50 protein-coding genes and 1 pseudogene (1 of these 51 running past the window's edge) are annotated in these 57,671 nt (G+C 56.5%); 25 read left to right on the forward strand and 26 right to left on the reverse strand.

All coding sequences use genetic code 11. The features are described 5' to 3' along the window. The first annotated feature begins 354 nt into the window (after nucleotides 1-354). Nucleotides 355-843, forward strand: a complete 489-nt coding sequence (locus AC24R4_RS00005) for an HAD domain-containing protein (RefSeq protein ID WP_487521823.1) — start codon at nucleotides 355-357, stop codon at nucleotides 841-843. Between the two features lie 155 nt (nucleotides 844-998). Here the strand turns inward: AC24R4_RS00005 and AC24R4_RS00010 are convergent, their stop codons facing one another. From AC24R4_RS00010 to AC24R4_RS00020, 3 genes are all read right to left on the reverse strand, one after another. After that, nucleotides 999-1,628, reverse strand: a complete 630-nt coding sequence (locus AC24R4_RS00010; RefSeq protein WP_487521824.1) for a hypothetical protein — start codon at nucleotides 1,626-1,628, stop codon at nucleotides 999-1,001. A gap of 87 nt (nucleotides 1,629-1,715) precedes the next feature. Beyond that, entirely contained in the window at nucleotides 1,716-2,261 is a 546-nt protein-coding gene (locus AC24R4_RS00015; protein WP_487521825.1) for a hypothetical protein, read from the reverse strand. Nucleotides 2,262-2,427: 166 nt separating this feature from the next. Next, nucleotides 2,428-3,423: a S1C family serine protease gene (locus AC24R4_RS00020; protein WP_487521826.1), complete on the reverse strand. Its 996-nt coding sequence runs from the start codon at nucleotides 3,421-3,423 to the stop codon at nucleotides 2,428-2,430. A 396-nt stretch (nucleotides 3,424-3,819) separates the two neighbouring features. Here AC24R4_RS00020 and AC24R4_RS00025 point away from each other — a divergent pair, with 396 nt between their 5' ends. Together AC24R4_RS00025 and AC24R4_RS00030 are read left to right on the forward strand one after the other, a co-directional pair. Next, nucleotides 3,820-4,641, forward strand: coding sequence for an energy transducer TonB (locus AC24R4_RS00025; RefSeq protein ID WP_487521827.1), 822 nt, complete (start codon nucleotides 3,820-3,822; stop codon nucleotides 4,639-4,641). 269 nt (nucleotides 4,642-4,910) lie between these two features. After that, complete coding sequence (locus AC24R4_RS00030) at nucleotides 4,911-5,573, forward strand: hypothetical protein (protein WP_487521828.1); 663 nt, start codon at nucleotides 4,911-4,913, stop codon at nucleotides 5,571-5,573. A 70-nt stretch (nucleotides 5,574-5,643) separates the two neighbouring features. Here the strand turns inward: AC24R4_RS00030 and AC24R4_RS00035 are convergent, their stop codons facing one another. From AC24R4_RS00035 to AC24R4_RS00065, 7 genes are all read right to left on the reverse strand, one after another. Further along, the gene (locus tag AC24R4_RS00035) at nucleotides 5,644-5,898 is read right to left on the reverse strand and encodes a GNAT family N-acetyltransferase (RefSeq protein WP_487522948.1); all 255 of its coding nucleotides are present in this window, start codon (nucleotides 5,896-5,898) and stop codon (nucleotides 5,644-5,646) included. Between the two features lie 147 nt (nucleotides 5,899-6,045). After that, nucleotides 6,046-6,291 (reverse strand): hypothetical protein, encoded by a 246-nt coding sequence (locus tag AC24R4_RS00040; RefSeq protein ID WP_487521829.1) that lies wholly within the window; start codon nucleotides 6,289-6,291, stop codon nucleotides 6,046-6,048. Between the two features lie 1,187 nt (nucleotides 6,292-7,478). After that, a complete protein-coding gene (locus tag AC24R4_RS00045; protein ID WP_487521830.1) occupies nucleotides 7,479-7,745 on the reverse strand; it encodes a hypothetical protein in 267 nt (88 codons plus the stop codon). A gap of 319 nt (nucleotides 7,746-8,064) precedes the next feature. Beyond that, entirely contained in the window at nucleotides 8,065-8,379 is a 315-nt protein-coding gene (locus tag AC24R4_RS00050) for a hypothetical protein (protein ID WP_487521831.1), read from the reverse strand. Between the two features lie 159 nt (nucleotides 8,380-8,538). Then, nucleotides 8,539-8,871: a hypothetical protein gene (locus tag AC24R4_RS00055; RefSeq protein WP_487521832.1), complete on the reverse strand. Its 333-nt coding sequence runs from the start codon at nucleotides 8,869-8,871 to the stop codon at nucleotides 8,539-8,541. Nucleotides 8,872-9,216: 345 nt separating this feature from the next. Further along, entirely contained in the window at nucleotides 9,217-9,639 is a 423-nt protein-coding gene (locus AC24R4_RS00060) for a tetratricopeptide repeat protein (protein WP_487521833.1), read from the reverse strand. A gap of 11 nt (nucleotides 9,640-9,650) precedes the next feature. Beyond that, nucleotides 9,651-10,148 (reverse strand): DUF2314 domain-containing protein, encoded by a 498-nt coding sequence (locus tag AC24R4_RS00065; RefSeq protein WP_487521834.1) that lies wholly within the window; start codon nucleotides 10,146-10,148, stop codon nucleotides 9,651-9,653. Between the two features lie 262 nt (nucleotides 10,149-10,410). Here AC24R4_RS00065 and AC24R4_RS00070 point away from each other — a divergent pair. Continuing rightward, nucleotides 10,411-11,412 (forward strand): annotated as a pseudogene (locus AC24R4_RS00070) (ISL3 family transposase); the annotation flags it as partial. A 548-nt stretch (nucleotides 11,413-11,960) separates the two neighbouring features. After that, nucleotides 11,961-12,278, forward strand: coding sequence for a serine hydrolase (locus AC24R4_RS00075; protein ID WP_487521835.1), 318 nt, complete (start codon nucleotides 11,961-11,963; stop codon nucleotides 12,276-12,278). Here the strand turns inward: AC24R4_RS00075 and AC24R4_RS00080 are convergent. Next, nucleotides 12,270-13,871, reverse strand: a complete 1,602-nt coding sequence (locus AC24R4_RS00080; RefSeq protein ID WP_487521836.1) for an MFS transporter — start codon at nucleotides 13,869-13,871, stop codon at nucleotides 12,270-12,272. The two genes, AC24R4_RS00075 and AC24R4_RS00080, sit on opposite strands and share 9 nt — an antisense overlap. A 105-nt stretch (nucleotides 13,872-13,976) precedes the next feature. Between AC24R4_RS00080 and AC24R4_RS00085 the strand changes: the two genes are divergently transcribed. Beyond that, the gene (locus AC24R4_RS00085; protein WP_487521837.1) at nucleotides 13,977-14,852 is read left to right on the forward strand and encodes a LysR family transcriptional regulator; all 876 of its coding nucleotides are present in this window, start codon (nucleotides 13,977-13,979) and stop codon (nucleotides 14,850-14,852) included. 98 nt (nucleotides 14,853-14,950) lie between these two features. Here AC24R4_RS00085 and hisC read toward each other — a convergent pair whose 3' ends face one another. The 3 genes from hisC to serC all read right to left on the reverse strand — a co-directional run bounded on the left by hisC (nucleotide 14,951) and on the right by serC (nucleotide 18,645). Next, nucleotides 14,951-16,027 (reverse strand): histidinol-phosphate transaminase, encoded by a 1,077-nt coding sequence (gene hisC, locus AC24R4_RS00090; protein WP_487521838.1) that lies wholly within the window; start codon nucleotides 16,025-16,027, stop codon nucleotides 14,951-14,953. Between the two features lie 223 nt (nucleotides 16,028-16,250). Then, nucleotides 16,251-17,474 carry an acetylornithine transaminase gene (locus AC24R4_RS00095; RefSeq protein ID WP_487521839.1) on the reverse strand — a complete coding sequence of 408 codons (1,224 nt, stop codon included), beginning with the start codon at nucleotides 17,472-17,474 and terminating at the stop codon, nucleotides 16,251-16,253. 67 nt (nucleotides 17,475-17,541) lie between these two features. After that, on the reverse strand, nucleotides 17,542-18,645 hold the full coding sequence (gene serC / locus AC24R4_RS00100) for a 3-phosphoserine/phosphohydroxythreonine transaminase (protein ID WP_487522949.1): 1,104 nt from the start codon (nucleotides 18,643-18,645) through the stop codon (nucleotides 17,542-17,544). A 561-nt stretch (nucleotides 18,646-19,206) separates the two neighbouring features. Between serC and AC24R4_RS00105 the strand changes: the two genes are divergently transcribed. Both AC24R4_RS00105 and AC24R4_RS00110 read left to right on the forward strand, forming a co-directional pair. After that, complete coding sequence (locus AC24R4_RS00105; RefSeq protein ID WP_487522950.1) at nucleotides 19,207-20,658, forward strand: catalase; 1,452 nt, start codon at nucleotides 19,207-19,209, stop codon at nucleotides 20,656-20,658. Nucleotides 20,659-20,713: 55 nt separating this feature from the next. Further along, complete coding sequence (locus AC24R4_RS00110; protein ID WP_487521840.1) at nucleotides 20,714-21,313, forward strand: ankyrin repeat domain-containing protein; 600 nt, start codon at nucleotides 20,714-20,716, stop codon at nucleotides 21,311-21,313. A 490-nt stretch (nucleotides 21,314-21,803) separates the two neighbouring features. Here the strand turns inward: AC24R4_RS00110 and AC24R4_RS00115 are convergent, their stop codons facing one another. The 4 genes from AC24R4_RS00115 to AC24R4_RS00130 form a co-directional block, all read right to left on the reverse strand. Beyond that, nucleotides 21,804-22,565 (reverse strand): hypothetical protein, encoded by a 762-nt coding sequence (locus AC24R4_RS00115; RefSeq protein ID WP_487521841.1) that lies wholly within the window; start codon nucleotides 22,563-22,565, stop codon nucleotides 21,804-21,806. Between the two features lie 105 nt (nucleotides 22,566-22,670). After that, a complete protein-coding gene (locus tag AC24R4_RS00120) occupies nucleotides 22,671-23,579 on the reverse strand; it encodes a TIR domain-containing protein (RefSeq protein ID WP_487521842.1) in 909 nt (302 codons plus the stop codon). Between the two features lie 191 nt (nucleotides 23,580-23,770). Then, nucleotides 23,771-24,973, reverse strand: coding sequence for an aminotransferase class III-fold pyridoxal phosphate-dependent enzyme (locus tag AC24R4_RS00125; protein ID WP_487521843.1), 1,203 nt, complete (start codon nucleotides 24,971-24,973; stop codon nucleotides 23,771-23,773). Nucleotides 24,974-25,051: 78 nt separating this feature from the next. Then, on the reverse strand, nucleotides 25,052-25,927 hold the full coding sequence (locus AC24R4_RS00130) for a LysR family transcriptional regulator (protein ID WP_487521844.1): 876 nt from the start codon (nucleotides 25,925-25,927) through the stop codon (nucleotides 25,052-25,054). A 425-nt stretch (nucleotides 25,928-26,352) separates the two neighbouring features. On the opposite strand from AC24R4_RS00130, the gene AC24R4_RS00135 reads away from it, so the two are divergent. Next, the gene (locus AC24R4_RS00135; protein ID WP_487521845.1) at nucleotides 26,353-26,730 is read left to right on the forward strand and encodes a DoxX family protein; all 378 of its coding nucleotides are present in this window, start codon (nucleotides 26,353-26,355) and stop codon (nucleotides 26,728-26,730) included. A 155-nt stretch (nucleotides 26,731-26,885) separates the two neighbouring features. Here AC24R4_RS00135 and AC24R4_RS00140 read toward each other — a convergent pair whose 3' ends face one another. Both AC24R4_RS00140 and AC24R4_RS00145 read right to left on the reverse strand, forming a co-directional pair. Further along, nucleotides 26,886-27,221 (reverse strand): CzcE family metal-binding protein, encoded by a 336-nt coding sequence (locus AC24R4_RS00140; RefSeq protein WP_487521846.1) that lies wholly within the window; start codon nucleotides 27,219-27,221, stop codon nucleotides 26,886-26,888. An 11-nt stretch (nucleotides 27,222-27,232) separates the two neighbouring features. After that, complete coding sequence (locus AC24R4_RS00145) at nucleotides 27,233-27,712, reverse strand: lecithin retinol acyltransferase family protein (protein ID WP_487521847.1); 480 nt, start codon at nucleotides 27,710-27,712, stop codon at nucleotides 27,233-27,235. 392 nt (nucleotides 27,713-28,104) lie between these two features. On the opposite strand from AC24R4_RS00145, the gene AC24R4_RS00150 reads away from it, so the two are divergent. From AC24R4_RS00150 to AC24R4_RS00180, 7 genes are all read left to right on the forward strand, one after another. Beyond that, the gene (locus AC24R4_RS00150; RefSeq protein WP_487521848.1) at nucleotides 28,105-28,695 is read left to right on the forward strand and encodes a TetR/AcrR family transcriptional regulator; all 591 of its coding nucleotides are present in this window, start codon (nucleotides 28,105-28,107) and stop codon (nucleotides 28,693-28,695) included. A 171-nt stretch (nucleotides 28,696-28,866) separates the two neighbouring features. Further along, a complete protein-coding gene (locus AC24R4_RS00155) occupies nucleotides 28,867-30,225 on the forward strand; it encodes a hypothetical protein (RefSeq protein ID WP_487521849.1) in 1,359 nt (452 codons plus the stop codon). Nucleotides 30,226-30,807: 582 nt separating this feature from the next. After that, entirely contained in the window at nucleotides 30,808-33,861 is a 3,054-nt protein-coding gene (gene fdnG, locus AC24R4_RS00160) for a formate dehydrogenase-N subunit alpha (RefSeq protein WP_487522951.1), read from the forward strand. Nucleotides 33,862-33,874: 13 nt separating this feature from the next. Continuing rightward, a complete protein-coding gene (fdxH, locus tag AC24R4_RS00165) occupies nucleotides 33,875-34,747 on the forward strand; it encodes a formate dehydrogenase subunit beta (protein ID WP_487521850.1) in 873 nt (290 codons plus the stop codon). Nucleotides 34,748-34,764: 17 nt separating this feature from the next. Further along, entirely contained in the window at nucleotides 34,765-35,424 is a 660-nt protein-coding gene (locus AC24R4_RS00170) for a formate dehydrogenase subunit gamma (RefSeq protein ID WP_487521851.1), read from the forward strand. Then, nucleotides 35,421-36,323 (forward strand): formate dehydrogenase accessory protein FdhE, encoded by a 903-nt coding sequence (gene fdhE / locus AC24R4_RS00175; protein WP_487521852.1) that lies wholly within the window; start codon nucleotides 35,421-35,423, stop codon nucleotides 36,321-36,323. Before AC24R4_RS00170 ends, fdhE begins: the two co-directional genes overlap by 4 nt. 199 nt (nucleotides 36,324-36,522) lie before the next feature. Continuing rightward, nucleotides 36,523-37,545, forward strand: coding sequence for a hypothetical protein (locus AC24R4_RS00180; RefSeq protein ID WP_487521853.1), 1,023 nt, complete (start codon nucleotides 36,523-36,525; stop codon nucleotides 37,543-37,545). 818 nt (nucleotides 37,546-38,363) lie between these two features. Here the strand turns inward: AC24R4_RS00180 and AC24R4_RS00185 are convergent. Beyond that, entirely contained in the window at nucleotides 38,364-39,116 is a 753-nt protein-coding gene (locus tag AC24R4_RS00185) for a DUF2278 family protein (protein ID WP_487521854.1), read from the reverse strand. A gap of 373 nt (nucleotides 39,117-39,489) precedes the next feature. Between AC24R4_RS00185 and AC24R4_RS00190 the strand changes: the two genes are divergently transcribed. The 5 genes from AC24R4_RS00190 (at nucleotide 39,490) to AC24R4_RS00210 (ending at nucleotide 48,017) form a co-directional block, all read left to right on the forward strand. After that, nucleotides 39,490-41,037, forward strand: coding sequence for an amidohydrolase family protein (locus tag AC24R4_RS00190; protein ID WP_487521855.1), 1,548 nt, complete (start codon nucleotides 39,490-39,492; stop codon nucleotides 41,035-41,037). 12 nt (nucleotides 41,038-41,049) lie between these two features. Further along, complete coding sequence (locus AC24R4_RS00195; protein WP_487521856.1) at nucleotides 41,050-42,942, forward strand: S41 family peptidase; 1,893 nt, start codon at nucleotides 41,050-41,052, stop codon at nucleotides 42,940-42,942. A 14-nt stretch (nucleotides 42,943-42,956) separates the two neighbouring features. Then, nucleotides 42,957-43,751, forward strand: a complete 795-nt coding sequence (locus AC24R4_RS00200) for a uracil-DNA glycosylase family protein (protein WP_487521857.1) — start codon at nucleotides 42,957-42,959, stop codon at nucleotides 43,749-43,751. 269 nt (nucleotides 43,752-44,020) lie between these two features. Continuing rightward, nucleotides 44,021-45,091, forward strand: coding sequence for a hypothetical protein (locus AC24R4_RS00205; RefSeq protein ID WP_487521858.1), 1,071 nt, complete (start codon nucleotides 44,021-44,023; stop codon nucleotides 45,089-45,091). 1,819 nt (nucleotides 45,092-46,910) lie between these two features. Next, nucleotides 46,911-48,017, forward strand: a complete 1,107-nt coding sequence (locus tag AC24R4_RS00210; RefSeq protein WP_487521859.1) for a hypothetical protein — start codon at nucleotides 46,911-46,913, stop codon at nucleotides 48,015-48,017. A 46-nt stretch (nucleotides 48,018-48,063) separates the two neighbouring features. Here the strand turns inward: AC24R4_RS00210 and AC24R4_RS00215 are convergent, their stop codons facing one another. Beyond that, complete coding sequence (locus AC24R4_RS00215) at nucleotides 48,064-48,540, reverse strand: nuclear transport factor 2 family protein (protein WP_487521860.1); 477 nt, start codon at nucleotides 48,538-48,540, stop codon at nucleotides 48,064-48,066. A 466-nt stretch (nucleotides 48,541-49,006) separates the two neighbouring features. On the opposite strand from AC24R4_RS00215, the gene moaD reads away from it, so the two are divergent. Genes moaD through fghA form a run of 3 tightly spaced genes read left to right on the forward strand, consistent with a single transcriptional unit; the run spans nucleotide 49,007 to nucleotide 51,286 of the window. After that, on the forward strand, nucleotides 49,007-49,264 hold the full coding sequence (gene moaD / locus AC24R4_RS00220; protein ID WP_487521861.1) for a molybdopterin converting factor subunit 1: 258 nt from the start codon (nucleotides 49,007-49,009) through the stop codon (nucleotides 49,262-49,264). A 41-nt stretch (nucleotides 49,265-49,305) separates the two neighbouring features. Then, complete coding sequence (locus AC24R4_RS00225; RefSeq protein WP_400396883.1) at nucleotides 49,306-50,412, forward strand: S-(hydroxymethyl)glutathione dehydrogenase/class III alcohol dehydrogenase; 1,107 nt, start codon at nucleotides 49,306-49,308, stop codon at nucleotides 50,410-50,412. Nucleotides 50,413-50,422: 10 nt separating this feature from the next. Then, on the forward strand, nucleotides 50,423-51,286 hold the full coding sequence (gene fghA, locus AC24R4_RS00230) for an S-formylglutathione hydrolase (RefSeq protein WP_487521862.1): 864 nt from the start codon (nucleotides 50,423-50,425) through the stop codon (nucleotides 51,284-51,286). On the opposite strand, the gene AC24R4_RS00235 is transcribed toward fghA, so the two are convergent. Further along, nucleotides 51,275-52,246: a helix-turn-helix domain-containing protein gene (locus AC24R4_RS00235; RefSeq protein WP_487521863.1), complete on the reverse strand. Its 972-nt coding sequence runs from the start codon at nucleotides 52,244-52,246 to the stop codon at nucleotides 51,275-51,277. The genes fghA and AC24R4_RS00235 overlap by 12 nt on opposite strands. Before the next feature lie 248 nt (nucleotides 52,247-52,494). Between AC24R4_RS00235 and AC24R4_RS00240 the strand changes: the two genes are divergently transcribed. Further along, a complete protein-coding gene (locus AC24R4_RS00240; RefSeq protein ID WP_487521864.1) occupies nucleotides 52,495-55,239 on the forward strand; it encodes an ATP-binding protein in 2,745 nt (914 codons plus the stop codon). A gap of 20 nt (nucleotides 55,240-55,259) precedes the next feature. Here AC24R4_RS00240 and AC24R4_RS00245 read toward each other — a convergent pair whose 3' ends face one another. The 3 genes from AC24R4_RS00245 to cynS form a co-directional block, all read right to left on the reverse strand. After that, on the reverse strand, nucleotides 55,260-55,733 hold the full coding sequence (locus AC24R4_RS00245) for a helix-turn-helix domain-containing protein (protein WP_487521865.1): 474 nt from the start codon (nucleotides 55,731-55,733) through the stop codon (nucleotides 55,260-55,262). 6 nt (nucleotides 55,734-55,739) lie between these two features. After that, complete coding sequence (locus AC24R4_RS00250) at nucleotides 55,740-57,218, reverse strand: aminotransferase-like domain-containing protein (protein ID WP_487521866.1); 1,479 nt, start codon at nucleotides 57,216-57,218, stop codon at nucleotides 55,740-55,742. Nucleotides 57,219-57,655: 437 nt separating this feature from the next. After that, on the reverse strand, nucleotides 57,656-57,671 hold the 3' portion of the coding sequence (cynS, locus tag AC24R4_RS00255) for a cyanase (protein ID WP_487521867.1). The gene runs 455 nt beyond the window's last position; the window shows 16 of its 471 coding nt (coding positions 456-471); the start codon falls outside the window, past its right edge; its stop codon occupies nucleotides 57,656-57,658.

Raw genomic sequence — 57,671 nt, forward strand, 5'->3', positions numbered from 1 at the left:
TCCGGATTCGTCGCGTCCCGGCCGGACGACTTCCACGGTGACTTTGAGCATAGATGGGCGTCGCTACAGCGACTCTCCTGCGTGACAGCGGAAGCGCAGTGTATGGCGTTCGCAACGTTGGTTGCAAAAATATTCACGTAATCGGCACAACCTTGCCGGTTGCAGATGGTGGCAGCCAAAAGAGAGCATCGAGCGTTGCCGCGACCATTGCCGGTCTACATAATCTCTCTGTCATGAAAGGGAGGCGAGCATGCATGTGGTGGAGTGTCGGCGGACAGGCGCATCCTGCGCGCACCAGAAGACAGCGCTGTGGCTGTGACGCAAGCAGAGACATCGTCGGTCCAACCGCTACACGTGCTCTACCTTGACTATGATGGGGTGGCCCATCCCGATGCGGTCTATCGAACCAGAAACGGCATCGAGCTTCTCCATCACCCCGGACACAACTTGTTTGAGCATGTGCCGTTGTTGAGTGAGGTGCTAGCTCCGTACCCTGGCGTCAAGATTGTCTTGTCTACCTCTTGGATTCTGCTCGACGGCGGATACGATTTTGCGAAGTCGAAGCTCTCCTCAGAACTTCAGGCCCGCTGTATTGGAGGGACTTTCCATCGCCGTGAAACCCGCAGGGCCTGGTTCGAAAGCATGTCGAGGCCGGACCAAGTCCTTCTCGATGTCCATCTACGAAAGCCGGCACGGTGGCTTGCAGTGGACGACTCGCCTGACACGTGGCCAGACTGGGCGACCACCCATGTCGTCCGGACCGACCCTACGCATGGCATAGCCCAAGACCGCATACTTTCAGAGCTACTGGCTAAGCTGGATTACCAGTTTGGATCGATATAGGCGTTTGCGTCCAGCTTTGTCGCGCCATTTAGTTGGCAGAAACGGCCGTTGTTGGCTGCGGATTCAACCGGTCGATGTAACGTACTGGTGAAACCTTTCAGCCGGCGTATCTAAGTTCAGGGTCTTGCGTGGGGGCGCGTTGCGACGCCATGACGCTATTGCACCGACTGTGCCGCCATTTCCATGCACTTAAGGTAGACAATACGTCGAGTCGCCCAGTCGTCCTCGGATGATCTCCGCTCATAAACCAGTTTCGCAAGACCCTGCACCAATCCCGCTGGATACACGCTGGGCGAATTCAGGAAACGTTGCGTTTTCTCTATTGCCTGCGGCTCAGGTAGACCTTCCTCGCGATAAGCGATCAGCGTGGTCGGAATATCAAGCCGGGCCATGCAGATTTCCTCAACCTTAAACTGCGCTGGGTCGCTGCTGCCGCGCGTCTTCGCGCACGATGCGAAACGCCGCGCAGCGATGGTTGCATAGTGTTCTGTCGGATTGCGATCCATTTCGTCCATCACAGCCACCGCTGTCTGCGCGCGAGGCCCGATGGTGTCGAGCAGCGACTTGCGCATGGAGCGTTTGGAAAGATGATAGAGGCGCCCAACATCGAACGCTGCGAGAGCGTCGTCCCTACATTCATCAAACACCCTACCATCCTCCTCCTTGGCCTGGGCTGCAAAGCCGAATTGACTCCGCTTGTTGTAGGTTTGCGCGTGCGCGAGGCTCAAAGCAGCGGTTACCGCCAGAGCCATGACGAGGATGCCACGATTGGATGTAGTTCGCATGATTCTTCTGATTAGCAGGTCTGACAAGAGCCGAAGGTGGCAACGGACAGTCGAAAATTTCCTGTTAGCCGCAGCCGAGCCACCGCGTCACTGCCTGGGAAGCAAGCTATCAAGGTCGCTTAGGCTCGTCGATCCACTGGCGGCAGACACGGGCCGTTGACTATCCGGATTTAGGCGGCTACCGCGATCAACTCGGGAAGGACTCGTACCTCCTTCCTTCTGATTCTGGTTCGCGGTCAGCGGGCCAGGCGTACATCGACTCAGCATGCCGTCCTTCTTCAATGCCTCGGAGATGTCGGTCGCGAGTGTTTCGCCACGCTCTTTCAGCGATATCAGCTTGGCGCCTCGACTGAAGGCGAAGCCGCCTTTCCAGACGAGCCGGTCCTCTCGTAGGTCCCGGAGCGAAGCCGCGTAGTTCACTCGCAGCCTGTTGCCATAGCTATCAACAACGCCGCCGTCTATGGCAATAAGCAGCAGCGTGTCAGCACCGAACTCCCGCATTCGGGAAGCGGGGCCGTTTTCCTGTAGCTCAAGACCCGTGTTTTGGTCGACGGTGACAGAAACCCTACATTCCGCGGCAATCTGCCGTAATCGACGGCTGAATGCGCCTGAAAAATCTTGATTCCACCCCATGCCATCGGGTACGAGAACGTACAGTTTCGTTGGGCGCCCACTGTAGTCCCTGGCGCGGTTCGTGACTGCGCCAGTTGTCGGGGCGCAAGCCTGGACAAATAATACAGTCGCTACGACGGACGCCATACGCGTCACACGAAACGCGAGATTCAACGCGAATGTCATATCACAGTGAATAGGTGAGGAAATACGGATTCGTGAGAGATTTGAGAGTAAAGCCACCGCTCCGAGCGATGATTTCATAGCAGGACTGCATAAGTTTGAATCGGGGGTTGTCAACTGTCAGGCAGATTTGGCCCGCTTCCATATCAATCCGATAGGTACCCCCTGTGTAGTTCTTCGAATTTGAGTTCGTTGCACCGAAGCTACCGTCGCTCTTAACATCAAGCCACAGGTTGACACCAGTGGGCGCCGTAGCCGTAATCTTTCCTAGCGCACGAAAATGGCGGTCGAGCTCATCGCCAGAAAGGCGGCGCCCATTCACAACACCGGCCCGGGGAGCCGGGGCTTGCGCGTCAGCGGGATTCAATGGAGGCAGCGGAGCTGCTTTTTCCGCCCGATACTTCTCCAACTCTCGCTTAGAACGCGTCGGAACGTCGGCAATCCACTGGGCCGGGATCGCAAAGTTAATGTTCTGTGCGTCTCTTAGAGTACGATAGGGGACACCGATCAATCGCCCTTCTGTATCAAAGAGACCACCACCGCTGGATCCGGGGGAAATCGGTGCAGTGGTCTGGATGCGGATAAGCACATTGTCCGCGTCTCTATGCAGCGACGACAGCAGCCCATCGCTCAGCGTCAGCTCGAAACCGCGCGGAGTACCGATGGCATAGACTTTTTGGCCAACTTTTAGCGAAGCCATCGGTGCGATGGGGACGGGAGGCGCGATCAATCCACGAGCTTCGATCATGCAAAGGTCGCGCTCGACATCGGCATGTATCAGACGGGCCGAATGAAGGGTGTTGTCTCGCTTCACGGCAATGGTCTTCGCGCGGGTCAATACATGGCAGTTCGTAATAAGCTCTTCATGTCCTATAACGACGGCGCTGCCAAGTTGCATGACGACGCCCTGAGCGTCGTAGGCGAATACCACCCAGATGCTGGGGGACCGCTTCTCAAAAAGTTCTCCAGCTTCAAGTGCCCATGCTTGTAGCGTGCTCAAGAGGCAGAGCGCCGCAAATCCCCTTGTTGCGATTCTCCAAATGACCATAGTGGGTCTCATCCAGACTGCTATTGCTGGTTGGGCAGGCATATTCCCGAATGCCCGCGCATATCTTTTAGGCCTAGCCGTGTACGCAATATGAAATGTAACTCAGGTACAATCGGCCGGGCGAGAAGATAGCAGAGTTAGAATTGTCTGTTGTTAAAAGCAATCGAAGTTCATGTTGGTGCGGCTACATTTGATAACGCCGGCCTACAAGCTTTTCAGCCGGCTGCGGAATCTTGAAAATCGACTTCGGAGAAGTGAGAAAACCACGCCCATCCAAACCTCAGAATTAATATTACGAACTCTCTTTTTTCAGTGAAGTGTGCCACTGGGGTCGCCGTACCCGAGAACATGTATATATTTTTTCTATCCCGTTTGACGGCTGCCTTCGTTGTGGCCACAACTCTCGGTGCCTGCGCCATCAACGCACCTGAGCCGATTCAGGATTCGAGCATTGCACGCATCGGCGCCGTTTTCTTGGCTGAACGTCTGCGCTCGGATCTTGTCCACTCATACTGGAACAAGCCCGACACACGTTGGGCTATCGCTTGTGTAAGTAGTTGGCGCGCCGAGGAAATGGGATCCAGACTGGTGTCGGCACTCAAGTACGAGCTCACTGAGGAGGAAATTCGCAAGAGTAGCGAGTTCTTGCAGAGCCCGGCAGGGGGCGTTTTCGCAGAGAGGGCGCTCTACAGGGTGCCACGCGGCCCGGCACCGGAATCTCAAATCGCTGCAACCCGAAACTTTTACAATTCACCGGCCGGCACGAAGCTGACTGACCCCAAGCTCATCGCGAAGTTCTCGGATGCATTGCTATCGGCGTCGGTAGACCATTTCACCGCGTGTAAAGGGCGTTACGATGCCGCGCTAAAGTCCCAAGTGAAACCGGAACCTGTCATAGACGAGGCCGCCGAACGATTCTGTACGTTACCGCGAGTGATTTACCCAAAGAAGGCCGCACGCGAAAGGACTGAAGGCAAGGTGAATGTACGGTTGTGGGTGAATGATGTGGGCTTGATTTACCTCACACTCGTAGTGCAGTCCTCTGGGCATCGAATTCTGGACGAAGCTGCGGAAGAAGCGGTTCGAGCCATGCGCTGTCGCCCCTACATCGAGAATGGCAAAGCCTTGTTCGCCACGGCCCAGCAGCCTATAAGCTTCCAGTTGCAGTAACGTTCGCCAATACGCAGGGTGCTGCTTGGCTCGGGTGCGGCGCTGGACATCGATACCCGAAATCGTGAAGTGTCTTCCGGTCAGGTTTGCACACAGTCTGACGGGAATCATGGCTCAACGGCTCTGACCCGAGGCGGTCCCTTCAATTTCGCAGATACCGGACGTGGCGTTGGATAAACGGAAGGAGCGCCAGTAATTCAGTCCTTCTTCGCTATACTGGCGTAGGTCTATCGTTACGCTGCTGGATCACGCCCCTCTAGGCTCAGATCATGTCGCTTTTCGACAATGCATTCGCGAATCTCGAACTCGATCACATATATGCAATTGTTGAATCCGAAGCGTCTGCGGCACAGTTCTGTGCCAGGCACAATCTACAAGCCATTTGGCCCGCTATGGTCCATCAGGGACAAGGCACAGCCTCCCTCGCTGTCGGCTACGCAGACGGTTATATCGAGTTGGTTTGGGTAACGGACGCCGACTTGCTTGCCGCGGCGGAGTACCAGCATCGTGCCAATCTGACCGCGAGAGTTCACTGGCGATCGACCAATGCCGTGCCGTTCGGAATAGGATTTCGAGCGAAAAAGGGGCAGGACGAGCTTTCAGGCGGCCTGTGGCGGTCCTACTCACCAACCTGGTTGGGCGGCAACGAGCCTATTCGAATGCTCGGCGTGGCCCAATGCGAGGTCTGGCGACCGTCGGTTTTCGTTGTGCCTCGCGCCACCGCGTATCCGACACTACTGAATAGCATCTCCGGGGAGCGCCGCAAGCATCTGCAACTGCGATCCTTGAACGGCGCAAAACTATCGGCACCGGGGATGCGAATCGAAATGGTTTCGGACCTGGGCGTAGCAGCAGGGATTTCCCTGTATCGAAGGCCGCTTCCTCCGTCACTTTGCATCCCTGGCGCGTTGGAACTCTTACTGGGCCAATGACCGCTTTGGGCAGGAGGGGTCATTGGACTGTGCGTCGAGATTGGCGATCATCGCGCGTCAGGTCGCTCGACTAAATCATCTTTTTCATCGACGGCGCGGAGTGAAGCGCATAGTGTCGGCTCTCATAGAACGAAACGGTTTCCGGTCTCGCATCGAGAAATATGGCATTCATGTCGCGTACACGTGCGTCGGCTTCGGCGTAGTTCATCAGGGTGTGACCTGCACCGCTTCCTCGTGCTTCCGATAACACCACCAGATCATCGATGTGCAGATATGCCCCGCGAGCTAACGTGTGGACTGGCCGCATTCCCATGACGCCTATAATTTCGGTTCTTCGCCGATCTGCGGGGTGGTTGAGGGTCGCTGAACGACCCTTAGCGGTCCTTGGCGCTTCTCAGAAGCGGTCGTTCCCGAAGTGCAGATAGGATGAATCGACGACCGCCGGGGCCCACATCGACAGATCGGCCATCTGCTATGAGGCCCACTCCAAAATATCGGTTAATTCGCCGTCTTCCCAGGCGCGAATGACTTTCACTGACGCGCGGTTGAAATAATGTCTGGATTCGTCGCCTTCCATGGGCCTGACAAGAGAAACTTCTCCGCTGCGCTTGTCGAGACGGAGCGCACCAACCTGAGCCTTGCCTGTTCCGGATGAGAAGCTGTATCGGGCAGTGACTGCGTCTTCATCCAGCTTACTTATCAAAATATAGAACGCCATTCCGCTACAGTTCCTTAGACGATCTCACGGCTGTTGCCTACACGGGACACGCGTATTCTTGTTCGTGCAGGTGGTGACTCGGTTCCCATTGCATCGAGGAACTCGTAGGGCAAATCAAAGTTCCTAGGCGAGCATAAATCAATGACCGCCACTGACGACGTTGGCGAACTTCATTCTTGAGCTTGGCTGGCTATAGGCTTACGACTCCACGCTGCATCGCGATCTGTGCGCCAGGCCATCCAACCCGGTTGAACATCGGCAAGCTGCAGCAGAGTGGAATCCTGTTGAACCATGCTCCTTAGCGAAACAAGGACCGCCTCTGCAGTGCCTACATTATTCCCGGTTAGAAATTGCCACGCTCCATCATCTGCATCGCGGGTTACAAGGAGGATGGGCTTGACCCCATCCACAATGGATCGGACGGTGAAGCAAGCTACATTGGGCGGACTGTCAAACGGCCAATCAGGGTTCTCGTTCGGCATGTTTGTTCGTTGAATTAATGATGGCTGTGACCGCGATGCACAGCAGAAATTATGGTGTAGCGGGTGCTTCGTTCCCATAGCTGCGCCGACTCTTCGCTAAAGCGCGGAAGAAAGTGTACTTTCAACGACGATTGCGCACAATCGAGTGCGAATCTGATACAACCGCTTCTGGCCGGTCTCGGGCGCACGGTATGTCGCACTTGCAGTGCGCTTAGTTGTCGATACGGGCGCGAATCGCCGCAGGGTTCTTCGGCTCCCAGTAGCCACCGCTGCCGTGGTATGTCTCTGCACAAAGCCAAAAAGCCTCGTTGCAATGCAGGCAACGAAAATGGTACTCGACGTAGTCATCCCATGCTGCGCCTTTTGAGAGATCAATAAACGGGACGGACACACATGGAGTAGAAGGAATTACCTCTACTAATGTTTGATCCGTGAGGTTCTCCGCTGCGATCTGTATGGCCTTGCGTAGTTCGCTAGGGGATCGGATTGCATAGCGGACACAGACATCCGCACACCGTTCACATGCCATGGGAGAGTTTGTCGAGATTTCGTTATTTCGAGCGCGATCTGATCGTATCGGCCGCATCGACGTTGATTGTCGACGATCTGCAGGGGCGTGTCGATGGTCCGCTTATGGCCGGTCTCGGCCCTATGGCTATTTGACCACTGGTGACGAAACGCGCGTCGGCTACCCAATCGGCTTGACTAGATAGTGTCAGCAGCCATTCGCATGGCACTGAACGCGACATACTCATCAGAGAAGTGGCCTCCAGTTGCTTCATCGCCCGCGAGCCAAAGATCGAGTTCATCGTCGCATGCTTGGACCAGCTTCTTGAGCGCCGCGAGCTCTTCTGCTGAGGACGCGCGGAGAACGCGCTGACGCTCGGTGTCGTCGGCGACGCCATACCTCTCCGCATAAGGCATCAAGAGATGCAATCGAAGTGGGACGAATTCTTTCTTCAATTTCTTCATTCGTGAAACACCGGAAGAAACAGGAGCGGTAAAAGAGATCCCCTGTGGAGAGCCAAATCTACGCATCCTTCTCTGGCATGAGATTTATGCCACGACGGCGCGCCTGCAGCATAGGTGGACGCGCGTCAAAGTGTACTTCCGGCGAGGGTTGCACACAATCTAGGTTCGGATTCCAGTGGGCCGCTTCTGGCCGAACGCGGAAGTTCGTCGGTCGCCAAGGCCGGCGGAACCGTGGACTTCCGTTCCCGACCCTTAAGCGACGGTCGCCAATGCCATAAGCCGCCATCCATTTTCTCGATCAGGACGCCAGTAAGGGACGCTAGCGGGTACGAATTTTTCTCAAGATTTTGTGCGCCTGATCCAATGCCATGAAGCCTTCCTTACGTCGCCCCGCTTCATAGTGCATGTATGCCTGGTCAACCAGTTCTGTGCATTGATCGAACTCATCCCGCTGTCCCATCTCTTCTACTGCTTCAGACAGTCCCTCCCTCAAGCCACGAAAAGCCAGCGCTAGCGTCCACTGGTCTTCGGAAGAGGCGCCTTCGCGCACTGGAAACTGGTCCGGGGCACACATCCTTACAAAGACCACATAGTCCTTGAAGCTGTGAAGATCATTGAAAGGGAACCTCATCATCTTTTTTTCTCACGGAATGTCGTTAGCTCCGAGACTGACCTGAAGTGGTGTCTCTCGATTGGGCCGGTAACACTGACGGACACAAAATGTGTAGAGGAAGGTAAGTGGCAGAATATCACTGCTTGATCTGTGACCGCTTCTGGCCGTACTCAGCCCTGGTTAGTTACCGCCATTTGCACGGAATGTGCGCACCGCCATGCAGATTCTGGCATACCCAATAAGGAAGCCTGCTGGGCCGAAAACGAGTGAGCCGAGAACCCATAAGCTGCCGTTCTTCTTCATGTGGAAGGCAATATGGTCTAGAAGGAAAAGGTAATAGCAAAGAGCAGCGCCGCCGAACAGGAGCACGAGCCCAAGCGGACCAATTTGCTCTTTGCTGTCCGAGGTCATCACCACCCCGGCGCTCAGAACAAAGAACAGGAAACCTGCCCAGAAGGTGATATTGAGGCGCCTGAAATTACCAACCAAGTCAGTTTCGAGGAGAAAATACATTGGATTCAGAAAAGGTGAATTCAGCAGCTAAACTGCCGTAAGTGCGCGGTATTCCACGTGCAATGTTAGGGGGGAATCTTCGTACATCGTGCCCGCGCAAGCATTGTGATCGGCCGCCACAGCATTCCAGATAGCCTGGCTTCCAGGGGCCCATCGTGGTGTGCAACAAAGCGGCAAGGCGATGACATTAGCAAACCATTCCCCGGTCGTCCGCTGCGCAAAGTGGGGTGTTGCGACGTGGCGACACCGTGGTTTCCGGGGAGGCGCGCGTACGTCCTTGGCTCCTGCCGGCGAGAGCAATGCCCGATTCCTGATGCGTCGCTCCTGTTGGCTTACGATGCATCCTTACAGCATTGCACGTGTCCCTAAGAATGTAAGGTACTTCCTGTCCTCGTTCTCGAAGATCTCCTCGCCGGCACCCATGTACGCGCGCATGAGTTCGTTGGCCGCGGCATCAAGATCTCCAGCGTCGTGGGCCAGTTGCCCTAGGCGCAAGTGAATGAAGGGATTACCTAGCCCGCCTGGGCAGGTGAGCGCGGTGGAAAACGCTTCTTTGCTGGACGTTGCATGCCCGCCCAGAAAACAAGCGTCGCCGATGGCGGCGAGGATCCACGTGGATGCATTCCAATCAGTCTTCGGAGCTGGGACCAGCTCCCATGCCTTGTTATAGGCAACAACTGCAGCTCGGTGCTGAGCACTGTCCGCCAGCGCATCACCGTCCGCACAATGCATCTTGATCAAGCGATGAGTAGCGGCGTCGAGTTCCATAGCAGTGCCCATTAGCTAATAGCTGAATCCATCCATTCTCGTACGCCGGTATAGTCATCAAACGATCCGCGTTCGTTCTCCGGCAGTCGAGCTCGTTGAACCCGCATCGTGAATCCTCCGTACAGAAGGCCCTGGTCATTCACGAACCAATCGAATATGTCCTCCTTTCGAAAACGGACATGTTCGCCGACGCGATACCATTCTCTGAGTTCAGGAGGGGTTTCAAAGAACCTTGCTGTAAGCTGACCATCTTCTTCAAACTGGACATCGCCTAGCCAGAGAAATACGAAGCGGTCCTCTCCAAGCTTCTCGGATAGCCCGGGGTCCTTGAGGCGAAGTTTTACGCAATGTATGCAATCGCTACGTTCGCGGATAAACGAGGTCAAAAGACCCACTGTCGCTGCAGCCGTCTGGTAGGCTGCAAGCATCTCTGGATCCTGATTGTGTGTCATCGCAAAAATCGGCTCGTTGGACGAGCGATTAAACATACTTTTAATGCGCTTCCACATGCTCTTTACCTAAGCCCGCGATGGGCGATGTCTTCAACTGGCCGCAGCTAAGCGGCAACGGCAGTCCGTCACCAGTTGTGAATAGCGCGGATACGAACTCGGACGTCTCATTGAGCCGCCCGCCGACGATTTTCAACTTTTTCAACTAGGTAGTTTCGTTGGTACGACGTTCCCTGAAGTGTACTTCTGGCCGAGATTGCACACAATTGGGGTCGGGCGCCCACCCGACCGCTTCTGGCCGAACTCGGCCCCCTATGTCGAACTGATTGTTCCGCGGCTGCGCGTGTCTTGCCGGGTGTGCGGCCCCAAACTGGAGCGCCTGGACTGGCTTGCGCCTTACGAGCGGGTAACAACGCGGATGGCCGCGAGCGTAGCGCGGCTGTGCAAGGTAATGTCTTTGCGCCATGTGGCCCAGTTCTACCGACTATCCTGGACAGCCGTGAAGCGAATTGACCAGAGCAATCTGGAGCGGGAGTTGGGAGCTATAGATCTGAACGGCGTCACCGTGATCGCCATGGACGAGTTTGCCATCCAGAAGGGCCACCGCTATGCCACGGTGATCGTCGAGCCCTCAAGCAAGCGGGTGCTTTGGGTGGGGCGCGGGCGCTCGCGCAAGGACATACGCCCGTTCTTCGAACTACTTGGCCCCACGGGGTGCGCTCGGTTGCGCGCGGCGGTCATGGATATGAATACTGCCTACGATTTGGAGGTCCGAATGCACTGTCAACAGGCCGAGGTGGTATATGACTTGTTCCATGTGGTGGCCAAGTACGGGCGGGAGGTAATCGACCGGGTTCGGGTGGACGAGGCCAACCGGCTACGAGGCGATCCAGTGGCGCGCAAGGTCATCAAATCCTCGCGCTGGTTGCTACTGCGCAATCTTGAAAACGTTACGCGAGAAGCCGACCAGATTCGGCTCGAAGAGATCCTCGCTGCAAACCAGGGTTTGATGACGGTCTACATTCTCAAAGACGACCTAAAGGCGCTGTGGGACTATCGGCATCCGGGGTACGCCAAAAGGTTCTGGCAGGACTGGTACCAGCGGGCAATGAGCAGCAGGATCGGCCCGTTGTGCCAGTTCGCGCGTCGGTTGCGGACCTACCTGCCGGGCATTCTGGCCCACGCGCGCTGGCCCTTGGGCACCAATCTCGTGGAAGGCATCAACAACAGGATCAAGGTAATCACACGCATGGCATATGGCTTCCGCGACGACCACTACTTCTTCCTCAAGATCCGAGCAGCCTTCCCCGGAAATCGGCGATGAACCATAATTTCGCCGTCTTTGAACGCCCCGACCAACTCGTACCCGGAATACGATTGTCGGCAGGTGCGTCTGAGAAACTCAGCTTCGTCAAGCGTGCGCAATTGAGCGATAACTGGGAAGGCTTGCGGCCATTCGGCTGGTGAAAGCCGTCGTACGTTTATAGTGGCGCGGCGACTCGTATTCATGGACCATTTGAGTATGAGTCGAGTCGCAATTCTTGCACCTGGCCGATCGTTTGCGCTCCCTTCCAATGTTCGGTCCTGAACGGGGCGAGAGGCCGACGTGGGTCGTTCAGGGCTAGCCCGTGACCTGGACGTGGGCAGCGGGTCGGAGTCCGGCCAGCTTCCGTCCTTCGGTGCTCGCTCCTTAGATCGGTATGCGTTTTTTTGTGTTCTCAACGAGGGCGGCGCCCTTAAGCAGGCCAAGGCGACTGACCTCGGAGCCACGCCTGTCACCCGGCCACCGCACCCCACTTCAGAGCTATCCTCCCATTCCAGACATTTGCTACATTTGGCGCCTCGCCTCGGGTCCAGAGAGGAGCAATGCATATGTTGGAAGACTTCGATGCCCTTGTCGAAGCGTCAATGGCCGAACGGCAACTGCCAGGCCTCACATTGGCCGTGATCAAGGATCAGGAGACGATCCTGATGAAAGGCTATGGCGTTCGCTACGTCAAATCTCGATTGCCGGTGAGAGGCAATCCGCAGTTCCTGCTGTGCTCCATCACAAATCCTTCGCCGCGGCAGCATTGGGAGTTCTGGTGGATGACGGCAGGCTCGATTGGGCGCGGCCCGTGCGCGAGTAGCGATTGGCGCATTTGCTGCCTTTGCGAGGGAATCCACTGTATTCGACCTGTCTTAGCGTGAAGAACTGTCGATTGCCGCTTGCCAGCGATACAGCAACAACACACTCACACCAATAACTAGTGATACTGTTCCGGCTACAGTCAGCGCAGCAGCGAACCCGCTGGCGAACGCTTGGCTGGCCAGTGCCGTCATAGTTGTGCGCGTAACAGTGTCGAGATTGGACAGTGCTTGTACGATGTCGCCCGCCAACAGTCGGGTGAGGAAGTCCGGACCTAGAGACTTGCTCCACACGTAGCCTCTTGGCAGAGCGGCTTCGAACGCGCTTTGGGTGTGGGAGGCCAGCACCGCGCCGAGCACGCCAACCGCCATCACAATCGCCGAGAAACGAGTTGTCGTACTAATGCCTGACGCCATGCCGGTTCGATGCAAAGGTACGCAGGCCATGATTGCCTTCTGGGTATCGCCATTCATGATGCCGGCGCCCAATCCCGTCACGATCATGCCGAGAGCGACAAGTCCGTAGCTCGCAAAGCTGGTCATCGCTGCTACCATCCAATCGCCGAAGCCGATGAGCAGAAGGCCTGCCACTAGCACGCTGCTGCTGCCATGGAACCTTGCGGAGAGGCGAGCTCCGACATATGGTCCAACGATCATTGCCAGCGCAAACGGCAGCATGCTTACACCGGCTTCGACAGCGGACATGCCGAAGGCATTTTGCAGATAGAGCGGCAGGAAGGTCATCATTACTTGCGCACAGGCCGCGTAGCCGAACATTCCGAGCACGGCGCCGACAAAGCGCGGTTGGCGGAACAGCGCGAGGTCGATCATCGCGTGCTTGGTAGCCCATTCGTGCAAGACAAAGAGGGCCAACAGCAGCACTGCGCCGAAACAGCGCGCCCATGTTGCAGTTGAGTCCCAGCCATGCGCGGGGATGTCGATGAGCGACCAGATGACTAGCATCAATGCAGAGCCGAACAGGGTGCTGCCAATGACGTCGATGCGAGAGCTAGAGGGATTGCGCGATTCGGTAACCGCGTACCTGGCACATGTCACGAGAATCAGGCAGAGCGGCACGTTGATGATGAAGATCCAGCGCCATCCGGCCCATTGTGTAATCACACCACCGACCAAGGGTGCGATGGTTGTAGTAATCCCCATGCAGGTTCCCCAGATTGCCCAGGCTCGCGTGCGTTCTGCTCCCTCATGGAAGGTATTGGCAATAATTGCGAGCGCTGCCGTCAAGAGTATGGCGGCGCCGATACCCTTAATTGCGCGGGCGATGTTGAGGAATGACGCGGTGGGCGCCAGTCCACAACCGACCGAAGCGAGAATAAATACAGCCAACCCTAGCAGCATCATGCGCTTTCGTCCGAATCTGTCGGCCAGGCCACCGGCTGGCAGCAGACACGAGGCGAACGCGACCATATAGGCACTGACGACCCATTCGACGTCCGCAAAATTTGCTTGGAAGGTTCGAGCGATGGCCGGCAGGGAGACTGCAACCACGTTGGTGTCGAGCACGATCAGCGAGCAGGTCGCAGAGGCTACGGCTAGGATGAAATTCTTGGTGCCGCGGCCAGGAGCCTCTGTGCCAGGGCGGCGCGGTTGAAGCAGATGGGCGAGGTGGTCGGAACTATTTGATTGGAAAGGCATGGACAGGATGCAGGTCGTTGCGCACGATGCCCCGAATAGTAGCCACCACACTATTGTCCGTCATTGCTATACAGTATCGATATTGTTCACTGAAAAGTTAATAGGGTGAAACAGATCGAGATTGTCCATCTGCGCGCCGTCATCGAAGTGGCGCGCCAACTGCATTTCGCCCATGCGGCGGAAGTGCTCGACCTCGCGCCACCATTGTTGACGCGGCGAATTCAGGAGACTGAGCGCCTGCTTGGTGCGCGGCTGTTCCACAGGACGCGGCGCTCAGTCGAGCTCACGGCGGCCGGGCGGGTATTTCTGCCGGAAGCGCAGGCAGTGTTGGATCACCTCTCGCGTGGCATTGAAGTAGCGGCGCTGGCCGAGCGCGGCGAGGTCGGGCGCATCGAGATCGCCTACGTAGGGTCGGCTGCCTACGCGGGAGTACTTCAGCAGAATATTCGTACATTCCGCGATTCACATCCGCGCGTGGAGGTGCGGATTCAGGAGGTGGTTATGGATCGCATCGGGCCTATGCTGGAGGATGGCGAGATAGACGTGGCATATTGCCGGCCGCCGATGGGCTTTTCCGACCGCGTGACACTGCTGACTGTGCATCGCGACACTTTTCTGCTCGCTTTACCATCGGACTCGCCGCTGGCTCAACTGCAGGAGGTATTGCCGACCCAATTGCGCGACGCGACATTCGTGGTACCCGAGCAGGATTCCGGCACGGCCGAAGTGGCTCGGCGTGGACGTTTTTCTCCCTCAATTGGGCCGCGTGGCGGGACGCTGGCTGCAGTACTGGCGCGTGTGGCACTCGGTAACAGTGTGGCAGTGGTGCCTGGCACGTTGGCGGAATGCGTATCGTTGCCCGGGGTAGTGTACCGGCCGATTGCTGGTAAGGCGATAGTGTCGGAAGTAGCGCTGGCCTACCGGGCGCGCGAAGGGGCCGCAGCGGTCAAAGCGTTTGTTCAAAAAGTGGCCGCCGGCTGATCATCGACAACGCGCATAGGCCGCTGCCGCCAAGCGATTGCAGGTCCTGCAGCGTCGTCTTCTGGATGGCATCTTGGAAGGCCATTTTGCTGGAGCCTCTACCGCACGCCAAGTCCCATAGACGCAAAGCCTCGAAGACAACCCAAGACCTCTGCGCACTGCTCTGCAGTGCCGATTGAGATTCGCAAATACTCCCTGACGCGTTCGCTGTCAAAGTGACGAACGAGGATGCGGTTGTGCCGAAGCGCATCGGCAAGCGCTTTGGCCGGCAGGCGGGGATGGCGGACAAAAAGGAAGTTCGCCGCCGATGGCAGGACGTCAAAACCCATCTCTCCGAGCGCTGTCGCCAAATATTCGCGCGATTCCATGATAGCTCCGCGTGTCCTCTGGAAATAGGCCTCGTCCTTGTACGAAGCAACCGCTCCGGCTTGCTCAAGACGCCCAATCGGATAGGAATTAAAGCTGTTCTTTACGCGATTGAGTGCCTTGACTAGGTGGCTCTGACCGAACGCGAAACCTACCCGGAGGCCCGCCAGCGACCTTGATTTCGACATAGTCTGGACAACGACCAGGTTTGGATACTCATTCAAGAGATTCAACGAAGATTCGGCGCCGAAGTCAACGTACGCCTCGTCGACAATGACTACCTTGGTCGGGTGCATATCGAGCAGTCTTCTGATAGACGCCAATGGAAGTGCGATGCCTGTGGGCGCGTTTGGGTTCGCAAGCACTACGCCAGCGCATGGACCGGCGTAGTCATCAATGCTGATGGCGAGTCGGTCTGTCACCGGAATCTCCCGATGCGAAAGGCCGAACAATCCCACGTAGACCCGATAGAAGCTATAGGACACGTCCGGCATTAGTATTGGGGCGCCGGGGTCAAAGAAGGCCTGAAAGCACAGGGCCAGCACTTCGTCAGAGCCGTTTCCAACGAACACCCGGTCAGTCGAGATGCCGTGATAGCTGGCAACCGTCCTCCTGAGTTGTCGGCACTCGGGGTCCGGATACAGTCTCAGAGCGCTGTCGGCGGCCGCGCGCACGGCCTTAGTTACAAGCGGTGATGGCCCGAATGGATTCTCATTGGTATTGAGCTTGATGATGCTCTGGTCAGCAGGTTGTTCGCCTGGTACGTAGGGGGATAGCGCTCCCGCGACTGTGCTCCAATACTGTTTCATGGTGGACTCCATCTCGGTCGGAGTGGGCGTAGGACTGTTCCCCTGACGGGCAGGGACGTAGTGGCTAATCAGATCGGCGGAGCTTCCCGCCTCGTTCCAGCGCGAGAATCGGACGCCATCCCCTCAATCGTCGGATGCGTCAGGCCCCCGCATCGCGACCTTCGTTGTGGAAACGCTTGGCAACGACAATGGGGGAATACCGATGAGTCTTGGCGCCAGGCACTCAACTGTGGATGTTGGGGGAAAGCCATGCTCTCACGCGATCTGCTTCCAACGACAAGCAAGCCGCGGAGATTCGAGCCACTGCCAGTTCAATCTCATCTGCCGATACATTCAACGGAGGAAGGAGGCGAACCACGTTGTCACCAGCAGGAACACAAAGGAGCTTTGCCTTGGCGAACCGCTCCAGAACCGTGGTCGCAGGGATGCTGCATTTGAGCCCGAGGAGAAAGCCTGCTCCCCTTACTTCGCAAAAGAGCCCTGGGTGCAAAGCGACGATTGCGCGGAGCCGTTCGGCAAGCAGGGCGCTCGTAGTTCGGACATCGGGAAGAAATCCGTCAGCAAGAATGAGTGAGAGTACTTCGTTGGCAACAGCCATCGCGAGTGGATTTCCGCCAAAGGTACTTCCGTGGCTACCTGCGGTCATGTTCATCGCGATCCTCTCCGTAGCCAAACATGCGCCAACAGGGAACCCTGCGCCGAGCCCCTTTGCCGCAGCCAGAAGGTCCGGAGTGATACCGTCGGACTCATATGCGAACAACGTACCGGTCCGGCCGATGCCAGTTTGAACTTCATCGAGGATGAGGAGGACGCCGTGCTCATCGCACAGTCTTCTAAGGTGAGCGAGGCTACCGGGAGGAAGAGGGCGGACGCCACTCTCACCTTGTATGGGTTCGACGAGAACGGCTGCCGTTTCTTGAGTTATAGCGCGCTCAAGCGCTTCCATATCGCCAAATGGCACTTGGTCGAAACCAGCGGCTTGCGGTCCGAAGCCCTCCAAGTATTCACGCCGACCAGTGGCGGCGAGAGCTCCCAACGTTCGTCCATGGAAAGCCCCTTCAAACGTGATGATGCGGTACCGCGCGGGCGCCCCGTTGGCGTGGTGGTAGCGGCGAGCTGCCTTAATAGCTAGTTCATTGGCCTCCGCGCCGGAGTTAGTAAAAAACACCCTGTCGGCAAAAGTAGCGTCACAAAGGCGCTTCGCAACCTGTTCCTGCAGTTCGATGGTGTACAGGTTAGAGATATGCCACAGCTTGCTCGCCTGTTCGACCAGCGCCTGCTTGAGGCGGTCGTGGTTGTGACCTAACGCGTTGACAGCCACGCCGGTGGCGAAGTCCAGATAGGCTTCGCCCTGCGTGGTGTAGAGCCACGACCCGTGGCCGCGTTCAAATGTCAACGGCGAGCGATTGTACGTCGGGAAGAGATGGGTGGAAGCGGCAGCGTGCATGTCGTGGGGTAGTTCTATAGCGTTGGTTCAGACTCGCGGGAGCGTTGCCCGCAAATGACAATTCGGTTCAGGCCTTGCGTTCAAACTCCCTCATGAAATCAACAAGAGCCGCGACACCCTCGCTGGGCATGGCGTTATAGAGGCTTGCGCGCAATCCACCGACCGATTTATGCCCTTTGAGGTGCACGAGTCCGGCGATTCCAGCTTCGTCGAGGAAGCGCGCTTCCAGTGACTTGTCCACGAGGTGGAACGGAACGTTAATGCGGGACCGATACGAGGAGGCGATGTGGTTGACGTACAGGTCGCTTCGGTCGATGCAGTCATAGAGGTGCGAGGACTTGAGAAAGCTCTCGTGCTCCATGGCTTCAACGCCGCCGTTGTCCAGAATCCACCGAAATACTAGGCCGGCGATGTAGATGGCGTACGTTGGGGGGGTGTTATACATTGACCCATGTTCGGAGACCAATCGCCAATCGAATGCAGAAGGACAGTAAGGATGGGCGTGGCCAAGTAGATCCTTTCGTACAACCACGATTGTCAGGCCGGCAATTCCTGCATTTTTTTGGGCTCCCGCGTACAGAACTCCAACTTGGGAGAAGTCAACCGGCGTGGAAAGGATGTTGCTGGAGGCATCGACGACAATCGGATGGCGAGTACTCCGGGCGATTTGGGTGAGGTTGCGAATCTCGACGCCCTCAATCGTCTCGTTGGAGCAGACATGCACGTAGGAAGCGTCTTCGGAGAACTGCTCTGGGACGATGTTCAGATGTTCAAGTGGGCTTCTTCCAACAAGCTCGAACGAACGATGTGCCTTGCCGTACTTTGCGGCTTCTATTTCGGTTTTCCTTGACCATGTCCCGCTAATAATAAAATCGGCAGCCGGACTCGACGAGTCACGCATGCCCATGAGATTCAAGGGGACTATGCCATTCTGTGCAATTCCGCCCCCTTGCATGAAGAGAATGTCGTGGGTGTGCGGTATCTCGAGCAGTTGGCGGAGAGTCTCGCGTGCGCCATCCATGATTTCGAGGAACAGGTCAGTTCGATGACTCATCTCCATGGGACCGATTCCTGACTCCTGATGCGATAGCACCTGAGACGCTGCTGTTTCGAGAACCGTTGCTGGCAACATAGCGGGACCAGCCGAGAAGTTGAATGGGCGAACAATCATGGTTGCCAAGGAGATGTGGATTCTGCGGTTGGAGGTCGGTTGGCTGAACCGATAGCGCGTCGGTCGTTGACGGTCCGGGGGCCATCTAGCACCGTCGACGGCGGAAGGACCATGATTCCAAGGGTACGCATGGGGCGCGCGCAGAAGGGGGGGCAGCCGACGTGAAAAAGTCCCATAACAGTAGGGCTTGATGCGCTCCGTACGCAGCTTTGCGACCGAGAACTACGTGGCAGACTGCGGAAGGCGTGTCGACCCTGGTAGCCAAAACATCTTTCACGCTGCTCGTCCTTGTCAATTCGGATCGTGGAGTTCAGAGGCAGAGCGGAAGATGTCTCATATGAACATCGATGTCCGAATCTGCCTCAGGAGATGAACTCCTATTGTTCTCATTGAGAATGGGTATTGGATGTAGGGAAGCATGCGCGACTACATTGTCTCGCTCCACTCAAGGTGACGCGAGTCTCATCAACTTTGGTACCAATCCCCATGTCAATAAAAATCAGGTGCATCGTTCTTCCTCTTCTGCTTGCTGGCGCGCTGCCGTTTGCGCATGCCGCGCAAATGACACGCGACAATGGCTCGCCGGTGGGCGACAACCAAAATTCGCAAACAGCAGGTCCTAACGGTCCCGTGCTGCTACAAGACTCTCATCTCATCGAGAAGCTTCAGCGATTCGACCGAGAGCGTATCCCTGAGCGTGTGGTGCATGCGCGCGGCACTGGCGCATTCGGTGAGTTTGTCCCGACCGCAGACGTGTCCGACCTCACCGTTGCCAAGGTGTTCGAAGCGGGCGCAAAGACCCCAGTATTCGTACGCTTCTCCACAGTAATGGGATATCGCGGTTCGCCAGAACAGGCACGCGACCCGCGCGGCTTTGCGACCAAGTTCTACACGCAAGAGGGCAACTGGGACATGGTGGGAATCAACTGGCCCATGTTCTTTATCCGTGATGCGATCAAGTTTCCAGACTTCGTGCATGCCAACAAGCCGAGCGCGGTAACCGGCGTGCAGGACGCCGACCTCGCCTTCGATTTCTTTGCACACTCGCCCGAGGCCACCAACATGCTGACGCACCTATACAGCAATGAAGGGATGCCTAGTTCGTACCGACATATGGATGGATTTGCCGTCCATGCGTTCAAGTTCGTCAACACTCGCGGCGAAGTGCATTACGTGAAGTTCCACTGGAAAAGCCAGCAAGGAATCAAAGGCCTGCGACCGCATGAAATCGAGGCTTCCATTGGTAAAGACTGGAACCTGACCACCAACGACCTATACAACGCCATCAAGAAGGGGGATTTCCCCAAGTGGGATCTCTATATTCAGGTGCTGGAACCGTCGGACTTGGCCAAGTTTGAATACGATGCGCTAGACGACACCAAGGAATGGCTCGGCGTGCCAGAGCGCAAGATTGGCACGATGGTTCTGAACCGTGTTCCGGACAACTACTTCGAGAGCACGGAAGAATCCGCGTTTGCACCTTCGCGTCTGGTACCTGGCATCGAATTTTCGGAGGATCGCATGCTTCAAGGCCGCTCGTTCTCATATGCCGATACACAGATGTACCGCCTGGGCGCAAATTACAATTCGCTTCCCGTTAACAAGCCAGTCACCCCGGTGATTAACCACAACCAGGACGGCAGGATGAACGGAGGCGGACGCCGCGGTGACATCAACTATGAGCCCTCCGGCATTACGGAGCTTGAGCAAGACGGCAAATACCGGAGCTCGAACCTGCCGCTTACAGGTGCCACGCAGCAAAGCGCTATCGGCAAGAAGCAACCGTTTAAGCAGGCCGGTATCTACTTCCGCGCGCTATCCGAACGGGACAAGAGCGATCTTGTGACCGCGATGGCCGGTGATCTTTCGAAAGTGAAGAACGAATCGAACAGATACACCATGCTGTCGTACTTCAACAAGGCCGACAGCGGATTGGGCGCGCGCCTGATCAAGGTGCTGAGTGCTGACGGTGCCCGAGTGAAGGCCATGTCGGAAAGGCTCTCAGACGATTGACGCTATTGGTGCGGGCTGCGTCCGCATGCCCGCACATCATTGACGACTCGAAACCATGAGAGCTCTTATCCGTCCATTGGCTTTTGCGACTTTGCTTCTACTTGGTGCCTGCGCTGGTAGCTCAGTTACTCTACCGCCTGGTGTCGCTGCTGGTGAGAAACTGGTTGCGAGCGAGGTTGACGACTATTGGTTTGCGGCTGCCCGGCAAGGCCGTTGGGATATTTTGGAAAGCCTGCTGCAGGCCGGATACCCAATTGACCGTGCGACGAAGCGCGGTTTCACGGGGCTCATTCTTGCGGCCTACAATGGTCATCCTGAAACGGTTCAGCGTTTTCTGGATGCCGGTGCGAACGCGTGCTCGGGTGACAACAGCGGGAACACGGCGATGATGGGTGCGCTGTTCAAGGGCGAGCTCGGGGTTGCGAACGTGTTGCTCACTGCTCCGTGCAATATGAACTTGGAGAACAACTCCGGGGAAACGGCGCTTACTTTTGCCACGCTTTTTGGTCGCTATGAGATGTTATCCGCTCTGATTGCTCACGGAGCGGACCCGAACCATATGAGCCCGCGCGGAAACAGCGCCCTCCGGACTGCCCAAGCACAGCGGAATCAGTATGCGGAAGACATACTAAGGAACCTCGGTGCCTACCAGTGAAGGATCGCATCATGTAACGACGCGGCCGTCAACGATTCAGTGGTGGCCCATATGTCTGTTGAGGCTTGTCGCGGTACCTGAGCGCTTGCCATCTGATCCGTTGATTAGAGTCTTCCCAAGCTATGTGGGCGCCAAGCGTTTCCAGAGACGCAAGAAGTTGACTGGTAATAGCGTTTTCGTTCCAGTGTCCAAAGCGGCTTGTCTGGTAGCTTTCGAGGACTACGCGTTGGATCTCGCGGTGCGCCTAGCGTCTCCAGGTCGCAAAGGATATTCTTTTCACCTTTGTTCTTCTTCGTGTACTTAAGGTTTGTACAACGATACGTCGCGGTGTGATCGGCTGTCGACGAGACGGCTGGTCTTGGCCGATACCGAGGCGGAGAGGCCTTATCGCTAAATGACGGGATGCTTAAGAACCAAGAGGAACAGTGTTCCTCATGTCACGTTCTCATCAGCGCACTCCACGGGACGCGACTAGCTTGTTGGATTTCTGCTAGCTACCGATGACTTTGTAGCCATTCACCCCCTTTACCGAAGCAGGGAGGAATCGCAAGGTGCCGTTTTGCGTGGTGGGCCACGCTTTCTTTACGCCCTCAGCTACGAGGACCGCATTTCGTTCGCCGCTCAGTTTGGAAGCTTCCCACACGCATTCCCCAATGGCCTTGGGTTGAAGATTGCCCGATGTACCGACGAGCGTCACGAGTGCTTTGCTCATCGAGAGGCCGGCGCCCAGGTCGATGGCAGGAAGCTTGTATCGGCGAGAAAGTTCACGATTGATGATAGAGCGAGCATCTTCGATGCAGTCCCGCGCTGCCTGATAGGCCGCCCTCACCGATTTTGCGCGATCTTCTGGCTCGACGGGAAAGAGTATGAGTGCACCGTCTCCTAGATACTCGGTGACCACGCCTTCTTTGAATGCGGTCGTAACTGCAACCGCGGGGAGGAGGGCAGACGTTTCATAGTAGATGCGTTGAATGCCATCTAGGAGAATGCTGTTCTCTCTGGTTTTTAAATGTTTCGACGAGTCGCGCATGTCGACAACGACCGCGACAAACTCCGCGACTAGAGGGTTTTCATCAGACACCCAAGGATGGCCAGGAATGCGAGAAGGCTCGACGTGCGCCTCTATGGCATGGTCGAAAACCATGCTTCGCTTAATGAGTTCGTGCCCGACCTTCTTCCAGGTCCGTTCGGCCTTGTTCAGGCCCGACACGACTGAATCTTCGACTTCTTTTGCTTGATTGGCGGAGAGCATTGCTTGCTATGACAAAAAGTAGAAGGTCTCCCACGTCAGTGCGGCGTGCGGAGGCGTCTTTTTCTTGGTACCTGGCTCGGTGTGCGACGTGGTGTGGGAACGATGTCACCGGATAACACCAATCAACTCGATATGTCGACGCACCTTTTCAATTGCAGGGGTGAGAGCGGAGTCGATATCTTCCGATGAAGAGAGCTTGTAGCTGACGGTAGTAATCCCGGCCATGTCGCTTGGCAGCTTCACCTTCTTATCGCGAGGCTCCATGAGGATCGCGCGATTGCGCCCGAGGCGGCCAATAAACATGCCGAGTTCCAGGACGACGTTGTCGCGGGGGGCTGGCCAGTCCTCTTCGCGCCAGGCAACCTTGTCGTCAGGATGCGCGATGGCAATGGCAAAGTCGGATGCATCGAGCTGACGCTCGAGGTCATCGAGCGTGTAGTTGGTCACCCGAAACACGCCGTCTGTCCAAAGCTTGACGTCGAATTTGTCGTGTTCGACAGCAGTAGCGATGGCTCGTCCAACTGAAAGAGCTTCGGTCGAGCAAATAATGAAGACACGAGCTCGCTCGCGTACTTGAGGAATCAGATGATTGCGCTCAGAGACTCGGCGAGCAAGGTCTTTGGCTATGTGGCGGTAGATCTCCGGGAACTTTGCGCCCAGCGACGTGAGCTGTGCTGCCGTCAGAACGGCTATCGTACTCGGAACCGTTGCGGTAACAGTGGCTGCGCGTGCCTGCGGGCTAATCGCAGCCATTTCGCCGACGCATTCACGATCGCGGCAGACGGCGACCCTGCGCTTGTTCACAAGGATGTCGAACTCGCCCACCAGGACAAAGTAGATGTCGGTCGTGTGTTCTAGCTGCTCGATGATGCTTGTGCCAGGGCTGACATCTCGAACGTCTACAGCGTCCGCCATCGCCTCGGCGAGGGACATATTGCCCCCAACGATTCGTTGCTGTGAAAGCGCCTCCAAGAGATTCTGGCGGCCGGAAATCCCGATGAAACGATTCTTCATGATTGCTCGGTTTCGTATAGTGCGCAATGGAGTGTCTGTACGAGGACGAGCGAAGCTAACACGCATGCAGCGGGTATGACATCCCACTAGCGTTGGATGCTATTTTCGAAGAATTCGCCGTTATCTCTTATTTTTGGATTCGATTCATCCGGAAATGAACGACGCACTCCCATCCTGCTTCTGGGGAGGCACTACCTGATCGGTGCTAAGGGCACTACGGACGCCTTGATGGCCTCGGCTTCTAACGAGAGGCAGGCTGCAGTAATCCGTGCAGCGGCTAGCTCCAGTTCTTCAGTTGATACGGTCAGAGGCGGTAGCAAGTGAAGAACACTGTCACTCTCGTGGACGCAGATGAGCTTCAATTTTGTGAGTCGCTCCAACACGTCGGATGCTGGGATCTCGCACCGGAGTCCGAGAAAAACTCCGGCCCCCACGACGCACCGGAAGATGCTGGGATGACATGCAACTATAGCTTGGAGGCGCTGCGCCAAGTGAGCGGCGGTTCCCCTGACGTTGTCGAGGAATCCGGCAGATAGGATGGTAGCTAAGACCTCGTTTGCGACTGCCAGAGCAAGCGGGTTACCCATGCGTTTGTTGCTGTGGCCGCTTGGATCCATGCTTTGGCCCACTCGTTCTGAACCCAGGCATGCGCCCAGTGGAAAGCCGGCGCCGAGCCCCTTGGCCGCCACCAGGAAATCTGGCTCGATGCTTGCGCACTCATACGCGAACAGTGTGCCAGTATGGCCGATGGAGCTCTGCGTCTCGTCCAGAATCAGTAGAATTCCGTGCTCATCGCAAATCTCCTGAATTCGACCTAGTCGGCCGGGCGCTGATAATGGCGAACCGACTTCTTCCGGGATAGATGCGACAAGTATGGCAGCAGTCTTCTCACTGATGGCCTCCTCGATTGCAGCCATATCCTCAGCGACACGGTCCACGCCTGCCACGCGACGCTCAAGCGCTTTGAGGTAGGACCGCCGCCCAGTGGGCATGTTATTTTCATTGGGGCCCCGTACTTCAACAATACGATACCGCTCATCTTGCCCGCATTGTTGGTGGTAGTGCCGTGCAGCACGGATGGCGAGCTCCAGCGCCTCGGTGCCGGTGTTCGTCAGTATGGCCCTGTGGGCAAAGCTGGCATCGCACAGACGCTGAGCGAGCTCGCTCCCCAAATTAGTTGTGCGTGTGCTTGTGCCGTACCAATCCGAGTCGGCCTGGTCAAGAAGAGCTTTCCTCATCCGAGCATGATTGTGCCCCAGCGTATTGCCGCACAGTCCGGCCGCGAAGTCGAGATATGCATCGCCATCTGCCGTGTAGAGCCACGTGCCGTGGCCAAGTTCGAAATCGATATCCGTACTGGCGATGGGCGAATGTTTGGACTCGGCGTGGTACATATTCTAGAGTAACGTTACAGTCCAGTGATAGCGAGAGCCTTGGCAATGCAAGCACAGGAGAGCTGGACGATGATCACATCAGGTGGTGCGGCTCAGCTCTTCGAGTTTTCCGGTGAGGTACTCAAGGAACACGCTTACTGCAGCCGGTCGCAGTGGGGATGCCGCGTAGATGAGATAGATGCCACCACCGTCCCGGTGATAGCCCGGGAGGACGCGTTGAAGGCGACCCGCTGCAATTTCGTCGTTGACCAGCGTGGCGGGCAGTAGCGCAATGCCCAGCCCAGCAAGCGCTGCCTTGAACTGCGCGCGAATGGTATTTACGGACAATGGCCCGTTCACACGAACGTCAGTTTCTTCATTTTTGCCTGACAGCCGCCAAAGCGCCCTTTGTCGTTGCGAATAGTTCGCAATACAGCTGTGGGTAGCCAAGGCCGAAGGGCTCGCTACCTGGCCGCGCTTGCTGATATAGGCGGGACTTGCCACAAGGTAGTGTGGATGATCCGCGAGCTTCTTGGCGACATATCGCATATCGCTGAGCGGTGCGCCCCTTATCGCAATGTCGATGCCTTCATCCGACAGGTTTGCCAGCGTATCGCTAAGGGAGAAGTCCAGCTCTACTAGGGGATTCTCGGACAGAAACGTAAGCAGCCATTCGATTGGCAGCCAGTTGAATAGCTCAGCAGGCGCGGCAATGCGCACGACGCCTGATGGCGCTTGTGCAGTCGATTTTGCGGCGTCACCCGCGCGTTCAATTTGCTCGACCGCTGCCATGCAGGCTGAATAGTACTTTTCGCCGGCGGACGTGAGTGCCAGTCGGCGGGTCGAGCGGTTCAGCAACTGAACACCAAGCCGGCGCTCTAAGTTACGAATCCGGCGGCTTAGCGTGTTTGCTGGAACGCCCCATGTAGTTGAGGCCTTTGTGAAGCTGCCAGCTCTTACGATCCTGACGAACATGGCAACATCGTTGTGGTCAAGCACAGGGAGTCCTAGGTATCAAATGTCAGGTCGGCAGCATTTTATTGGCGATTGGCTACACGGTTTGATGTCAATAATGGAAGAACAAATTCCACGTATGTATTGAAGAACGATTCGCTATCTGCGAATAGGGACCGTGTCAATCGGCAGAGGATGGCGTGATGGAACCAACCGCTATAGCGTCAGGCTCGCTGAAAGCCTATAGAAATTAGCCGATCTCGGTGAGTACAGCTGCGTAAGAACAGGCGCGTAACAGTGGTCAAGCGTTCCCGCAGGCACTCTCAATGGAGCAAAGAACTAAAGTTTTTTTCTCGCAAAGATGGATGAATTTCCTCCATAAATGGCGGGGCAATGGGTGCTAAGTGGAGATACTCTTGCCAAACCTTTTCTTTGGAGATGTTTAAATGCGAATGTCACATCGCAGTGGGTCACGTACTGTACTGGCGGTTCGCTTCATTCTTGCTGCGGTCTTTGCGGCTGCGGCCATAGCGAAAATCGCCGGTGCTAGCGAGATGGTGCGTATCTTCGATGAGATTGGCGTGGGGCAGTGGTTTCGTTTGTTTACAGGCACAGTCGAGCTGTTCGGAGCGGTGCTTTTGCTCATACCTGGCACGATATTCATCGGAGCGATGATTCTCGTATGCACGATGATTGGCGCTGTCGCTACGCATCTCTTTGTAATTGGCGGTAACGCGTCACCGGCAGCCGTTCTCGGTGCATTGTCGGCTACCGTGGCCTATGCCATGCGGCCGCGTAAGGTCGTCCTTTTAGGCGGGCAATAGTAGTAGAGGGGGGGAGTGCAGGGAGAAAGCCTCTTCCAAGAAAGAGGCTTCATGCGGTAGAGGGCACTGTATGGAGGGGTCACGGCATGCGTAAGACATGGCTGTCTTGCGCATGCCCGCAGTGCCAAGTGCACGAGCGCGTGCGCACTATTGGTTTAGCCAGCCTTGTAAATCTCGCTCGGCTGGATGTACACCCACACATTCTTGGCGCCTTCAAGGTCGGGGAACAGGACGGACAAATTTACCGCTTGCGGCTCGATGGATTCCAGGAACGTCCAGTTCACACTCTGGCTGCCTGCGCGGAAAGTCACGGTTTCGCCGGAAGCGACAATGATCTGGTTGGTCTTGGCGCCCAGCGTAACGGTCCGGGAGGCGTAGCTGTCAGGTGCCTGGGTGCCGAAGAGCTTTGCCGACGAGCCGATCGTGGCTGCTTGGGCCACACCGAAGAATGCGGTGCAGAGTACGAGGAGAGCGAGGTTCTTTTTGATCATGATGCGGGTCCTTATTGATGGTGAGGATTGGCCAAGCCATATGTGCAGAGCATCGACAGGCGAGGCCACACTGCGTCGAAACAGGCCTTGACGGGCCTGAGGAAAGTTCTCAACGGCGAGGTAATCACTTCAATCTGTTGGCTACGGCTGACGCCATGGATGCACCATTCGCAGAAGTGTTCGCAGTTGTTGGTGAGGAGGCTGTACTTGTCTTCCCCAAGGCGGGAGCAAGCGCGAGCGACAACCTGGTCGGCAGCGAAGGCGTCTTCGTTGGCAGGTTTGAGCGAAACTTTGTGGCCAGTCGTAAAGCTCTTAAGAGAGCACTCCCTAACGGGGCCATGGCTCAGGAAGGTGGAGAAACCGGAGTAGTGCACCACTCGACCTTCTCCGACGTAGATGCCGTGATGCTGGTAGCCAAAGTGATGAACGACTAGATGTGTGCCCCGTGGGAGGTCCGCGTGGGGGGCAAACTTGGCAAGCAGCGTCGACATCACAATCCCCTATGCCGCGAAAGTGATGTAACCGCCGGAGTGCGTCATGATGTGCGCCCACCGAACTGCTGCATGCAGGCACTCGGAACACGAGAAGTCGCTTCCGTCCAAGGCCACAATCCACTGGTCGGATTCTCGGCGGAGCGAAAGACGCTGATGCTCCACGAGGTTGCTGTACCAGCGCCATGTAGCCGGATTGGCCTTGTCTGACCGCAGCGCATGGTGGAGCAGGGCGACTTGGGGGTGCTCGGGTTTCATGCCAACCTCCGTTGATGTAGACAGGTCTGTATCTGAAGTATCGATGAGACAGGTCTGTCTGTCAAGGGGTTTTGAACTTTACAGAGACAGGTCTGTCTGTAATACTGAAGACACTGGAATGTGAGGTGGCGGAAATGACCCAAGCATCTGCACGCGACCGGATCATGGAAACGGCGGCGCGATTGTTCTATCAGGATGGCTTTCGAGCCACGGGGATCGATAAGATCATCGCGGAGTCGGGGGTGGCGAAAATGTCACTCTATCGACACTTTGCATCGAAGGACGAGCTCATCGCAGCGTTCCTGGATTGGCGCCACGACTTTTGGATGCGCTGGTTTGTCGAAGAGGTGGAATCGCGGTTCGCCGTACGACAGGAACTGTCAGTCCTAGCTGACGCGCTCGGAGTGTGGTTCGCTCAAGAGGATTTCCGCGGCTGCGCGTTCATTAACGTCGTGGCGGAGGCGGGATCGACCGGTAATCCGCATCATCTGGAACAGGCTGCTTCTCACAAGCACGACCTGGAACGCTATATCGCAGAGCTTGCAGGTCGCATCGGCCTCACAAGCCCCGCCACCGTGGCAGCAGACGCCATGCTAGTTGTGGAGGGGATGATCGTGCGATTCCAGATGACGCATGACACGGCGATTGTAAATTCAGGCAAGCGCGTCTTTGCGATTATGGAGAAGGCTGCTACCGCGACGGTACGTGAGCTAGAGACTGTCTAAGTTGTCTCGCGCGATGGGTTGGCGCAGGGAAAGCACCAACCCATTCGAATCATCTCGGTCCTTGACGTCCTTACGGACCATACGCTAGTGCTCACGCCATTTCCGAAATGGTGATTCACAGCTAGGCGTCATAAAGCTTCTGCGTACTTTGCCGATAGACGAGGCGGGCTATTGCACTCGCTGGGCGTCGCCATAAGCGATGTACAAATACCTCAAGAATCCATCGCCAACTGTTCGCTCATGCAGAATAAATCGTTCAAGTTTGATTCCAATACACCTCATTTGAATGCAATCGTTGGTCGAAGCTGGGGTGGAGACAACGACCACGCATACCTTACCGGCTTTGGCCAGGCAGTCGAGGTTCTCCTTGCTGCTGCTTGCAACCAGTCGTACAGCGATCCTGAGAGCGGTGAGTTGAAGGCGGTGTATGTTGATGCGCTGGTGTATCCCATTTGCTTCTGCGCCAGACACCATGTCGAGCTCTTTCTCAAACGTCAGATCCGAGCGGTTTCTGCATTGAAGAGCGGCGTGGCCGCGAAAGTCGACACTATCCACGACCTGCAGCCACTTTGGGATGAGTTCAAGACGCACGTAGCGGTCGACGTACGCTTGCAAGAACTCGCTGACCCCATTGAGGAGGTTGTGCTAGACATCGCAGCAATAGACATCACCGGCGAAACCTTCCGATACTCGGCGGACAAGAGCGGGGGCTTGCACCTCAAGAACACAAAGCACATCAATCTCTATGTACTTGCCGAAAGGCTTCGCAAGATGATTGATGCCATGGAGTCTTTCGACGACGCTGTCGAAGCAGCTGCGCTGGAATATGCTCAGAAGACGATGACCGACGGTCTCTCACGCGAGCAGATCCGACAAGTGGCCAAACGTCTTCCCGACTACCAGACTTGGGGAAAGGACACCCTTGAACCGGTCAAGAAAGCTCTGATGGCCGAACTGAACCTGACTAGCAACGCCTTTGGCCGCGCTCTCAACATCATCAAGGAACATCGGGCCTTTGCTCCGTTGATAGGGCTCGAATTGCCGCTTCCTGCCCTGTCGGTTGACGTGTTTGACCGGCTGAAGGCAATTGTTAGCGGGCAGCAGGATCTGTCATCTATTTCAGATGAGGAGTGGGCCGGCCTTGAGGCTGTGCTGGAGATTGGATATCCCGATGTGTTCTGCGAACAATACGATGCCTTGGCAGCGCGCAACGCGAAGGATCTGAAAGACCGCTTCGACAAGGATCATATTAAGCGGAATGTAATAGCGAACCGGCGTTTCAGAATTGGGCTTTCAAAGCTCGGCCAAAAGACTCTTCTGGAAGGCTTCAACGAGCGTTTTCCTGAGGAGCCTCCGCCGCCAGCAATGTCAACCGAAGAGCTTCATGAGACCTTCCGTAAAGCCATGGACAGTGCGCGAAAGAAGAAAGCTCGCAAAGGATGGGTTGACCGGCTGCGACGCGTTCACAGTCTGTTGTGGTCACGGCCGCTGCACTGGGCAGCGAAAATTAAGCTGAGGACCCGAAGCTGAGGGACTGCGTCGCCGTCACCACGACGGTGGAACACAATCAATCCGCACACGCTCCACATGCTCCCTCTGTGGAGCCCGTACTCCAGAAAAATTGACCCGCCCTAGCAGGGTGCAGAGACGAGTCTATAGGCCTTAAGACGCGAGTTTAAGAGAGGCCGTGCAGAAGGCGCCACCAAGCAGGACGGTTTCTTCCCCCTTAATCATCCTTCAGCGATGACGACCCTTGCAGTCGACTCCGCCTAGCGCCGCCCGTGGCGCACCAGCACTGGCTCGGACAGCGACGCCATATTCCCAGCACGATGGCAACTGTGCCTATTACAAAAGCCGAATGCTGTATCTGAGTGTCATCTGCCACCGTACGTAGCATCGGGGTCAGCCGCCAGGTGGCCAAATTGCCATCGCGCAGGATATCCAATGAAGGTTCGAGACCGAATCTTCAGCGCAGGGCGTGCTACTGAGGGTAGCAAGGGCGCCCCCCGCGTCTTTTGCCGAGCTTTGTCCCGGACTCACAGGAGCACGTCTTACTTGCAACGACAAGGCGCCGCCCCACGCGCCGGTAGACAATGCTTTGAAGGAGCCGTTTTGATAGTCGGCAGAAGGCAATTCATGAAGCTCTGCGGAGCCAGCGCTGTCGGCGCTACCGCAGTTGCTCTGGGATTTGCGCCCAGCGTGGCGCAAGCATCGCAATCTCGGCAGTACAAATTGCTTCGGGCGAAGGAAACCCGTAACAACTGTACTTACTGTTCCGTGGGCTGTGGCATCTTGATGTACAGCCTTGGCGACGGCGCCAAGAATGCCAAAGGCAACATCTTCCACATCGAAGGCGATCCTGACCATCCGGTCAGCCGGGGTTCTCTTTGTCCAAAGGGTGCCGGCCTGATTGACTTCATCCACAGCGAGAACCGACTCAAATACCCAGAATATCGAGCGCCGGGGTCAAATGAATACAAGCGCATCAGCTGGGACGAGGCGTTCTCCCGCATCGCGCGACTGATGAAAAACGACCGCGACGCGAATTTCGTCGAACGCACGAACGACGGGAAGCTGGTCAACCGCTGGCTCACGACTGGCATGCTCTGTTCTTCTGCAGCGAGCAACGAGACGGGTGCATTGGACCAGAAGTTCACCCGTGCCCTGGGCATGCTCGGTATGGATAGTCAGGCACGCGTCTGTCACGCTCCCACGCCCGCGGCTCTTGCCCCGACTTTTGGTCGTGGTGCTATGACCAATAATTGGGTCGACATCAAGAACGCCAACGTCATCCTGATTATGGGTGGCAACCCGGCAGAAGCACATCCCGTGGGCTTCAAGTGGGTGGTCGAAGCGAAGATCAAGAACAAAGCCACTGTCATCGTGGTGGACCCACGCTTCAACCGCAGCGCGGCAGTGGCGGACATATTTTCCCCGATTCGCGCGGGCTCTGACACTGCCTTCCTGATGGGCATGGTCAACTACCTGCTGCAACACGACAAAATCCAGCACGAATATGTCAAGGCCTACACGAGTGCAAGCCTGATTGTGCGCGAGGATTTCGCATTCAATGACGGCATCTTCAGTGGCTACGACAACTCGCAAAGGAAGTACGACACTTCGAGTTGGGCGTACGAGCTGGATGAGAAAGGTCACGCGAAGCGAGACCTGAGCCTCCAGCACCCGCGTTGCGTGCTCAATTTACTGAAGAAGCACGTTGCCCGGTACACCCCGGAAATGGCCTCGCGCTTGACCGGTGTGAAGCTCGAGGACTTTTTGCAGATCTGCAAACTAGTTGCCGAAACCAGCGCTCCGAACAAGACGACTACCTTTCTCTATGCCCTCGGCTGGACTCAACACTCGAATGGGGCGCAAACAATCCGCGGCGCAGCAATCATTCAGCTACTGCTAGGGAATGTTGGCATGCCTGGCGGGGGAGTGAACGCTCTGCGCGGCCACTCGAATATCCAGGGATACACAGACATGGGTCTGCTATCTCTCCGACTGCCGGGCTACATCAACCTGCCGTCCGAGAGACAGCCAACTTTGACGGAGTATCTGAAGGAAACCACGCCGGCGGAACTAATCCCAGGTCAGGTTAATGGCTATTCAAGGACGCCAGAGTACTTCATCAGCATGATGAAAGCGTTCTGGGGCGATAAGGCTACCCGCGCCAACGATTGGGGTTTTGACTGGCTGCCCAAGTGGGACAAAAGCTACGACGTGCTCGAGTACTTCAACATGATGTACGAGGGCAAGGTCAACGGCTACGTCATCCAGGGTTTCAACCCCCTGGCTGCAATGCCGGACAAGAACAAGACGCAGAAGGCCCTGTCGAAGCTGAAATTCCTCGTGATTATCGATCCGCTCGGTACTGAAACTTCGACCTTCTGGAAGAACCATGGGGAGCAGCACGACGTAGACCCGAGCACCATCCACACGGAGGTGTTTCGCTTGCCGTCGTCGTGTTTTGCCGAAGAGAACGGCTCCATTGTCAATTCGGGACGTTGGCTGCAGTGGCACTTCGCGGGCACCAACCCACCGCATGAAGCAAAGTTGGACGGCGCAATTCTAGGCGGACTTTTCTATCGTCTGCGTGAGCTGTATCGCAAGGAAGGCGGTGCTAACCCTGAGCCGATTCTTAACTTGGCTTGGAACTACATGAACCCGGAAGATCCGACTCCGGAGGAAGTAGCGCGTGAGACCAATGGGTATGCACTTGCTGACATCTACGACGAACACGGACGAGTTGTCGCGAGGAAAGGCGAGCTGTTGTCTGACTTCGCCCACTTGCGTGCCGATGGTACGACGTCGAGCTTGAACTGGATCTTCGTCGGTTCATGGACGCAAGCCGGCAACCAGATGGCACGTCGTGACAACACCGATCTGTCTGGTATCGGCTGTACGCCAGGCTGGGCGTGGTCGTGGCCAGGAAATAGGCGGATCCTCTACAACCGCGCCTCTCTGGACGTAGCGGGCCGCCCGTGGGATCCGGCTCGCAAAGTCATCGAGTGGAACGGCGAGCGTTGGGTAGGGTTTGACGTTCCCGACTACCCCCTGACCGAGCCGCCTGGCAGCAGCGTTGGCCCCTTCGTGATGCTCGCGGAGGGTGTCGGCCGTCTCTTCTCGAGCAAGAGTTTGGTTGATGGTCCTTTCCCCGAGCACTACGAGCCTGTGGAAAGTCCGATCGCGAGCAATCCTCTGCACCCGGCAATCCGCTACAACCCGACGGCGCGTCTCTTGGCCAACGACAAGGCGCGTATGGGGAGTCGCGAACAGTTCCCGTATGTCGCGACAACGTATGGCATTACGGAGCTTTTCCGCCACTGGACCAAGCATTCGCGCCTGAACGCGATCATGCAGCCGGAACAATTTGTGGAGATTGGCGAGAAGCTCGCCGCCCGCAAAAACATCAAGGCCGGCGATGTGGTGAAAGTCTCGTCCAACCGGGGCTACATCAAGGCAAAGGCCGTGGTCACGAAACGTGTGCGTACCCTGCAGGTGATGGGTGAGGACCTCGAAACTATTGGTATTCCTTGTGTCTGGGGTTTTGAAGGCATGACGAAGAAGGGCTACCTGGCGAATACGCTCAGTCCGGGCGTGGGTGACGCCAACTCCCAAACGCCTGAATACAAAGCGTTTCTTGTGAATATTGAGAAGGTATAGGAGCAATCGCCCAATGTCGATTCAACCCCAAGATATCATTCGGCGATCTGCTACCAACATGGCGACGCCTGCGCCGCAGGTTCGCGACCATCAGCAACAGGTAGCCAAGCTTATCGACGTTTCCGTCTGTATTGGCTGCAAGGCTTGCCAGGTGGCCTGTTCCGAATGGAATGACATTCGCGACGAGGTCGGCACCAATGTTGGTGTGTATGACAACCCGTCCGATTTGACCGCCAAGACCTGGACACTCATGCGCTTTGATGAGTACGAGCAGGAGAGCGGCAAGCTGGAGTGGCTGATTCGCAAGGATGGGTGTATGCACTGCGAGGACCCAGGCTGCCTGAAAGCATGCCCCGCCCCAGGCGCGATCATCCAGTACGCCAACGGGATTGTTGATTTTCAGTCCGAACACTGCATCGGCTGCGGATACTGCATCGCCGGATGTCCTTTTGACGTTCCCCGTATCAGCAAAGCGGACAACCGCGCTTACAAATGCACGCTGTGTTCTGACCGGGTATCTGTCGGCCAGGAGCCGGCATGTGTGAAGTCTTGCCCAACCGGCGCAATCACGTTTGGAACAAAGGAAGACATGAAGGTCCTCGCTGAAGAACGAGTGACTGAGCTAAAGAGCCGCGGTTTCGATGGCGCGGGACTGTACGACCCTGCGGGAGTTGGCGGCACGCACGTGATGTATGTGCTCCAGCATGCTGATAAGCCGGAGCTCTACCACAAGCTGCCCAAGAACCCTCAAATCAGTCCGACCGTCCGCGGCTGGAAGGGCCTGCTCAAGCCAATCGCGGCGGCCGCCTTTGTCGCAACGCTTGCAGGATCGTTCCTCCACTACGTTGGTGTGGGGCCGAATACCACAGATGAAGACGACGCCTGAGGAACAAGGAGATTCCAATGAGGAATGAAAACAAAATCCTTCGAAACCGCTTCTCGGAGCGGGCTTGCCACTGGATCCTCGTCGTTTGCTTCTTCATGGTGGCGATGTCCGGTTTGTCCTGGTTCTTCCCGAGCCTTAGCTGGCTTAGTTCGGTCTTTGGAACTCCGCAGCTAGCGCGAGAATTACACCCATTCTTTGGGATTGCAGTCTTCCTGTTGCTCGCTTACCTGTTCGTTCGCTTTTTTCATCACAACTTGTTCGAGAAGACGGACATGCTGTGGTTCAAGAACGTCAAGGGCGTACTGATGAACGAGCATGGGACGAAGCTGAGAATCGGTAAGTACAACGCCGGCCAGAAGATCCTTTTTTGGTCAATCATGGCTTTGATCTGCGCACTGCTCGTCACAGGCCTGGTGGCATGGCGGGCCTATTTCGCGGGCTATTTCCCGATTCCGGTCGTTCGCCTTGCTCTGTTGTTTCACGCGCTAGCCGGCGTGGGTTTGATGTTGCTGATCATCGGCCACATTTACCTCGCGATTTGGGTAAAGGGGTCTGTTGGTGCCATGCTGACGGGTTATGTTTCGCGCGCTTGGGCTAAGCAGCATCACGACCGCTGGTATGACGAGGTGTCGCGGGACAAAAAGGCGCGAGGCGCCGCTGCAGGAGATGGAAAATGAAAACAATCGACCTCGTCCCTGTCGAGAAACGAACTCCGGGCTTGCAGAACATCGATTACTTGGTTCCTGGAATTCCGCAGGACACATACGCGAGGCGCGCAGCGCGCCTCCGTCAATTGGCTCATGGCCATGAAGCGGCGGAGCACCTTCTGTTCGCAGCCAAGGTTGCCGATGCGCAGGGAACCATCGTGACGTCTATGCCATGGGCGCCTGGTGGGGCGGATGTAGCAGTCAAGGCTGGTGCTTGTACGCTCGATCAATGCATCCGATCGAGCTATTGGCATGCGGCACTCGCTCATATCATCTCCAAAATTGGTGACGGTACGCGGCCGGATACGATTTCCGTAATGAACTCCATTATGGCGCAACGACCAGAAGTGTTGGCTTCAAAGGGATTGGGACTGTTGTCTGGGCGGTTCGACCAGGTCAACCCCGGCGAGGCCCCTTTCTTGTGGGCTGCGTTATCGCTTCAGTGGGCTCAGATGGCTGCGCACATGTTGGCGGATTCAAGCGCGCCGGTGTCAGGAGGCGAAAGTCACAATTGCCCTATTTGCGGGTCTGTACCGGTGGGAAGTGTAGTCATGACCGGAGAGCGAGGAGGGTTGCGGTATCTGCATTGCGCACTCTGCGAGACGCGTTGGCACATGGTTCGGGCAAAGTGCAGCAACTGCGGCGAATCGGACAAAGTCGATTACTGGTCGCTTGATGACCTCAAGGCACCCGTCAAGATTGAGACTTGCGGAGATTGCAACGGGTATCTCAAGATTTGCTACCGAGAGCATGATATGGCTACGGAAATCGTGGCGGACGATTTGGCCTCTATGTATCTCGACTATGAGGCAGAGAAGATGGGGTTCATGCGCACGGGTATTTCGCCGTTTGCGTTTCCAACTCCATAAGCTTATCGCATATTGTTTGTAGATCGAGTATTTGTTGTCGTCAGATATTGACTGCAGTCGGATGCGAGTGGTGCGCTGTCTATCTAGACGGAGCACCACCGCAATTCAAACAAGTAAATCGTTATGTTCGTTAGCCAACATACGATACGAGCTCTGCTGTCAAAAATCCGAGAGATCGGAAAACTAGCGGAGACGGGCCATGACGCAACGAAATCTGTTAGCGAAGCGGGCTGTACTTGCGCTACTCATTGCCTCACTGACTGGGTGCTCGCAATTCGGAAGGACTTTTTTCCAGCCGAAGCATGACCTGAGTCTCGTTGGACCGGCCGAACTTCACGTCGAGCTGTATAAGATCAACCCGCCCGGCGGTGGAGATAAGTTCGATGATGCGACGAAGAAGAGGGTCGAGACACTTTGCGCGGCTGCGGCAAACAGGGGGCGTACTAGTACCCGCCCCGGCGAGGTTCCATTGCTAGCGCCGTTCGTAGGGATAGCGATAGTAGCCGCGTTCTCCTATATCACGACCGCGGCTGAGACGGCCTATAACAGGTATGCGGATACTGTGGAGAAGTCCTACACGTACACCGTTTCTCAAGCGACAAACGTCAACGAGCTGATCGTATTGGGCCAGCCGGCAACGAATTGCATCATTGCGACGTTGACCCGTAAGGCGGCAGTGAGTGATGCGGATGGAAGAGGGGGGCCACCGACTCCAGATTTCACCTTTGCTGCGGTGCTGCAGGCCAGTAGCGGAGGCGAGCCCACGGGCTATCACTGGGTGCCAACGTACTTCAAGCTCAACCGGTCCAGCGCGCGGACGGACTCGTCAGGTGTTGTCGATGTCTCGGTCGGCATAACTTTGTCTGGGATCGGCGAAAAGGGAGCCGAAGAGATATCGGAGTCGACGATTGCCTTCAAGGAAATTTGTCTGCCGGATGGTAAAGCTCCAGGGTGTCAGAAGCGGACCGAGGGTTACTGGGACGGGAAGAGTAATCAGGGCGACTCCCTGGTGGGGATTCATAACGCCCCGTCATGGTTCACCATACCGCATTCAGGCGACGTCCCCTGCGTATCCTGCGTTCCGGGAACCGTGACGGTGTCGATTACCGAGAAGGGAACCGGTGCGCCAAATTTCGGGGCGGCGAGGACCGAGCTCCAAAACAGCAACAAGGCACTGGCAACCGCCTTGGGAAAGGTCATCGAGGCGAAATCCAAGAAGTAGCGGAGCACCTTGGACCTGCTCGCCACCAACGATGAACGCTAGGCGCGAGGAGCCGCTGACGGCAAGGGGGCACGTGTAGGGGGTCCAGCAATCTTGAACCCAAGCGACGACCGTCCGTGACACTGGAGAGCACCGAGCGGCGCCTCGCAACCGAACTTCCGCCCTGGCTGCCCAACCGCGAAGCGGTTATTCGCTGGGGAGGATACACCCAATCGGTTATTCCTGAGGTGATATCCGAGCGAGGATACGTTCACGGAATAACCCAAAACATATCCTCACGTAAGACATCCCCCACACTGTTTTAGGGAGGATATCCTTTTTGAGGTATGAAAGGGACAGCCGAAGGCCCCCTGTGCGTACGCGTGGGTGTTGCCTTCCACCACCCAAGTCTGGACGGCTCCGACAGTCTTTCCGAGCCACGCGCTATCTTCGCCCGCGTGCTGGTCGTCTCAGCTCTACCCCCACAGAGACCAGTCTCCCCTCATCGCTGCCGTATCAAGCCGACCAATGAGGCGGTCACCACCGAAGCCTTTCATCTGGAAAGGGCGGCCCTCCCGCCGGGCGCCGTTGTGGTCGGCCGACGTGTGACATAGACGTATACGGTTTTTTGGAGGGCATGATTGATACTTTATTGTTATAGAGAATGGAGAAATACTGATGGATAGTGCATAAAGAAACTTGAAGGATGAACGGACGCTCCTTCAATGATTTGACGACCGTTGGTAGAGGAGTGTAGGGCGTGCGAAAAATACCCTTAATTCCCCTTGGTTTCCTGGTCAGTGGGGACTGGAAGTGGGTCGTTGAAGTCTTCAGCCTGGCTAAACGGGATGGCCGTCGTTATCTGTCTTCAGTGTTTGCGTACTAAACATATTTTCGAACGCTGCCGCCGTTCCGTCCGAATGGATTGCGATAGTCAGGCCGTCTTGCCAGATGCCATCGAGCGCCCACCACTGCGTACCAACCGGGTCACCCTGGTTCAGATGGATGTCATGCAACCCAGGAGGGCGGCCGCCGTTTGCCTGATAGAACTCGCCAAAGATCACTACGCGTGGGGCATCGGCAATCATGGACTCCAGGTCCGTCAAGGCCTGGATGTCGGTTCCCGTTTTCCACGGGGGCGTAAGGTCGACCACCCGCACACGTTGCGATAGAAAGCGCATTGTCGGTTTGCTTTGAATCTCGGGGGTGGGGTGCCCAATTAGCTGCCAGAGGTGTCGTAGGCGTTTCCACCAGGGCACGGGACCGTCGACATAGTCCGGGATGAAGACTAGGTTTTGTAGGCGAGGATCCCTAGCGTAATCCACTGCACCAGATGTCGCATTCGAGACGAGCGGGTGATATCCGTCTGGCAACTGGAAGATGTTGGTCCACTCGCTGGCGCGCAGAGGCATTACTCGCCACTTAACCTGAACGTTCGGTCGTTCGGAGTCGACATCGATAGCCGTGTTGTAAAGCTGGCCTCCAGCGAGAATATCGATGTGACCGTGAAAGAAGCGACCGAAGTTGTTGGGCTGGTCCCGATAGTAGCCGGCCTTGGCTCCTATGAGGACGCCATAGTGACTGAGTGACACCAGCTTTCCCCCAGAACATTGCCAAGTTTTCCGATTGCCGTCTCGCCCGCTGGTGCGGGTTGATCGTGAAAGATTGGTAGTGCGAATAGGATAGTAACGGCCGGTGCAGGACGCTCTCATCCAGAGGTAGCAGTTGTGCTGCACTTTTCTTAACTCTGATATGAGTGAAAATTGGCGTCTTTTCGCACCCCTCAAGAAGGTGGTGTGGGTCGAATTGATATCTGATTCGGAATCCACTACAACGACTAAGCACCGCTACGTCCGCAGCTAGTAGGAGTCGGAATCATGGCGACAGCCGGTGTGGACGAAAAACCAAAAAGCGAGCTCTCGCGAAACATCATCCGCGCAGAGCCCATCGCGCCAGGGGGGAGATGTGAGTCTTGTCATCAGAGGTCGCATCGTCCCGCTTTCCCTAGACGGAGACGTCTCGTCGTCCGAACAGGATGCGTTTCAGGGCAAAGTATGGATTGGTGACGATGGGCGAGTCGAGCGCATTACTCGCGGCAATACCGCTGGTCCAAAAACGGGTTTAAGTAAAGCCGCCGAGGTAGACGTAGGAAGCAATCTTGTCTTGCCAGGCTTCATCGATCTCCATAGCCATCTCGCGTACGCGACGTTACCACTATGGGTCGAGCCGGGTCGGACACAGCCGTATCTTCATCATGATTCTTGGCCGTCGGCGAGCACGTATGCCAGTGACATTACCTGGCCAGCCTACGCGTTCGTCGAAGCTGCTCCGCATGAGCTGTTGGCCTATTCCGAAGTTCGCGCGTTGGTCGGAGGCACGACGAGCATTCAAGGTTCGCCGCCAAAAAGTCGCCCCACTGATGCTTGGATGGTCCGGAATGTGGAGGATGAGACCTTCGGTGGAAGCGTTTCGGCGAATCAGGTATTGGTCTCGACGTTGACGGTCGATCCCACGGTACTTGCCAAAAGGTCCGGGCAGATGAAAGCCGGTGCTGCCTTCATCTATCACTGCGCGGAAGGGCAGGTCAATTCCATAGTCGAGCGCGAATATCAGAGCGCGCGAAGATGCGGTTGCCTTCAGCGTGGATTCATCGCTATTCACACGAATGCTGTAAATCCCGGCGACTACGATGCGTGGACGGAACCTGGCGCGATCGTATGGTCGCCATTCTCCAACTTGTGGTTGTATGGCAGCACAACAGACGTTCCTGCGGCCCGGGCAAGAAATATCCCCGTGTGTATTGGCTCTGATTGGGGGCCCTCCGGGACCAGGAATGTCCTGGGCGAAGTTAAAGTCGCTGCTTTGGTTAGCAAAAGCAAGGGTTGGAAGTTGACGCCATTTGACCTGGTACGCATGATTACCGCCGTCCCAGGAGATGCGCTTCTTGGGCCTTGGGGGGTACAGGCGGGCCGACTCCAGCCTGGAGCTTTGGGGGACGTAGTGGTCATCAAGGCTCCAAAATCCGCAGAGCCTTTCGGAACAGTGCTTGCCGCTACAGAGAAGGATATCGAGTTGGTAGTAGTAGGCGGCCGGCCACTATATGGCGCCCCGGCCTTCATGAAGGCTGCAGGTGCAACGCATCCTTCGGCACTAACCATAGCGGGAATGAAGCGAACCCTATCCATGGTCAAAGCGGAAAGCAATTCGCAGTCATGGACGTTTTCGCAGGTCCTTTCCCGGATGGAGCAGGTAAGAGCGAATCCGAAGCAAGAAATCAATGCCGCTAAAGACGCCTTTGCCGCTAGCCGACTTACGGACGTCATTCCGCGGCTGCGCCTGGCGCTGGACATGCCATTGGGAAGGGTGCCGGTTGGCGGCTTGCCCAAGGACCTCGGCGAAGTTGTAGTTCCCCCAATTCAACCGCTGGAGCACGATGCGGCGTTCTTTGCTTCCATCAAAGGACGGGGGTTTCACGGAGGACTGCTTGACGGACTAGCCGCTTTCTATGCATGAGGGGAGACAATCTTGCCCACTAACTCTTCGTCGTTGCTGAAGTCGCAGGCCGGAGTTTTACTTAGCAAACGCTCGAGATTGCTGGAGGTCAGTCACGCGGTGCAGCCAGAGCCGTCAGCTGACCACCTAAGTGCGGCGGATCGGTTGGCAGTGGTCGATGCCCTGCTGACTGCATTCGGGGGCGCGTACTGCCATCTGCTGCAGAAGCGCGCGGGATATGCGAACGACCCCGTGCAAGCGCTTCAGTTGCTGCGCACACGCGCTGCCGACATGAGTGAGGCGGAGTTTCACATCGTCGTGACGGGCATTGTCTTGGACTTGCGCGATGCACACACCATCTACGCTGGACCAAAGTCTCTCACGGATGCTGTCGCCCAACTTCCTTTTCTTGTTGAACAATATGGTCCTACTGACGCGCCGTCGTTTCTCGTGACGAAGGTTGGAGACGCCAGACTGATCAAAGACACCAAGTTTAAAGCTGGAGTTATCCTTGAGACTTGGAACGGCATGCCGTTCGGGCGCGCTGTCGCTATTCATGCGGACAGGGAAACGGGTGGTCGGCCCGATGCCAGGCTGGCTCGTGCCCTTGAATCCCTAACATTTAGGTCGTTGCAGTACGGCCCACCTCCTGACGAGATGTGGGTGGATATTGGCTACCGCGAGGGCGCAGGCAAACCATTGCGTGAAGTACGCATACATTGGCGCATTGTAAGGCCGCGCCGGCCAAAGGCAGGCGTTCGTCCTGGCGCTCACGCCGCGCTTCGCTTGGCAGTGAGCCCCGCTGCGGAGCAGGTACGGCGGGCCAAGAAGCTAATGTTCTCGGGCAAGCAGTGGAAAGCCGAAAATGAACGCCGGAAAATGGCCAGGGAACCCGGCTGGATCGAGACGAATTTTTCAGATGCACTGTCAGCGCGGACGATTCGGACGAAGCCGTTAGGCGACATCGGGTACATCCGTATCTGGACATTTGATGTGGAGGATCACGAGGCCTTTGTCGAAGAGGTCGTTCACTTGGTCGAAAAGATGCCTGATAGGGGGCTCATTATCGATGTTCGTGGCAATCCAGGCGGGCTCATCTGGGCGGCAGAGCGCTTGCTTCAACTCTTTACTCCGAGCAAAGTCTCGCCGACACGGTTTAGCCTCGTTGCGACGCCGCTGACGCGTGCCATGGCGGGAAGCGCCTTTAATCGGATGGAACTGGAACCGTGGATTGCGTCGCTTGAATCGGCAATCTCGACGGGCGAAGCTTACTCGCAAGCGCTACCTATTACGGACCCTGCCTGGTGTGACGATATTGGTCAGCGGTATGGCGGTCCGGTTGTCTGCGTGGCAGACGCCAATACCTATTCGTCTGGTGACCTCTTTTGTGCAGGATTTGTCGATAACGAAATCGGACCTTTGGTGTGTGTGGGTGAGGCGACGGGCGCGGGCGGTGCGAACGTATGGACAAGCCAAGATCTGGCCGACGCATTGGATGGCACGGAGTTCGCGCTTCCTCGTCTAGCAAAAGGCGTGAGCTTTACGATGGCATTCAGGCGGGCGGTGCGCAGTGGAGACGCCGCGGGAATCCCTATCGAGGACTTGGGTGTGAGCGGGATTCCTTACGCGATGACCAGAGACGATGTCCTGAACGGCAACGCAGATCTTATTGCCTACTGTGCCCAATTACTAACAGGTGCGCCGCGGACAAGTCTCGCGGTGATGTTGGGAAAGACCGATGTAACCATTACGACGAGCGGCCTAGAGGAGCTTGAGCTATACGTCGATGGCAGGCCGATTGCTGCATCACATGCCATCAGCGATGGGGTATTGACGGTTCCGCGACCAGCGACCGGGCAAACTTTCGAGCTCGTATGTAGGAAGGGCGGGCAAGTGATGCAACGGCGGAGACTTGCACTAGCGTAGCCCAAGGAGGACGCATGCCAATTCCATTCTGCCCGGGGTACTGGGAAGAGCCATTCCGTACGCTCGTACAGTCTTATCCAGGCACGACGGTCTACCCCTCGGATGCATTCCGAGTCGAATGGGGTCCAGTCTTTCATCGCGGGAGATTGGACGGGACGGCCCGCATCCTCATCATCGGCCAAGATCCTGCTCAGCATGAGACCGTCGCCAGGCGAATCCTGATGGGCACTGCGGGGCGTCGAGTGCAGGGCTTCCTTGACAAGCTCGGTATGGACAGGAGCTATGTTATGGTCAACACGTTCCTCTATTGCGTATACGGCGACAAGGGGGCTCAACACATAGACGATGCTGCTATAACTGACTATCGGAATGAGTGGATCAAGGCGCTCCTTGATGGTAGTCAAATCAAGGCTGTAGTTGCATTCGGCTCCCTTGCTGACAAGGCATGGAAGAAATGGTTGATGTCTCCGACTGGCGCAGGCCGTCCAAGTCTTACCTATCAGAAGCTTCCCCATCCGACATCTCCTGAGGCGAGCAGAGGTGACGTCGCTGCGGCGACCAAGGCGTTGCTACAGGCTTATAACGCGGGCCTTGCTGCGCTGGCACCCGCTGTTGCACCTGCCGACAACCAACACCCCCCCGCGTCTTACGGAAGTGCCTTTACACCGACCGACCTCTCCGCAATCCCGCAGCGAGATCTACCCGCCGGTTCACCGCCCTGGATGGGCGCAACAAACGAGTGGGCGATGCGGGAAGGTGCCAGCGCCATCGAAAAGCGGCTGAACATCAAAATTACCGCCAGTCTGTAGGGATTCGACCGTCGACTGAGCCTCCCGCCGAAGTGCGCTGCGGAACAGCGTCTCAACAGACGAAAAGCCCGCATTGTTGAATTCGTTTCGTACCCGTCTTCCGGCGGGGGTTCAGATTTGTTCTGCACGTCCCGATATGTTCGTTTACAAGCGATGTTGCTAGCGCCTGATAGACCGTGGTTCGGCGGCCATGTGTTTAACGCCCGCCCGTCCAAAACCGATCCTAAATCGCCGCTTATCCTTTCGTAGGGACGTAGAGACTTTGGTATATGAATCGAGAAGAAAAACTGAACGAACTTCTGACGTCGGAGAATATGGGGGAGATTCTAGACGGACGAAAGGTGCGCGGTAATGGATTCTATGCTCTATTCGAGTACGATGGTAGAGGCATATGCTCGGTAGTCGCACGTAATAATGCATATTTCAATCTCGTCGATTGTTCAGCAATTAATGCTGTTGCCGTATATGATATAAATACTGTCGCCGTATTCCGCGGGATGATGGAGGTGATTTTCAAAATCTCTGCGCGAATGGTCGACAAGGGGATGTATCCGGAGATTGGCACTGCAAATCCTTCGAAGCTGGATATGAGTGTCAAAAACTCAATTCTAACTAAGCGTCAATTGTTGGAGTCGCTGTCGACTTTCAAGTACGATGCCAAATTGCATCCGTGGATAAGCTTGGTCGAGCGTCAGGCGCTCTTTATGTTTCTTTCGAACACGCTATTTCGTTTTATTGTCTTTCACGAGCTTGGGCATTTGCATCACGATCATGGAAAGAGGTCACGTAATAGTGGATTTATTGAGGTCGATGCGGTGGGCGCGAGAGATGTAAGGGGGAGCATCGAATCTCAAGCTAGAGAAACCATTGCTGATACATTTGCATTTCAAAAGTTCGTGGAATACCAGAAGGCACATCTTATATCTCAGCAGCACACAGATATCGGTAGACTTCTTTCTGCGAAATTCATGAAAAGCGATGAGGACCTCGTCATCTTCTCCGCACAGATGGTGTACATCTATTTTTACCTGATGGAATCACCTACGTGGTTCGAGCAAGACCCGGAAAGATGGACGCATCCCCCCGCTCCGTTCCGTTTGCGGACGATATTCGGTTCTTTGCTTGAACATGGACTGCTGGGTATTGACAAGTCTCGAATGCCTGAATTGCTTCGGAAGACGATGTTACTCGGTCCTGCAGTAGCTTCCTTTATGTTCGATGCATTTCCGGATTTTCATTGGATGGATGTCCTGGAAAACAAAAAATATAGCGATCACTATAGTAAGATATTTGAAGAGATACCGAATTGGCTATCGTCTAACGAAAATGGATGGAGCTGAGTCGCGGCCCCGGTCACGTTCGATGTGGCTGACCCTAACGAGGGTGTAATAGGGAAATTCTCGAAAGGCGATATGCCGCGCGATAGGTAATGCTTCTGTTCTGCACTGACCAAAACATTATGTCGTCGTCATCGTGCAGAAGGAAATACTTCGTTGCCCAACAGCGCCGTCAGTAGATCCGTCGCAATGGTCGTCTTGAGTTGCTTCAGATACGCGTTCATCTGAGTGTAGTTGGGTTCCGTTTGAACGAATGCCTCAAGACTTAGCCGGAGCCGAGGTGAGCCAGCGCACAGAGCGTAGCCCCGTTGAATCTGAATATCACTTGCAGGACGGTCCGGTTCGTGTGGCGTTGTCATGTTTCGGTTAAGTCTATTAGATCTCGTCATCCTTAATGTGCGAGAAGTCATCCGGGCAGCCGATAGCAGATGAGTGCGTCAGGTTGGTCCGGTGCGGCGGAAGTCTGCCAGACTAGCGTCGAAAAAGATCCTCGGAACTGAGAGTGATTAACGCCTCTGTTATCGGTTCAAAGTACATTTTTTGCCAGTCTTGTGTCTAAATATGGAAGTATTTCATCCGTGTTTGGCGGTTGCCTCAAGGCTGTTCAAGGGAACAAGAAAGCGACGCGGCCGGTCCTTCACCCCTGCGGCGCGATGGCAAGAGGGTGCTGACGCTTTGATTTTGCTTCAGAACGTAGCGAATTAAGCCGGCCCGAACACAGCAGTAAATCCGTTTTCCTTGTTTTGCATCCCTTGAGCGGCCAGTCTTCCTTAGTTGGGCGTTACGCACCATGGATCCGCTTCGGTTTCATGGGTAGCCAGCCTGGCTAAGAGAGATGAGAACAAGATGACGGGAGGCAAACATGGCGCTAGGAATTCCATCGGTTGTAGGTCCCATCAGCGAGTGGCTTGACGCAATCGTTGTCGAAGGCTGCTTACCGGGCGTCACGGTTATCGTGCAAACCGACGAGGCCGTGCCGAAAGTTGTGGCCAAAGGCGTCGCGGCTGGCGGTTGTGATTTCGTACCAATCATAGGAATATTGAGGGAAGGGCAACGGTTAGTAGCCTTTCAAAGCGTGCCGGGTGACACGAGTCCTCATACTCCCAGTGCATCAGCGGTTACTGTGGGCGCAGAGCCGAAAGATCACAAGCAGTTACCTGCGATGGCGTTCGTTACAACCCTATATCGCTGTGGCCGCGCTATTTGGCTAAGGGGGGCATCTCCGGGCGCCGAAGTATCCGTAGTAGTAGGCGGTAGCCAGGCCCAAAAGGTCCGTGCTGGCTACGATGGCAATGCGCGTCTAGGTCTGAGCGCACCGCTCACTGGTCCAGGCACGGTGGTTGAAGCTACCCAAGCCGCCCCAATAGGTCGCGCTCCACTCTCAGGCGTCCCGACAACAGTCAATGAATCAACTCTAGGTTCGCCCCTCGGAAAACTACCCACCCCAATCGTTGGAGATCCGACACCGCTCGGTTGTGATAGCGCGGTTCACGTCTGGGGCATTGTGGACGGGGCTGAGGTCACGATTGAGCGATCCTCGGATGGCCTGAGAGAAACCGCCACTTTCGACAGCGATGTTCTTTGGTTCAATTTGTCTAAGCCATTCCCCTCCTCTGGCGACAAAATAGTCGTATCCCAGGCGATGCCGCGCTGTCACGAACACCCTTCAGATCTGCTTGAGGCCGTTGTCGGCGCCGCAGAAGCGCCAGAACCCCTTAAGGTAACGGAGCCATGCGCAGGGTCGCCGTTCGTCCACGTAGATAACCTTCGGCCTGGTGCAAGGCTCTCCATCTCCGTTCCAGGGCGCCCTGTTTATGAAAACATGGTTCCACCCGATAAAACGGTATGGGACGTACCTGTAGACCCGCTTCCCGAGAATCAGACGGTCACGGTAGCCTTGGCGCTCTGCTCGTTCACCACGTCGACCACTGTAGCAATCAAGGACAAGGCGGACCCGACCGAACCGACGCTGATTCCTGATCTCTATCGGTGCGCCAGAGTAGTTTCAGTCAACACCACTCCTGGTGCGCAACTAGAGGTCTGGGGGGATTCCGGTAGCGGCCCGATGCAACTTTCTCTTCGTGTCTTTGCGGAAAGCTCGCTTTGCAGTATCTCCGTGTTCCCATTTCTAACTCTCCCGCAAACCGTCTGGGTGCTTCAGTTGACCTGCGGAGGCGAATGGGTTAAGGGGCCACCCCTCGATGTGAAAGACTATCCACGCTTGGACCCGGTTGAATTGTTCGATCCTCTCATTGAAGGTGCGAACACTGTGCTGCCGCGAAATGCCATTCCTGGTGGGCACGTAACTGTGTGGAGGTCAGATGCCAACGGTGGCAACAAAGAGATTCTCGGACAGCATGACGTGTCAAAAGCCAGCCCGACGGTCGGTCTTAAGCGACCTCTGCGGACGGACGACATAATTTGGGCAGTGCAGGAAATCTGCAAGGAGGCTACCCGCGAGGGACCCCGATATGACGTATGGCAGGGCACCAAGGTTTTTGTCCTCCCAGCCCCCAAAGAGCAATTGTCAACGAGTCTGGATGGGAAAGCTATCGTACACTCCGCGAAACTGGAATGCCGTTACCGCGGCGGACGCTGGGCTTTATCCGCCGATGTTGAAAATACTGAACACGAATACGATTGCAGTATCGTGGTCGGCGTCGACCTAAAGCTGCCGGCGCCACTGACATTTGGCGAGTCTATCGATGTAGACCTTGCTGCGGACGGTGGTTTACCGCAGGGGTTGGCTTCGCATGGCTATCCTTCACAGAAAACAGCCACGAAGAACGGGGCATTGGTGGCTATGAAGAACCCGGCGTTTTGGCTGGAAGTCCTGAACGCTACTGCCGAGTGGCGGATGTTTGCAGCGTGGCGAAATTACGATGCTATCGCTGAGGAGCCAGAGAGCGCAGATCCGGACGACAAGTAAGCAAAAAAGCCGGCATTGCGCCGGCTTTTTCGTGTGCGCGTTCGCCTTAGAAGCCGAACGACGACAGGCCGGGATGGTCGTCAGGACGACGGCCCAGCGGCCAGAAGAACTTGCGATCGGATTCCTTGATGGGCATGTCGTTGATGCAGGCGAAGCGACGTTGCATGACGCCTTGCTCGTTGAACTCCCAGTTCTCGTTGCCGAAAGCACGATACCAGTTGTTCGAATCGTCACGCCACTCGTAAGCAAAGCGAACGGCGATGCGATTGCCTTCGTATGCCCACAGTTCCTTGATCAGGCGATACTCCAGTTCCTTGTTCCACTTGCGGGTAAGAAACTCGATGATTTCCTTGCGACCGTTGACAAAGTCAGCACGATTGCGCCACTCGCTGTCCGGTGTGTAGGCGAGAGCGACCTTCTCGGGGTTGCGGCTGTTCCAGCCATCTTCGGCCAGGCGAACCTTCTCGGTAGCGCTTTCCAGGTTGAACGGAGGGAAGGGCGGACGGGACTCAATGTTGGACATGGATTTCTCCTGAACGGTCGAAAAGGCCTGCTTGCGAGCGTGTGGGGTAAGGTCTCACGCTCATTCGGAATGATGCGTCGTGCTTACGGTTGCGCAACGCTTCACTGTATGACGCGAACTCAGTAGTGCGAGTCCGTGTCGTGAAGCTAGTTTGATTGCGAAATCGCTCGAGCTATATCGAGATCGCACGGTCGCGACCAAAATGGCACGAAGTTTCGACTTGCGACCAGGGCGGACGAACTGTTCCTCCAAATCGGGGGGGTATTTGTACCCATCTCGCCTGTTCATCAGAGCCTACGATTGCGGCAGGTGATCCGCATGGGCTGTCCGGGCGAGCTCGAGTCGGGATGGTAGGTGCAGTTCTCCACGCAAGATGATTAATTGGGGTGAGCCGTTCGGCCTGGCTGCCTACGGCGCCCCCCTATATGTCATGCAGCGTTCCTTCCATATTGACTTGGAGTGGCCAATGAAACTGTATCTCAAGTACTTCGCCAGCATTCGCGAAGCTGCCGGTCTGAGTGAGGAGACGATTGACACACCGTCAAGCGTGATGACGCTCATGGACTTGCGCGTTCATCTGGTCGGCAGAGGAGGCTCCATCGCTGATGCGTTGCGAGACGACCGCCCAGTGCGTTTTGCACTCAATCAAGCCGTGTGTACTTCGCAAAGTCGCCTGAGAGCAGGCGATGAAGTCGCAATATTCCCGCCGGTGACTGGTGGTTAGGTCACAACGCTCCATTTCAACAAACTGCTGAGAAATTACGAATGAAGACCAAAGCCGCCATCGCATGGAAAGCCGGCACCCCGCTCACCGTCGAAGAAGTGGACCTCGACGGCCCGCGTGCCGGCGAAGTCCTGGTTGAAATCAAGGCCACCGGCATCTGCCATACCGACTACTACACGCTGTCGGGCGCCGATCCCGAAGGCATCTTCCCGGCCATCCTGGGCCACGAGGGCGCGGGCATCGTTACCGATGTCGGCCCGGGCGTGACCTCGCTGAAGCCGGGCGACCACGTGATTCCCCTGTACACGCCGGAATGCCGCCAGTGCAAGTTCTGCCTGTCGCGCAAGACCAACCTGTGCCAGGCCATCCGCTCGACGCAGGGCAAGGGCCTGATGCCGGACGGCACGTCGCGCTTCTCGATCGACGGCAAGCCGATCTTCCACTACATGGGTACGTCGACGTTCGCCAACCACATCGTGGTGCCGGAAATCGCGCTGGCCAAGATCCGCCCGGACGCGCCGTTCGACAAGGTCTGCTACATCGGCTGCGGCGTGACCACGGGCGTAGGCGCCGTGCTGTTCACGGCCAAGGTGGAAGCCGGCGCCAACGTGGTGGTCTTCGGCCTGGGCGGCATCGGCCTGAACGTGATCCAGGCGGCGAAGATGGTGGGCGCCGACAAGATCATCGGCGTCGACCTGAACCCGGGCCGAGAAGCCATGGCCCGCAAGTTCGGCATGACCCACTTCATCAACCCGAAGAACGTCGAGAACGTGGTCGACGCCATCGTGCAACTGACCGATGGCGGCGCCGACTACTCGTTCGAGTGCATTGGCAACGCGCAGGTCATGCGCCAGGCGCTGGAGTGCTGCCACAAGGGCTGGGGCAAGTCGATCATCATCGGCGTGGCCGAGGCCGGCGCCGAGATCTCGACGCGCCCGTTCCAGCTGGTGACGGGTCGCGAGTGGAAGGGTTCGGCCTTCGGCGGCGCACGTGGCCGCACCGACGTGCCGAAGATCGTCGACTGGTACATGGAAGGCAAGCTCAATATCGACGACCTGATCACGCACACGCTGCCGCTCGACCGCATCAATGAAGGCTTCGACCTGATGAAGCGGGGCGAGTCGATCCGTTCGGTTGTTCTGTATTAAGAAATCGCATATGGAGCTATTGTCAGAACACGGCTGCCACGGTGGCCTCCAGCGGTACTACAGGCACCAGTCGGCGGCCATCGGGCTGCCGATGCGGTTCTCGGTATATCTGCCTCCCCAAGCAATGGCACCAGCGGCCGAACTCCAGCCAGCATTGTTCTTCTTAGCCGGCCTGACTTGTACCGAAGAAACGTTCATGGTGAAGGCAGGTGCCCAGCAGTACGCCGCTCAGCACGGCCTCATTCTGGTCGCCCCCGACACAAGCCCGCGCCAAGCTGGGGTTGCGGGCGAGGCCGACGCTTGGGATTTCGGGGTCGGCGCGGGCTTCTACGTTGACGCGACGGAGGCGCCTTGGGGTCAGCGCTGGCGCATGGAAAGCTACGTGGCCGACGAGTTGTTTCGTCTCGTCACCAGCGAACTGCGCGTCGACCCGCAGCGTGTCGGGATCTTTGGTCATTCGATGGGTGGTCATGGTGCGCTGGTCTTGGCTCAGCGCTATCCCCAACGATTCCGTTCGGTATCTGCGTTTGCACCCATTGCCGCGCCATCACAATGTCCCTGGGGTGTGAAAGCCTTCTCGGGGTACCTGGGCGAAGACCGCAGCCGCTGGGCGCAACACGACGGTACGGCGCTGATGGCCGCGCAGGTCTCGGCGCCGTTCCCGGCCGGCATCCTCGTTGACCAAGGCCTGGCCGACAAATTCCTCGCGGAGCAACTTCACCCCGAGGCGTTCGAGGCCGCCTGCCAAAAGGCGAGGCAGCCACTCACGCTACGCAGGCACGAAGGCTATGACCACGGCTACTATTTCATCGCTTCCTTCATCGCTGACCACCTTCAGCATCACGCGGGTCAGCTTGACAAGTCAAGAAGGTGATGGCCCTTGTTCGGTAAGCATTGAATTAAATCTCTCTCGGTATTGGCTCGGTGTTACCCCGGTCCGAGCCTTAAATGCCTTGCAGAAGTGAGAAAAGTTGCTAAATCCGCAGGCGAACGCAACTTCGCTGATCATGCGACCGCTTCGAAGCGGCTGGGAAAGCAAGTAGATTCCACGTTCAAGTCTTGCAGCCAGGAGGAACTTGCTAAAGGTAGTTCTCTCGTCGGAGAAGAGGCTGCTCATGTACCGCTGAGTAATCCCAACCTCCTTGGCGATGCTCGCAGCGTCGACATCGGGGGCGGAGAGGTTGTCAAGGACGGCTTGTTTGGTCCGGCAAAGCAATGCTTCTCGATGAAGACTTCTCTCCCCCTGCTGCGTGCCCCGGGTCAAAATCGTGGCGACCAGAAGGTCCACCGTATGAACGCTGAACCTATGAAGCTCCTCCAGTCCATCGTTGGCCGCAACGTCAGCTACGTTGGCGAAGTAGGCATTCATGAGCAAGCCGTCGGCGCGATTGCGATCGACGGCGATGGCGGTGTACGGCTCGGTATGTCCTACTCGCTGACGAAGCATTCCACCGGGAATGCGGAAAACGGCGAGCTGGCAATTTGCTGACCCCTCCAAGGCATAGGTACGGGAACCGTCTATGCAGCAAAAGCTTCCGGCTTCTGTATGGCATATTCGCCCGTCTTGTTGGACTGAAATCCAGCCTTCCCGCACAAATAGAGCCGCGAACCACGGTAGACGCATGCCAGTGAACCCTGGCCACCCCCGGTCATGCTGCGCGACGATCGTGCAATCCATGTCGCTGTTTCGTAGAGTCGTCAACTGATGCGTTTCGTATTCAGCGTTCGCTGAATACCCGGTCGCAGCCAGACCTGGTTGGGCATGTTGTTCGAATGCTGTTTCGGCTATCGCATGCATGATCTTCCCCAGTGATTGCGGCGAAGCGGCAAACATTGCGTCGGGGTCGCCCCCGGGACCTGTAGTCTCACTTGACCGCCATCAGAGGCTAGGCGGAGAGCCTCAAAAATGTCCTTTAGCCGATCCTTAAGATTTCTTAAGGGCCTTCGCAAGCATGGTCCTGGCAGACAGTCTTCTCATTCCATGCTGCGTTAGATACACTGCAGGTCAGATGTAGGTAACATTAAATACGTATAGTGGGTCAGTGTGAGTGATGGGGCACCCTCAGGGTGCTAGCACTAAGCATGAAGCCAGTAGAGATATTCCTGCATCTCAATGAACGAAAGCTTGTAATCGATGGTGAGGCGGTCGCAATAGGGAGTCGGGCGTTCGATGTCTTCGTCGTCTTGGCGAGCGCCGAGGGGAAGGCCGTCTCAAAGGACGAGTTGTTACGACGCGTCTGGCCGAACACCGTGGTAGAAGAGGGTAACCTTCACGTTCACATTTCTACGCTGAGACGCGCGCTGGGGAGCTATCGCGACCTGATTCAGACCTTGCCTGGCAGCGGCTATCGCCTCGTGCAAGGTTCGTGCAGCGTGGCATCGGCGGCGGCCCAGCCAGCGACAACGACGACCATCGGGAATCTTCCACAAAAGCTATCCCCACTTATTGGCCGTGAGGCAGAACTTGAGTTGCTTTGCTCATTGCTGGGCGGCCAGCGATTGGTCACGCTGTGCGGCCCTGGTGGCATGGGCAAAACAAAGTTGGCCATCGAGTGCGCGCGGGAACTTTCACCTCGCTTCTCAAATGGTGCGTGGCTATGTGAGCTAGCACCGGTGAGTGGCCCATGTCTTATCGCTGGGACGCTCGCGCGAGTCCTAGGGCTCAGTTCGGCCGGGCCTATCGATATGGCCGAGCGAGTCGCCGAAGGTCTTCTGCATTCTGAGTCCCTGATCGTGCTCGACAATTGCGAGCATGTCATCCATGCAGTTGCCGGCCTTGTTGAGAAAATTCTCAGGACGGCACCTGGGGTTCGATTCCTGCTCACTACCCGGGAGCCTGTGCGTATCGAAGGAGAGTATGTAGTCAACATCCCTCCGCTCCAGACGCCTCCGCCAGACGTCGCGAAGAAAGACGCCTGGGCGTTTGCGGCGACAAGACTCTTTGTCACGCGCATGGAAGCATTGGGATATCGAGCAGGGGATAGCGACGTCGAAGTCTCGGCAATTGTGCGTGCTTGCAGGGCTCTTGATGGTATGCCCTTGGCGATTGAGCTCGCGGCCAGCCGTGCGGCGGCGCTAGGACCTACTACAGTCGTAGATGCACTCCACGAACGGCTTGGCTGGCAGGATGGCAGCAAACGCTCTCCTATGCCTCGACACCAGACGTTACGCGCAACGTTGGATTGGAGCTATGAGTTGCTTCACGAAGACGAACAATCCGCGTTGCGACGCTTGGGAGTGTTTGCTGGTGCCTTCACGCTGGATGGCGCGGCGTGCGTAATGGGAGACCTGGTTGCAAGTCAATCGTCTGCGGCGGAGCTCGTCTCGCGCCTGGTAGACAAGTCTCTCGTGGTCCGGGTGCCGGATGAAGGTACCCATCGCTACCATTTGCTAGAGACCACGCGTGCGTATGTCGCGGAATTGTTGGGGCAAACCGAAGAGTTCGTGAGGGCCAGACAATCTCACTCTCGCTATCTACTGGACATTCTTTCTGACGCACGCAAGGAGTATGGTCAGATACCGCAGAACAAGTGGGTTGAGAAATACGTGCGATTCGTCGATGATTTTCGCTTGTCGCTAGACTGGTCTTTCGGCTCTGATTCGCACTTTCGGGTCGGAATCGCATTAGCGGATGCAGGTATCCTCTTCATGTTCGAGCTCTCGCTCATCGAAGAGTGCAGGAGGCGGGTCGACAAAGCTATTGAACTCAAGGAGTTGTCGAATGACTGCCCCGATGAGGCGGAAATGAGGCTTCGCGCAGCGTGGGCGGCCACAATGACGTTTATCGATGGGCCGTCGAATTTGACCGGCGAGGCGTGGAAGATCGTGCTTGAACTCGCTCGCGCATTCGGCAAGGCAGACTTCGAAGCTCGCGCTCTCTGGGGCATGTGGACTTCGAAGCTGTACGCCGGGAACGCCGATGCGGCTGTCGCTCTGGCAAATGAGTTTCTGTCGGTCGCCGGTGCCCGTAACGACCTGCCGAACGTACTCATGGGCTCACGGATCGTCGGTGTATCGATGCATTACGCCGGGATGCATATTGAGGCCGCGGAACGTCTGCAGTATGTGCTGAGAACTTATGTACACAGCCTCCACCGGTCTCAGACAGCCGGATACCAAGTGGACCAGGCCGTGGTCGCTAACGCCGTGCTATCTCGAATTGAGTGGATGCAGGGTGAAATTTCCAGCGCATCCGTCCGAAGCGAGCAAGCGCTGAGTGATGCCATAGCCGGAAGACACGTAATGTCGCTCTGCTATGTGTTAGTTGAAGCTGCTATTCCCATTGCACTGGCGCGGCAGGATTTCGATTCGGTTGATGCCCATCTGGAAAGATTGTTTGCCGAAACACGTCGTCATGGCCTGAGAGTTTGGGACGCTTGGGGTCGATGTTTCGAGGCTGAAATGGCCTTGGTACAAGGGCAGTCCCGAAAAGCTGCCCTCGCGATGCGCCCGGCGCTATCGGATCTGCAGCAAACAGGTTTTACGGCGCATTTTCCATATTTCCAGGCATGCCTGGGATTGGCGCTGGCAATGGAGGGAGCATACGAGGAAGGGAAAGGGGTTGCTTTGCAGGCTTACAAACAAGTGTCCGAGTATGGTGCTGCGTGGTGCAAGTCTGAGCTATTACGCATACTCGCTCGTACTATGCTCGGAGATCCTCGGGGGGCGGAAGCTAACCTGAGGGAGGCGGTGTCATGCGCCGAGTTGCAGGGTGCGTGGTATTGGTGGAAGCGATGTGCAGAGGATCTCGCGACCATGCTCACCTCAATAGGGCGTAGTGAGGAGGCGGCTGCCCTTATGGGCTCGGTGCCACGGCGTTCGGAATGAACAACCTGAATGCACTAACGCTAGCGCTTGTCTACGATGCAATTCCCCGCCCAGCATCGCCACTCGCGTGGAGTTCTTCCTGTAGCCCGCTTGAACACTGAGCTGAAGTGGGATTGGGACTGGAAGCCCACGGAGTAGGCGACGTCGACTAACGGCATCCGTCCATCTACCAGGTAGGTCTTGGCGACCTCAACCCGTCGATGAAGAAGATAATGATGTGGACTCTTACCCGTAGCGGCTCTAAAACCGGCTGCAAAATGCATGCTGGTCAAGCCAGTCGAAGCGGCCATCTCCGCGAGTAGGACACGATCGGAAAGATGATCGTCGATGTAGGCAATGGCGAGTTTTAGTCGCCAGGATGGGAGGGCGGAGGGCGCTTTGCGCCTAACCTCGCGCTCGGCTGGGCGCCATCGAGAACACGTGGGAGGTCCGTACCTCGTCCTAACTGCGATGGGGCCTTGCGAGTCAATGGCAAACTCGTTTTCGTCTTCCATGTTAGTTCAGATCGCTAGCGCCTGCGATGGGGTTGATTTTTTTCCAGATGCCACTCGACCAGCCGCCATGACTGCATTTTGCCTTCGCGCGTCGAATGGATAGGTGAAGTTGACCGAGAAGCAGTTGCGGTACCCCGCGCCCGATGTCAAGCCACTACCGGGTATAAGCGGTAGGCCGAGCTGAACTGCGCAATTGACCACTGTCGTTGCGTCGACAGCTTCTGCAAGCTCCACCCAAACTGCCGTACCGCCGGCGGGTAACCAGACACGGGTGTCCTTCGGGAAGAAGCGACCGATGGCCGCCGCCATGATCCTTGCGCGCTGCCATAGCGTCTTACGCAGGCGTCTCAGAAGGTAGTCGAGGCTTTCACGCTCCAGAAAGGCACAAACTGTGAGCTGGCGCCACGCATTTGCTTTCGGGGGGGTGTTTTGCTGGATTTGGATAATCGAATCCGTATGTCGCCCTCCCAAGACCCAGGATACTGAGTGCGTAGTGCCGAGGCAGGCGGAGAGCGTGGAGCAGTGGATGAACCTGTCGCCGCCGGGCAATAGTCTAAGCGAATGGGCGCCCTCGGCCTCGAAGTGAAGCTCTCGATAGGGGTCGAACTCTATGACCGGCATACCCCATTCGACAGAAAGACACGCAAGTTGATGAAGGCGGTCGATGGAAAATCTTGACCCGTTGGTGGCATGGAAGTTTGCTGTGACAACGCAAGCAGTGGGACGAGAATCAACAGGCAGGTTCGTTAGTTCGCTGACATTCATTCCGAGAAGCGGGTGGCTAGACACTTCCAAAGGCACCATGCCGAGGCGCTTAAGGGCAAATCTGATAGTAGGGTCGACGGGCGATTCGATGGCGACCGTGTCTCCGGGCTTTGCGACCGCTTGGAGGGATAGCACAAGCGCTTCCTGATTGTCGTCCACAATGACGATCTCCGCCGGGTCGACTTCCATTCCTGAGTCCATGTACCGTCTTGCTACTGCCCGCCTTAACTGGTCCGATCCAGGGGAGAGGATGTGCTGCAGCGTTAGTTGAGGCTGACGACGGCAGAGTGAGAGCGCATATCGGTTCATCGCCTGCCAAGGGAGCAGTAGAGGGTCTGGATTGAAATCCGGGCAGGTCAACGCCACACGGAGCCCCTTGCTTTCCTGCTCAGGAACAGGACGTGCATGAGCAACCAGAGCCAAGGCAGATCGCGGCCTAGGCGTCGTTGGCTTGCGTACAAAGAATCCGGACTGGGGCCGGCTTTGGATATATCCACCGCTCTCAAGCAGTAGATAAGCCCGAACTACTGTTGCGATGCTGACGAAGTGATTTTGACTAGCTTGCCGAACCGACGGCATCCTGTCGCCTGGCTTGTAGACGCCGGACTGGATCTTTCCGATGAATGAACTGGCGAGCTCTTCGTATCGAGGGCGCAAGCGCTGGCGCTTGTCCGCGTCAGGCAAATCAATAGCGTGGGATTGCTTTGTGACGGCAGACATTTGGCTTCTCCTAGAGCTCTCGATAACAGTCGTGAACTCAGTGTAAGAAAGCCAGGAATCTGTGCTGTGCTACAGCGGCACAACCTGTTTGCTCGTGTCCGCTATGATCGCGGGATAGCCGAGATAACCTTAGGCCACGTAAGCCGTGATTGCCTGGGTAGAGAGCGTCAGGAATCGATTGCTATCGATCCATGGGTCTCGGCGACCGTCTAGGCGAGAAAGAGTAGTCGCCGTCGATTCGACGCCTCGGTGCGCCACTTGGAACGGTGCCGAGATCTCCGCACCGGAGGAGATCAAGTATCCCGCGAGGACTACGGCGCTAAGTTTGAGCAGAAGTATCGTCTTCATGGTCGAGCTGGCTTCTTTGTGAGGGACGCCAGCGGGCAAGGCAAGGGCCTACGAATCAATGGCCCTCGCCTGTGCAGACTGGCTCCCGGTCAGAAGGGCTTGGTC

The organism is Cupriavidus sp. CER-90, from assembly GCF_057652055.1.

Excerpts from the sequence above, each read along its gene's own strand:
- AC24R4_RS00010 (WP_487521824.1), bottom strand. The coding sequence starts at position 1,628 with ATGCGAACTACATCCAATCGTGGCATCCTCGTCATGGCTCTGGCGGTA.
- AC24R4_RS00015 (WP_487521825.1), bottom strand. The coding sequence starts at position 2,261 with ATGGGGTGGAATCAAGATTTTTCAGGCGCATTCAGCCGTCGATTACGG.
- AC24R4_RS00025 (WP_487521827.1), top strand. The coding sequence starts at position 3,820 with ATGTATATATTTTTTCTATCCCGTTTGACGGCTGCCTTCGTTGTGGCC.
- AC24R4_RS00030 (WP_487521828.1), top strand. The coding sequence starts at position 4,911 with ATGTCGCTTTTCGACAATGCATTCGCGAATCTCGAACTCGATCACATA.
- AC24R4_RS00040 (WP_487521829.1), bottom strand. The coding sequence starts at position 6,291 with ATGGCGTTCTATATTTTGATAAGTAAGCTGGATGAAGACGCAGTCACT.
- AC24R4_RS00045 (WP_487521830.1), bottom strand. The coding sequence starts at position 7,745 with ATGAAGAAATTGAAGAAAGAATTCGTCCCACTTCGATTGCATCTCTTG.
- AC24R4_RS00050 (WP_487521831.1), bottom strand. The coding sequence starts at position 8,379 with ATGATGAGGTTCCCTTTCAATGATCTTCACAGCTTCAAGGACTATGTG.
- AC24R4_RS00055 (WP_487521832.1), bottom strand. The coding sequence starts at position 8,871 with ATGTATTTTCTCCTCGAAACTGACTTGGTTGGTAATTTCAGGCGCCTC.
- AC24R4_RS00060 (WP_487521833.1), bottom strand. The coding sequence starts at position 9,639 with ATGGAACTCGACGCCGCTACTCATCGCTTGATCAAGATGCATTGTGCG.
- AC24R4_RS00065 (WP_487521834.1), bottom strand. The coding sequence starts at position 10,148 with ATGTGGAAGCGCATTAAAAGTATGTTTAATCGCTCGTCCAACGAGCCG.
- AC24R4_RS00075 (WP_487521835.1), top strand. The coding sequence starts at position 11,961 with ATGTTGGAAGACTTCGATGCCCTTGTCGAAGCGTCAATGGCCGAACGG.
- AC24R4_RS00080 (WP_487521836.1), bottom strand. The coding sequence starts at position 13,871 with ATGCCTTTCCAATCAAATAGTTCCGACCACCTCGCCCATCTGCTTCAA.
- hisC (WP_487521838.1), bottom strand. The coding sequence starts at position 16,027 with ATGAAACAGTATTGGAGCACAGTCGCGGGAGCGCTATCCCCCTACGTA.
- AC24R4_RS00095 (WP_487521839.1), bottom strand. The coding sequence starts at position 17,474 with ATGCACGCTGCCGCTTCCACCCATCTCTTCCCGACGTACAATCGCTCG.
- serC (WP_487522949.1), bottom strand. The coding sequence starts at position 18,645 with ATGATTGTTCGCCCATTCAACTTCTCGGCTGGTCCCGCTATGTTGCCA.
- AC24R4_RS00105 (WP_487522950.1), top strand. The coding sequence starts at position 19,207 with ATGACACGCGACAATGGCTCGCCGGTGGGCGACAACCAAAATTCGCAA.
- AC24R4_RS00110 (WP_487521840.1), top strand. The coding sequence starts at position 20,714 with ATGAGAGCTCTTATCCGTCCATTGGCTTTTGCGACTTTGCTTCTACTT.
- AC24R4_RS00115 (WP_487521841.1), bottom strand. The coding sequence starts at position 22,565 with ATGCTCTCCGCCAATCAAGCAAAAGAAGTCGAAGATTCAGTCGTGTCG.
- AC24R4_RS00120 (WP_487521842.1), bottom strand. The coding sequence starts at position 23,579 with ATGAAGAATCGTTTCATCGGGATTTCCGGCCGCCAGAATCTCTTGGAG.
- AC24R4_RS00125 (WP_487521843.1), bottom strand. The coding sequence starts at position 24,973 with ATGTACCACGCCGAGTCCAAACATTCGCCCATCGCCAGTACGGATATC.
- AC24R4_RS00130 (WP_487521844.1), bottom strand. The coding sequence starts at position 25,927 with ATGTTCGTCAGGATCGTAAGAGCTGGCAGCTTCACAAAGGCCTCAACT.
- AC24R4_RS00135 (WP_487521845.1), top strand. The coding sequence starts at position 26,353 with ATGCGAATGTCACATCGCAGTGGGTCACGTACTGTACTGGCGGTTCGC.
- AC24R4_RS00140 (WP_487521846.1), bottom strand. The coding sequence starts at position 27,221 with ATGATCAAAAAGAACCTCGCTCTCCTCGTACTCTGCACCGCATTCTTC.
- AC24R4_RS00145 (WP_487521847.1), bottom strand. The coding sequence starts at position 27,712 with ATGTCGACGCTGCTTGCCAAGTTTGCCCCCCACGCGGACCTCCCACGG.
- AC24R4_RS00150 (WP_487521848.1), top strand. The coding sequence starts at position 28,105 with ATGACCCAAGCATCTGCACGCGACCGGATCATGGAAACGGCGGCGCGA.
- fdxH (WP_487521850.1), top strand. The coding sequence starts at position 33,875 with ATGTCGATTCAACCCCAAGATATCATTCGGCGATCTGCTACCAACATG.
- AC24R4_RS00170 (WP_487521851.1), top strand. The coding sequence starts at position 34,765 with ATGAGGAATGAAAACAAAATCCTTCGAAACCGCTTCTCGGAGCGGGCT.
- fdhE (WP_487521852.1), top strand. The coding sequence starts at position 35,421 with ATGAAAACAATCGACCTCGTCCCTGTCGAGAAACGAACTCCGGGCTTG.
- AC24R4_RS00180 (WP_487521853.1), top strand. The coding sequence starts at position 36,523 with ATGACGCAACGAAATCTGTTAGCGAAGCGGGCTGTACTTGCGCTACTC.
- AC24R4_RS00200 (WP_487521857.1), top strand. The coding sequence starts at position 42,957 with ATGCCAATTCCATTCTGCCCGGGGTACTGGGAAGAGCCATTCCGTACG.
- AC24R4_RS00205 (WP_487521858.1), top strand. The coding sequence starts at position 44,021 with ATGAATCGAGAAGAAAAACTGAACGAACTTCTGACGTCGGAGAATATG.
- AC24R4_RS00210 (WP_487521859.1), top strand. The coding sequence starts at position 46,911 with ATGGTTCCACCCGATAAAACGGTATGGGACGTACCTGTAGACCCGCTT.
- AC24R4_RS00215 (WP_487521860.1), bottom strand. The coding sequence starts at position 48,540 with ATGTCCAACATTGAGTCCCGTCCGCCCTTCCCTCCGTTCAACCTGGAA.
- moaD (WP_487521861.1), top strand. The coding sequence starts at position 49,007 with ATGAAACTGTATCTCAAGTACTTCGCCAGCATTCGCGAAGCTGCCGGT.
- AC24R4_RS00225 (WP_400396883.1), top strand. The coding sequence starts at position 49,306 with ATGAAGACCAAAGCCGCCATCGCATGGAAAGCCGGCACCCCGCTCACC.
- fghA (WP_487521862.1), top strand. The coding sequence starts at position 50,423 with ATGGAGCTATTGTCAGAACACGGCTGCCACGGTGGCCTCCAGCGGTAC.
- AC24R4_RS00235 (WP_487521863.1), bottom strand. The coding sequence starts at position 52,246 with ATGTTTGCCGCTTCGCCGCAATCACTGGGGAAGATCATGCATGCGATA.
- AC24R4_RS00240 (WP_487521864.1), top strand. The coding sequence starts at position 52,495 with ATGAAGCCAGTAGAGATATTCCTGCATCTCAATGAACGAAAGCTTGTA.
- AC24R4_RS00245 (WP_487521865.1), bottom strand. The coding sequence starts at position 55,733 with ATGGAAGACGAAAACGAGTTTGCCATTGACTCGCAAGGCCCCATCGCA.
- AC24R4_RS00250 (WP_487521866.1), bottom strand. The coding sequence starts at position 57,218 with ATGTCTGCCGTCACAAAGCAATCCCACGCTATTGATTTGCCTGACGCG.